The organism is Buchnera aphidicola (Sarucallis kahawaluokalani) (assembly GCF_005080725.1).
GTDB lineage: Bacteria > Pseudomonadota > Gammaproteobacteria > Enterobacterales > Enterobacteriaceae > Buchnera_L > Buchnera_L aphidicola_AF.
The window spans coordinates 27605-85275 of record NZ_CP032999.1; the positions used below are offsets into that span (position 1 = coordinate 27605).

Annotated in this window: 48 protein-coding genes, 7 tRNA genes and 1 other RNA gene (1 of these 56 cut by a window edge); 26 read left to right on the forward strand and 30 right to left on the reverse strand. The window is 25.6% G+C overall.

What is annotated here, in order from left to right:
- Positions 1-25: 25 nt before the first annotated feature.
- From rpoC to D9V78_RS00190, 12 genes are all read right to left on the reverse strand, one after another.
- Positions 26-4177, reverse strand: a complete 4152-nt coding sequence (gene rpoC, locus D9V78_RS00135; RefSeq protein WP_158350241.1) for a DNA-directed RNA polymerase subunit beta' — start codon at positions 4175-4177, stop codon at positions 26-28.
- A 66-nt stretch (positions 4178-4243) separates the two neighbouring features.
- A complete protein-coding gene (gene rpoB / locus D9V78_RS00140) occupies positions 4244-8272 on the reverse strand; it encodes a DNA-directed RNA polymerase subunit beta (protein WP_158350243.1) in 4029 nt (1342 codons plus the stop codon).
- Between the two features lie 238 nt (positions 8273-8510).
- Positions 8511-8879 carry a 50S ribosomal protein L7/L12 gene (gene rplL / locus D9V78_RS00145; protein ID WP_158350245.1) on the reverse strand — a complete coding sequence of 123 codons (369 nt, stop codon included), beginning with the start codon at positions 8877-8879 and terminating at the stop codon, positions 8511-8513.
- A gap of 45 nt (positions 8880-8924) precedes the next feature.
- Positions 8925-9443 carry a 50S ribosomal protein L10 gene (rplJ, locus tag D9V78_RS00150; RefSeq protein ID WP_158350247.1) on the reverse strand — a complete coding sequence of 173 codons (519 nt, stop codon included), beginning with the start codon at positions 9441-9443 and terminating at the stop codon, positions 8925-8927.
- 79 nt (positions 9444-9522) lie between these two features.
- Complete coding sequence (rplA, locus tag D9V78_RS00155) at positions 9523-10212, reverse strand: 50S ribosomal protein L1 (protein WP_158350249.1); 690 nt, start codon at positions 10210-10212, stop codon at positions 9523-9525.
- Entirely contained in the window at positions 10213-10641 is a 429-nt protein-coding gene (gene rplK, locus D9V78_RS00160) for a 50S ribosomal protein L11 (RefSeq protein WP_158350251.1), read from the reverse strand. It abuts the gene before it with no gap.
- Positions 10642-10684: 43 nt separating this feature from the next.
- The gene (nusG, locus tag D9V78_RS00165; protein WP_158350253.1) at positions 10685-11233 is read right to left on the reverse strand and encodes a transcription termination/antitermination protein NusG; all 549 of its coding nucleotides are present in this window, start codon (positions 11231-11233) and stop codon (positions 10685-10687) included.
- Between the two features lie 2 nt (positions 11234-11235).
- Complete coding sequence (gene secE, locus D9V78_RS02125) at positions 11236-11424, reverse strand: preprotein translocase subunit SecE (protein ID WP_158350255.1); 189 nt, start codon at positions 11422-11424, stop codon at positions 11236-11238.
- 156 nt (positions 11425-11580) lie between these two features.
- A tRNA-Thr gene (locus D9V78_RS00175) sits at positions 11581-11655 on the reverse strand.
- Positions 11656-11663: 8 nt separating this feature from the next.
- Positions 11664-11735 (reverse strand) — tRNA-Gly (locus D9V78_RS00180).
- Positions 11736-11750: 15 nt separating this feature from the next.
- Positions 11751-11833: transfer RNA gene (locus D9V78_RS00185), tRNA-Tyr, on the reverse strand.
- A 15-nt stretch (positions 11834-11848) separates the two neighbouring features.
- Positions 11849-11921 (reverse strand) — tRNA-Thr (locus D9V78_RS00190).
- Positions 11922-12119: 198 nt separating this feature from the next.
- Between D9V78_RS00190 and D9V78_RS00195 the strand changes: the two genes are divergently transcribed.
- The 4 genes from D9V78_RS00195 to argH all read left to right on the forward strand — a co-directional run bounded on the left by D9V78_RS00195 (position 12120) and on the right by argH (position 16539).
- Positions 12120-13004 (forward strand): methylenetetrahydrofolate reductase, encoded by an 885-nt coding sequence (locus D9V78_RS00195; protein ID WP_158350257.1) that lies wholly within the window; start codon positions 12120-12122, stop codon positions 13002-13004.
- A gap of 71 nt (positions 13005-13075) precedes the next feature.
- A complete protein-coding gene (locus D9V78_RS00200) occupies positions 13076-13846 on the forward strand; it encodes a hypothetical protein (RefSeq protein WP_158350259.1) in 771 nt (256 codons plus the stop codon).
- A 20-nt stretch (positions 13847-13866) separates the two neighbouring features.
- A complete protein-coding gene (locus D9V78_RS00205; RefSeq protein WP_158350261.1) occupies positions 13867-15081 on the forward strand; it encodes an argininosuccinate synthase in 1215 nt (404 codons plus the stop codon).
- Between the two features lie 60 nt (positions 15082-15141).
- Complete coding sequence (gene argH, locus D9V78_RS00210; RefSeq protein WP_158350263.1) at positions 15142-16539, forward strand: argininosuccinate lyase; 1398 nt, start codon at positions 15142-15144, stop codon at positions 16537-16539.
- 88 nt (positions 16540-16627) lie between these two features.
- On the opposite strand, the gene rpoD is transcribed toward argH, so the two are convergent.
- The 3 genes from rpoD to rpsU all read right to left on the reverse strand — a co-directional run bounded on the left by rpoD (position 16628) and on the right by rpsU (position 20528).
- Positions 16628-18427, reverse strand: coding sequence for an RNA polymerase sigma factor RpoD (rpoD, locus tag D9V78_RS00215; protein WP_158350265.1), 1800 nt, complete (start codon positions 18425-18427; stop codon positions 16628-16630).
- Positions 18428-18505: 78 nt separating this feature from the next.
- On the reverse strand, positions 18506-20242 hold the full coding sequence (gene dnaG / locus D9V78_RS00220; protein WP_158350267.1) for a DNA primase: 1737 nt from the start codon (positions 20240-20242) through the stop codon (positions 18506-18508).
- Positions 20243-20312: 70 nt separating this feature from the next.
- Positions 20313-20528: a 30S ribosomal protein S21 gene (gene rpsU / locus D9V78_RS00225; RefSeq protein ID WP_158350268.1), complete on the reverse strand. Its 216-nt coding sequence runs from the start codon at positions 20526-20528 to the stop codon at positions 20313-20315.
- 97 nt (positions 20529-20625) lie between these two features.
- Here rpsU and tsaD point away from each other — a divergent pair, with 97 nt between their 5' ends.
- Positions 20626-21639 (forward strand): tRNA (adenosine(37)-N6)-threonylcarbamoyltransferase complex transferase subunit TsaD, encoded by a 1014-nt coding sequence (gene tsaD, locus D9V78_RS00230; protein WP_158350270.1) that lies wholly within the window; start codon positions 20626-20628, stop codon positions 21637-21639.
- Between the two features lie 4 nt (positions 21640-21643).
- On the opposite strand, the gene ribB is transcribed toward tsaD, so the two are convergent.
- The 4 genes from ribB to D9V78_RS00250 form a co-directional block, all read right to left on the reverse strand.
- A complete protein-coding gene (ribB, locus tag D9V78_RS00235) occupies positions 21644-22297 on the reverse strand; it encodes a 3,4-dihydroxy-2-butanone-4-phosphate synthase (RefSeq protein ID WP_158350272.1) in 654 nt (217 codons plus the stop codon).
- 144 nt (positions 22298-22441) lie between these two features.
- On the reverse strand, positions 22442-22945 hold the full coding sequence (crr, locus tag D9V78_RS00240; RefSeq protein ID WP_158350274.1) for a PTS glucose transporter subunit IIA: 504 nt from the start codon (positions 22943-22945) through the stop codon (positions 22442-22444).
- 50 nt (positions 22946-22995) lie between these two features.
- Complete coding sequence (gene ptsI / locus D9V78_RS00245) at positions 22996-24708, reverse strand: phosphoenolpyruvate-protein phosphotransferase PtsI (protein WP_158350276.1); 1713 nt, start codon at positions 24706-24708, stop codon at positions 22996-22998.
- Positions 24709-24866: 158 nt separating this feature from the next.
- Entirely contained in the window at positions 24867-25124 is a 258-nt protein-coding gene (locus D9V78_RS00250; protein WP_158350278.1) for an HPr family phosphocarrier protein, read from the reverse strand.
- Positions 25125-25484: 360 nt separating this feature from the next.
- On the opposite strand from D9V78_RS00250, the gene ligA reads away from it, so the two are divergent.
- Positions 25485-27503, forward strand: coding sequence for an NAD-dependent DNA ligase LigA (gene ligA / locus D9V78_RS00255; RefSeq protein ID WP_158350280.1), 2019 nt, complete (start codon positions 25485-25487; stop codon positions 27501-27503).
- A 15-nt stretch (positions 27504-27518) separates the two neighbouring features.
- Here the strand turns inward: ligA and D9V78_RS00260 are convergent.
- Positions 27519-27592: transfer RNA gene (locus D9V78_RS00260), tRNA-Lys, on the reverse strand.
- A gap of 5 nt (positions 27593-27597) precedes the next feature.
- Positions 27598-27670 (reverse strand) — tRNA-Val (locus D9V78_RS00265).
- 146 nt (positions 27671-27816) lie between these two features.
- Here D9V78_RS00265 and gltX point away from each other — a divergent pair.
- The 5 genes from gltX (at position 27817) to D9V78_RS00290 (ending at position 34314) form a co-directional block, all read left to right on the forward strand.
- A complete protein-coding gene (gene gltX / locus D9V78_RS00270) occupies positions 27817-29226 on the forward strand; it encodes a glutamate--tRNA ligase (RefSeq protein ID WP_158350282.1) in 1410 nt (469 codons plus the stop codon).
- Positions 29227-29530: 304 nt separating this feature from the next.
- Entirely contained in the window at positions 29531-30679 is a 1149-nt protein-coding gene (fliF, locus tag D9V78_RS00275) for a flagellar basal-body MS-ring/collar protein FliF (protein WP_187306108.1), read from the forward strand.
- Positions 30680-32168: 1489 nt separating this feature from the next.
- Positions 32169-33239, forward strand: a complete 1071-nt coding sequence (gene fliP / locus D9V78_RS00280; RefSeq protein WP_158350287.1) for a flagellar type III secretion system pore protein FliP — start codon at positions 32169-32171, stop codon at positions 33237-33239.
- 32 nt (positions 33240-33271) lie between these two features.
- A complete protein-coding gene (locus D9V78_RS00285) occupies positions 33272-33550 on the forward strand; it encodes a flagellar biosynthetic protein FliQ (protein WP_187306109.1) in 279 nt (92 codons plus the stop codon).
- 2 nt (positions 33551-33552) lie between these two features.
- Positions 33553-34314 carry a flagellar biosynthetic protein FliR gene (locus tag D9V78_RS00290; RefSeq protein WP_158350291.1) on the forward strand — a complete coding sequence of 254 codons (762 nt, stop codon included), beginning with the start codon at positions 33553-33555 and terminating at the stop codon, positions 34312-34314.
- Positions 34315-34363: 49 nt separating this feature from the next.
- Here D9V78_RS00290 and rpmG read toward each other — a convergent pair whose 3' ends face one another.
- The 5 genes from rpmG to rsmI form a co-directional block, all read right to left on the reverse strand.
- Entirely contained in the window at positions 34364-34531 is a 168-nt protein-coding gene (gene rpmG, locus D9V78_RS00295; protein ID WP_158350293.1) for a 50S ribosomal protein L33, read from the reverse strand.
- Positions 34532-34550: 19 nt separating this feature from the next.
- Positions 34551-34766: a 50S ribosomal protein L28 gene (rpmB, locus tag D9V78_RS00300; RefSeq protein ID WP_158350295.1), complete on the reverse strand. Its 216-nt coding sequence runs from the start codon at positions 34764-34766 to the stop codon at positions 34551-34553.
- 70 nt (positions 34767-34836) lie between these two features.
- Positions 34837-35376, reverse strand: coding sequence for an inorganic diphosphatase (gene ppa / locus D9V78_RS00305; protein WP_158350296.1), 540 nt, complete (start codon positions 35374-35376; stop codon positions 34837-34839).
- A 408-nt stretch (positions 35377-35784) separates the two neighbouring features.
- An RNA gene (gene rnpB / locus D9V78_RS00310) (RNase P RNA component class A) lies at positions 35785-36136 on the reverse strand.
- A gap of 29 nt (positions 36137-36165) precedes the next feature.
- Positions 36166-37020: a 16S rRNA (cytidine(1402)-2'-O)-methyltransferase gene (gene rsmI / locus D9V78_RS00315; RefSeq protein ID WP_158350298.1), complete on the reverse strand. Its 855-nt coding sequence runs from the start codon at positions 37018-37020 to the stop codon at positions 36166-36168.
- A gap of 133 nt (positions 37021-37153) precedes the next feature.
- Between rsmI and D9V78_RS00320 the strand changes: the two genes are divergently transcribed.
- The 4 genes from D9V78_RS00320 to dapE all read left to right on the forward strand — a co-directional run bounded on the left by D9V78_RS00320 (position 37154) and on the right by dapE (position 42643).
- Positions 37154-38347, forward strand: coding sequence for a beta-ketoacyl synthase N-terminal-like domain-containing protein (locus D9V78_RS00320; RefSeq protein ID WP_158350300.1), 1194 nt, complete (start codon positions 37154-37156; stop codon positions 38345-38347).
- Between the two features lie 114 nt (positions 38348-38461).
- Positions 38462-39412, forward strand: a complete 951-nt coding sequence (gene tal, locus D9V78_RS00325) for a transaldolase (protein ID WP_158350303.1) — start codon at positions 38462-38464, stop codon at positions 39410-39412.
- Positions 39413-39450: 38 nt separating this feature from the next.
- The gene (tkt, locus tag D9V78_RS00330) at positions 39451-41472 is read left to right on the forward strand and encodes a transketolase (RefSeq protein WP_158350305.1); all 2022 of its coding nucleotides are present in this window, start codon (positions 39451-39453) and stop codon (positions 41470-41472) included.
- Positions 41473-41509: 37 nt separating this feature from the next.
- Positions 41510-42643, forward strand: coding sequence for a succinyl-diaminopimelate desuccinylase (gene dapE / locus D9V78_RS00335; protein WP_158350307.1), 1134 nt, complete (start codon positions 41510-41512; stop codon positions 42641-42643).
- A 66-nt stretch (positions 42644-42709) separates the two neighbouring features.
- Here the strand turns inward: dapE and dapA are convergent, their stop codons facing one another.
- Together dapA and aroC are read right to left on the reverse strand one after the other, a co-directional pair.
- Positions 42710-43591: a 4-hydroxy-tetrahydrodipicolinate synthase gene (gene dapA / locus D9V78_RS00340; protein WP_158350309.1), complete on the reverse strand. Its 882-nt coding sequence runs from the start codon at positions 43589-43591 to the stop codon at positions 42710-42712.
- Positions 43592-44002: 411 nt separating this feature from the next.
- Positions 44003-45073, reverse strand: coding sequence for a chorismate synthase (aroC, locus tag D9V78_RS00345; protein WP_158350311.1), 1071 nt, complete (start codon positions 45071-45073; stop codon positions 44003-44005).
- Between the two features lie 205 nt (positions 45074-45278).
- On the opposite strand from aroC, the gene smrB reads away from it, so the two are divergent.
- The 11 genes from smrB (at position 45279) to metG (ending at position 56267) form a co-directional block, all read left to right on the forward strand.
- Positions 45279-45818: an endonuclease SmrB gene (gene smrB / locus D9V78_RS00350; protein ID WP_187306111.1), complete on the forward strand. Its 540-nt coding sequence runs from the start codon at positions 45279-45281 to the stop codon at positions 45816-45818.
- 124 nt (positions 45819-45942) lie between these two features.
- Entirely contained in the window at positions 45943-46842 is a 900-nt protein-coding gene (hisG, locus tag D9V78_RS00355) for an ATP phosphoribosyltransferase (protein WP_158350315.1), read from the forward strand.
- A gap of 3 nt (positions 46843-46845) precedes the next feature.
- Entirely contained in the window at positions 46846-48159 is a 1314-nt protein-coding gene (gene hisD / locus D9V78_RS00360; protein ID WP_158350317.1) for a histidinol dehydrogenase, read from the forward strand.
- A complete protein-coding gene (gene hisC / locus D9V78_RS00365; protein WP_158350319.1) occupies positions 48149-49222 on the forward strand; it encodes a histidinol-phosphate transaminase in 1074 nt (357 codons plus the stop codon). Before hisD ends, hisC begins: the two co-directional genes overlap by 11 nt.
- Positions 49223-49247: 25 nt before the next feature.
- Positions 49248-50315, forward strand: a complete 1068-nt coding sequence (hisB, locus tag D9V78_RS00370) for a bifunctional histidinol-phosphatase/imidazoleglycerol-phosphate dehydratase HisB (RefSeq protein WP_158350321.1) — start codon at positions 49248-49250, stop codon at positions 50313-50315.
- 1 nt (position 50316) lies between these two features.
- Complete coding sequence (gene hisH / locus D9V78_RS00375; protein WP_158350323.1) at positions 50317-50910, forward strand: imidazole glycerol phosphate synthase subunit HisH; 594 nt, start codon at positions 50317-50319, stop codon at positions 50908-50910.
- A gap of 4 nt (positions 50911-50914) precedes the next feature.
- Positions 50915-51667, forward strand: coding sequence for a 1-(5-phosphoribosyl)-5-[(5-phosphoribosylamino)methylideneamino] imidazole-4-carboxamide isomerase (locus tag D9V78_RS00380; RefSeq protein WP_158350325.1), 753 nt, complete (start codon positions 50915-50917; stop codon positions 51665-51667).
- A complete protein-coding gene (hisF, locus tag D9V78_RS00385; protein ID WP_158350327.1) occupies positions 51631-52407 on the forward strand; it encodes an imidazole glycerol phosphate synthase subunit HisF in 777 nt (258 codons plus the stop codon). Before D9V78_RS00380 ends, hisF begins: the two co-directional genes overlap by 37 nt.
- Positions 52401-53018, forward strand: coding sequence for a bifunctional phosphoribosyl-AMP cyclohydrolase/phosphoribosyl-ATP diphosphatase HisIE (hisIE, locus tag D9V78_RS00390; protein ID WP_158350329.1), 618 nt, complete (start codon positions 52401-52403; stop codon positions 53016-53018). Before hisF ends, hisIE begins: the two co-directional genes overlap by 7 nt.
- A 78-nt stretch (positions 53019-53096) precedes the next feature.
- Positions 53097-54506: an NADP-dependent phosphogluconate dehydrogenase gene (gene gndA / locus D9V78_RS00395; protein WP_158350330.1), complete on the forward strand. Its 1410-nt coding sequence runs from the start codon at positions 53097-53099 to the stop codon at positions 54504-54506.
- Positions 54507-54614: 108 nt separating this feature from the next.
- The gene (metG, locus tag D9V78_RS00400; RefSeq protein WP_158350332.1) at positions 54615-56267 is read left to right on the forward strand and encodes a methionine--tRNA ligase; all 1653 of its coding nucleotides are present in this window, start codon (positions 54615-54617) and stop codon (positions 56265-56267) included.
- Here the strand turns inward: metG and tilS are convergent.
- A complete protein-coding gene (gene tilS / locus D9V78_RS00405) occupies positions 56260-57549 on the reverse strand; it encodes a tRNA lysidine(34) synthetase TilS (RefSeq protein WP_158350334.1) in 1290 nt (429 codons plus the stop codon). The genes metG and tilS overlap by 8 nt on opposite strands.
- A gap of 54 nt (positions 57550-57603) precedes the next feature.
- Positions 57604-57671, reverse strand: a tRNA-Val gene (locus D9V78_RS00410) (it continues 6 nt past the right edge of the window).

Below are 57671 nucleotides of genomic sequence, written 5' to 3' on the forward strand. Positions count from 1 at the left end.
TTTTTTTAAATTTTTTAATTATTTTTTATTTTTTTTTTTTTTTTTTTTTTTTAGTTTTTTTTTTTATTCGATTAATATGATATATATATCCTGTACCTGCAGGAATTAATCTTCCTACAATAACATTTTCTTTTAGTCCGCGTAAATTATCACGTTTTCCTGATACAGCTGCTTCAGTTAATACTCGAGTTGTTTCTTGGAATGATGCTGCAGATATAAAAGATTCTGTTGCTAGCGATGCCCTAGTTATTCCAAGTAAATTTCTTGAAAAAGTAGCTGGTTTTTGGTGTATGTTTTTTAATTTACTATTTTGTATTTTTACTCGTGAATATTCTATTTGTTCTCCATTTAAAAAATTAGATTGTCCTGGATTTGTAATAGTTACTTTTCTTAACATCTGTTTTATAATAACTTCAATATGTTTATCGTTAATTTTTACTCCTTGTAGTCGATATACTGATTGTACTTCGTTGACTATATGCTGTGTTACACTTTCTATGCCTTTTAATCGAAGGATATCATGAGGAGATTCAATACCATTGGAAATAATGTCTCCTTTTTTAATTATTTCTCCTTCAAATACACTTATAGGTCGAGATTTAGGAATCATTACTTCGTATATTTTTTCATTTTTATTGTGTGGTGTAATTATTAGTCTTATTTTCCCTTTTGTTTCTTTTCCGAATGAGACCAATCCATTGATTTCAGATAGAATTGCTAAATCTTTTCCGTATCGTGCTTCAAATAAATCTGCTACACGAGGCAAACCTCCTGTAATATCTTTTGTTCCTGCTGTTGCTTTAGGGATTCTTGCAATAATATCTCCAGGATTTACTAATGCCTGGTCACTTAATTGTATTAATGCTTTGCCAGGTAAAAAATATTGTATTGGTACTTCTGTACCTGGTATAAAAATATCATCTCCATTTTTTTTGGTAATTTTTATAGTTGGTCGCAATTCTTTCCCTAGATTAGTACGTTCTGATACATCTAATATTACTATAGAAGATAAACCAGTTAATTCATCATTTTGTTGAATAATACTTTGTCCTGGAATCATATCTATAAATTTGACGTATCCAGAAATTTCAGTTATAATTGGTGTAGTATGTGGATCCCAAGTTGCTAATGTTTCACCAATATTTACTGTTTCTTGATCTCCTTTCTCTAGAATAGCTCCATAAGGTATTTTATAACTTTCTTTAATTTTTCCTAATATGTCAATTATGTTAAGTTCAACTTTTTGGTCAATAATAACAGTTTTTCCATAAAAATTTTTTACTGTTTTAGCATTATTTAATCGAATAGTACCTGTATTTTTAACTTCAATACGTGATTCCGATACAGCTCGAGATGCTGCACCTCCAATATGAAATGTACGCATTGTTAACTGAGTACCTGGTTCACCAATAGATTGTGCTGCTATTACACCAATAGCTTCACCCGTTTTTACTAATTCCATACGAGATAAATCATAACCATAGCAACATGCACATACTCCAAAATTTGTTTTACAGTGTACTACTGATCTTACAGTGACAGAATCAACATTGTGTGTAGTTAATTCATGACAGTGATAATCACTAAGTAGTGTATTTTCTGTAATTAGTATTTTATTTGTTCTTGGATCAAGAACGTTTTTTGTTGTGATACGTCCTATTACTCTGTCACGTAATGGTTCTTTTATATCACTTCCTTCAATAATAGATTGTAATGTAATACCCTTTCTAGTACCACAATCATATTCTGTAATTACTAGATCTTGTGAAACATCAACTAATCTACGTGTTAGATACCCAGAATTTGCAGTTTTTAAAGCAGTATCAGCCAATCCTTTTCTTGCTCCATGAGTAGAAATAAAATATTGTAATATGTTTAATCCTTCTCTGAAGTTTGCTGTAATAGGTGTTTCAATAATAGAACCATCTGGTTTAGCCATTAAACCTCTCATGCCTGCCAATTGTCTGATTTGTGCTGCAGATCCTCTAGCTCCAGAATCAGCCATCATAAAAATATTATTAAAAGATTTTTGTTGTATATTTTTTATTGGGTTTGTTGTATGGTTTTCAATAGATAAATTTTTCATCATGGCTTGAGATATTTTTTCATTAGCAGTAGACCATATATCAACTACTTTGTTATATTTTTCACCTGGAGTCACTAAACCTGATTGAAATTGTTCTTGTATTTCCCGTACTTCTTGTTCTGCTATGTTTAGCAATTCTTTCTTTTCTTTAGGTACAACTAAATCATCAATACCAACTGAAATTCCAGATAACGTAGAATATTTAAAACCAGTATACATCATTTGATCTGCGAATTTTACTGTTGCCTCTAAACCTAATGTTTGTGCACATAATGTCATAATATATGCAATAGATTGTTTTTTTAATGTATTACGTAATACGCTAAATGGTAAACCTTTAGGAAAAATTTGCCATAAAATTGCTCTTCCGACTGTAGTATATATTATGTTTTCTTGTTTAGTAAAAGTACCCATTTTACTTTTAGTATATTCTACAATATTGACATATACTCTTGTATGTAAGGAAATTGAACCCATTTGGTATACTTTTTCTACTTCGTATATACTTTTAAATAAAGCTCCTTCACCTAGAATATATTTTTTCTTTCTTGTCATATAGTATAGTCCCAGCACAACATCCTGTGATGGTATGACTACTGGTTCTCCGTTAGCTGGAGAAAGAATATTTTTTGTTGACATCATTAAAGACTGTGCTTCTAGTTGTGATTCTTTTGTTAATGGTATGTGTACAGCCATTTGATCACCATCAAAATCTGCGTTGTACGCAGAACACACTAAAGGATGTAATTGTATAGATTTTCCATCTATAAGGATGGGATTAAATGCCTGTATACCTAATCTGTGTAATGTGGGTGCGCGATTTAATAATACTGGGTGTGTACTAATTATTTCGTCTAACACATCCCATATAATTGGATTAGAAGATTCAACCATTCTTTTAGCAGTCTTAATAGTTGCAGCTAATCCTTTTTTTTCTAATTTTCCTAAAACGAATGGTTTAAATAATTCTAATGCCATTTTTTTTGGTAAACCGCATTGATTTAATTTCAAGTATGGTCCTACTGTAATAACAGAACGTCCAGAATAATCTACTCTTTTTCCTAAGAGATTTTGTCTGAATCGACCTTGTTTCCCTTTAATCATATCAGCTAATGATTTTAATGGTCTTTTATTGGATCCTAAAATTGCTTTACCTCGTCTTCCATTATCTAATAATGCATCTACTGCTTCTTGCAACATTCTTTTTTCATTACGGATAATAATATCTGGTGCAAATAGTTCTAACAATCTTTTCAATCGATTATTTCTATTTATTACTCTACGATATAAATCATTTAAATCTGATGTAGCAAAACGTCCTCCATCTAATGGTACTAAGGGTCTTAAATCTGGTGGTAAAATTGGTAATACATTTAAAATCATCCATTCTGGTTTATTTTCTGATAGAATAAATGATTCTATTATTTTTATTCGTTTTGTTAGTTTTTTCTTTTTTGTTTCTGAGTTGCCTTCTTGTAATTGATTGTGTATTTTTTCATATTCTTCAGCTAAATCAATTTCTTTTAATAAGATTTGGATTGCTTCTGCTCCCATTCTAGCATCGAATTCATCACCAAACTCTTCTATAGCATTCAAATATTGTTCTTCTGTTAATATTTGTTTTTTCTCAAGATCCGTCATTCCTTCTTCTATGATGATATAAGATTCAAAATATAGTACTCGCTCTATATCACGTAACGGGATGTCTAGTAGCAAACTTATTTTTGATGGTAGTGATTTTAAAAACCAGATATGAGATACAGGTGTAGCAAGTTCAACATGTCCCATACGTTCACGTCGTACTCTAGTATGAGTTACTTCCACACCACATTTTTCACATATAATACCACGATGTTTAAGTCGTTTATATTTTCCACATAAGCATTCATAATCTTTAATTGGTCCAAAGATTTTTGAACAAAATAATCCGTCACGTTCAGGTTTGAAGGTACGATAATTAATAGTTTCTGGTTTTTTTACTTCTCCAAACGACCAAGATCGAATGACGTCTGGAGATGCGAGTTGAATTTTAATAGAATTGAAATCTGCAATATTATTATTATTTTTTATGAACTTCATGACGTCTTTCATAAGATTATTTCCTATATCAATATGTTAAGAGTGATTTATTTTATTTTAAATATATATTGTGTTATTTTATTTATCATCAAGAGCAATATTAATCCCTAAAGAGCGAATTTCACGTAATAATACATTAAAAGATTCCGGCATACCAGGATTCATATGATAATTACTTTTGACAATATTTTTATATATTTTAGTTCTACCATTTACATCATCAGATTTTACAGTTAACATTTCTTGTAAAGTATACGCTGCTCCATATGCTTCTAACGCCCAAACTTCCATTTCACCAAATCTTTGACCTCCAAACTGAGCTTTTCCACCTAACGGTTGTTGTGTAATTAAACTGTATGATCCAGTGGATCTAGCATGCATTTTATCATCTACTAGGTGATTTAGTTTCAGCATATACATATATCCTACTGTAACTGGTCTTTCAAATTTATTACCAGTACGGCCATCAAATAAATCTATTTGTCCTGACTTAGGAATTCCTCCTAATTTTAATAATTCTTTTATTTCTTGTTCATTTGCTCCATCGAATACTGGTGTTGAAATTGGTAATCCGTTTTTATAATTCCTCGCAAGAGTTAATATTTCAGAATCTGAAAAATTATCAAAATTAATTTTTTGTCTAATTTTATTTCCAGAGTGGAATACTTTTTGTATAAATTGACGAATATGTGCAATAGATTTTTGTTTTTTGAGCATATTATTGATTTTATTTCCTATACCTTTAGCTGCCATACCTAAATGTGTTTCTAAAATTTGACCAATATTCATACGTGATGGTACACCTAATGGATTTAGTACAATATCGATTGGTATTCCGTATTTATCGTATGGCATATCTTCAATAGGATTAATCTTTGATATTACACCTTTGTTTCCATGTCTTCCTGCTATTTTATCTCCAGTTTGTATTTTTCGTTTAATCGCTAGGTATACTTTAATATTTTTTAATACGCCTGGTGCTAGGTCATCACCTTGTATAATTTTCTTTGTTTTAAATTCTATTTTTTTTTCGAATTTTTTTTTGAATTGTTTGTATTTTTGGAATATATTTTTTATTTGTCTGGATATTTTTAGGTTTTTAGTGTCAATTTTATACCATTTTTCTTGATTTATTTTTTGTAATTGATGTTTTGTTATGCCTGAAGATATTAAAATATTTTTTATACGTTTAAATAAATAATATTTAAATATTTTAAATTCTTTAGTTAGTTCTTTTTTTACATTTTGGATTTGCATACTTTCAATTTCTAAAGTTCGTTTATCTTTTTCTATTCCATTTTTTGTTAGGATTTGTACATCTATTACTGTTCCTGATATTCCACTAGGTACTCGAAGTGAAGAATCTTTAACATCTGATGCTTTTTCTCCAAAAATTGCTCTTAATAGCTTTTCTTCAGGAGTTAATTGGCTTTCATTTTTTGGTGTAACTTTTCCAACTAATATGTCTCCTTCGGTTACTTCTGCTCCTATGTATACAATACCTGATGCGTCTAACTTTGCCAGACAAGATGGACTAATATTTGGTATATCAGAACTAATTTCTTCAGGTCCAAGTTTAGTATCACGCGCCATACAGGATAATTCTTGAATATGAATTGTAGTTAGTTGATCGTGGTGCATGATTTTTTCTGAAATTAATATGGAATCTTCAAAGTTATATCCGTGCCATGACATAAATGCTACTCGCATATTTTGTCCTAACGCAAGTTCACCTAAATCTGTTGCTGGACCATCTGCTAATACGTTACCTTTACTAATTTGATCGCCTACTTTAATGCATGGTATCTGATTAATACAAGTATTCTGATTAGATCGAGTGTATTTTACTAAATTATAAATGTCAATTCCTGCTTCATCTGATGTGATTTGATTGGGTTCAACTTTTACAATAATTCTTGACGCATCAACGTATTGTACTATTCCGCTTCTTTTAGCAGTGACTGTTACTCCAGAATCTACAGCAACGTATCGTTCTATTCCTGTTCCAACTAATGGTGTTTCAGCTTTCATAATCGGAATTGCTTGTCTTTGCATGTTAGCGCCCATTAAAGCTCTGTTCGCGTCATTGTGTTCTAAAAAGGGAATTAAAGCCGCTCCTACAGAAACAGTTTGCTGGGCAGAAACATCCATGTAATGAATTTTTTTTGTTGGGAAAAAATTTGTTTCGCCTTGGAATCTACATGTAATAAATGTATCAAGTAATTTCCCTGTTTTATCAGTATTTTTATTTACCTGAGCAATAATATAATTATTTTCTTCAATAGCGGATAAATAATGTATATTATTTGTTAATACTCCATTTTTTACTTCACGATAAGGTGTTTCTAAAAAACCATATGAATTAATTTTTGCATATATTGCTAAAGAATTTATTAAGCCAATATTTGGTCCTTCAGGTGTTTCAATTGGGCAAATTCTTCCATAATGTGTTGGGTGTACATCACGTACTTCAAATCCCGCTCGTTCACGAGTTAGTCCACCCACTCCTAGTGCAGAAATTCTTCGTTTGTGTGTGATTTCAGAAAGCGGATTGTTTTGATCCATAAATTGTGATAATTGGCTAGATGTAAAAAATTCTTTTACTACAGCAGAAATTGGTTTAGAGTTTATAATATCTTGTGGCATTAAGCTTTCTAATTCTCCTAAAGACAATTTTTCCCGAACAGTTTTTTCTACTCTAATTAATCCAATACGAAATTGATTTTCTATCATTTCACCAATTGATCTAATTCGTCTATTACCTAGATGATCAATATCATCAATTTTTCCTTTTCCGTTGCGGATATCAATTAATTTTTGTATCACACAAATAATATCTTCTTTGGTTAGTACTGTTTTTTCATGATTTATTTGTTGTGATAAAGTATTATTAAATTTCATGCGACCTACAGTAGATAGGTCATATCTTTCTTCTGAAAAGAAGAGATTGGAAAATAAGTTTTCCGCTGCTTCTTTAGTTGGAGGTTCTCCTGGTCGTATTATTCTATATATTTCTATTAGTGAACTTGTGATATCAGATGTTGGATCAATTCTTAATGTTTTTGAAATGTATGCACCACGATTTGTTCGATTTGTAAAAATTGTTTCTACAGTATGAATATTTTCTTTTTTAAATTTTTTAATATATTCTGCAGTTATTTTAGTATTAGCAAAAATAATAGTTTTTTTATTTTTTTTATCAAGGTAATCTTTGCAAACAACTTGTCCGATTATACATTCAACTGGTATTTCAGTTAATGTAATATTTTCTTTTTTTAGTTGTTGAATATGTTGATGATTAATTTTTTCGCCTTTTTTTATATATACGATATCGTTATGAATAATATTGAATGATATTTTTTCTCCATATAATTGTTCGGCATGTAATTCAAAGTATATTTTATTTTTAATGAAGTGGTAGATTTTTTTTTTAAAAAAAATATTTAAAATTTCTGTATTATTATATCCTAAAGCACGTAGTATCATACTGATTGGTACTTTTTTACGTCGATCGATGCGTGCAAATAGATGATCTTTATGGTCAAACTCAAAATCTAACCAAGATCCTCTATAAGGGATAATACGTGCATTATATAATGTTTTTCCCGAAATGTGTGTCTTTCCTTTATCACTATCAAAGAATACTCCTGGACTTCGATGTAATTGCGATACAACTACTCTTTCAGTTCCATTAATAATAAATGTTCCATTGTTTGTCATAATGGGAATTTCTCCCATATATACTTCTTGTTCTTTTATATTTTTAATATTTTCATGTTTTCCATCTGGTTCGTATACTACTAGCCTTAGTGTGACGCGTATTGATATAGAATATGTTGTACCTCTTACTTGGCAATCTCTAGCATCAAATATGGGTTCTCCTATACTATAGTTAACATATTGTAATTCAGCATTTTGATTATAACTTGTTATAGGGAAAATTGATTGAAAAACTGATTCTAAACCTTTTTGTTTTGTGTTGTCTTGATTGATAAATTTATTATAAGATTCTACCTGTACGGAAAGTAGATAAGGAATGTCTAATATTGTATTATATTTTCCAAAATCTTTCCGGATACGTTTTTTTTCAGTTTCAGAATACACTATATTTCCAGTATGTTTGAGATAATGAGTTTATACATATAAAATTTATGTAATATGTAAAAATACATTATACAGTGATTGTTTAATTAGGATAAGTATTATAATACTTTTTTGATATAAATATAAATATATTATTTTTATGTTTAATAGATATAATATATTTTTATAGATTATAGCTGGTGATAAATTATTCACCAGCACATGTTTTTATATGTTGAGTTATATTTGTAAATATTATTTTTTATTTTATTTCAACAATTGCACCGGATTTTTCTAAAAGATTTTTAAATGTTTCAGCTTCTTTTTTACTTATTTTTTCTTTTAATGTAGTTGGTGCAGATTCTACGAGATCTTTTGATTCTTTTAATCCTAGACCAATAGTGCTGCGCACTGCTTTAATTACTGCAATTTTATTTTTTCCGATTGATTTAAGTATTACATCAAATTCTGTTTTTTCTTCTATTTGTTCTTTTTGTTGATTTTGGTTTTGTGTATTTATAGGAATTGCAGATACTCCGAATTTTTTTTCCATAGTAGAAACAAGATCAACAATTTCCATAACAGACATTGTTGATATTGCATCTATTATTTGTTCTTTTGTAATCGCCATTATTAATATTCCTAACAACAATAAAAATTAATTTTATTTAATATTTTAGTTTACTACAGTAGTATTTATTTTAATATTATTTTCTTTTGTAATTTGTAATAATATAGAAAATAATTTTCCTATTGTTGCATTTTTTATAGTGAAAATAAATTTTGCTATTGCTTCTTTCAAGTTTGGTAAATTTGCTAAATCAATAATTTCTGTCTTTGATAGAATTTTATTATGCATGGCTGCAGTAGTAATTTTAAAATTCTTATTTTTTTGTGAAAATTTTCGGAATATTTTTGCTGCGCTTCCTGGATGATCTAATGAGCATCCAATTATTGTAGGGCCTGAAATTTTTCTATTTAAGCATTCTAGTTGTGTATTTTTTAATGATATTTTGAGTAATGTATTTTTTATGACATATAAAAATACATTTTCTTGACGGCTAATTTTTCGTAATGCATTAATTTTATTTACAGAAATATTTCTTGATGAGGCAAGAACTACAGATAATGATTTTTTTACAATTTGATTAATTTTAATAGCAATGTTTTTTTTTTCATCTAGATTTAATGCCATTCATTTTCTCCTAAATATATTTTATTAAAAAGACATGTTAAATATATGGCAATAATAACATTGATTTTAGTATTTTTTTTTACAATATACTATTTAATGCAATCATAATACCGCATCCCATTGTTGTTGATAAGAAAATTTTTTGAATAAATTGACCTTTAGTGGTGGTTGGTTTATTTTTTTTTATATCATACATAAGTGCTGTAAAATTTTCTTGTATATAATTTTTTTGGAAGTTAATTTTTCCAATAGATGTATGTATAATTCCATATTTATCATTTTTATATCGTATGTTTCCTTTTTTAAATTTTTTTACTGCTGATTCAATGTTTTCTGTAATAGTTCCTGTTTTTGGATTAGGCATTAACCCTTTCGGTCCTAGTATTGGTCCTAATGTACTTACAATATGCATGGTATCAGGTGAGGCAATAACAACGTCATATTTATTTTTTTTATTTTTTAATATTTCAGCAATTTCTATTCCTCCAACTAGATCTGCACCATTTTCTTTTGCTATTTGTATATTTGAACCTTGTGTAAATACAACAATTTTAATTTTTTTACCTAATCCATGTGGTAATACTGTTGTTCCTCTAATATTTTGTTCAGTTTTTTTAGGGTCAATATTGACATGAATAGATATATCTACACTTTCAATAAAATTTTTTTTTTGATATTTTTTTAAAATTTCAATTGCTTCTTCAAGAGAATATTCTTTATTGAGGTTAATCTTGTTTTTAATTTCTTTTTTTTTTGTAATTTTTTTCATTTAATCCTCGATATTTAAACCCATAGATTTTGCCGTACCTTGAATAGATCGTTTTGCTTGTTTAATATTTGCTCCAGTCATATCTTTAAATTTTATTTGTGCTATTTCTTGTATTTGTTGTTGATTAATACTGCCAATATTTTCTAATTTTGGTTTACTAGATCCTTTTTTAATATTAGCATATTTTTTTATTAGAAAAGATGCTGGGGGTGTTTTAGTGATAAATGTAAATGATCGATCTGTATATACAGTAATTATAACAGGTATAGGAATTCCTTTTTCTAAGTTTTTTGTTTTTTCATTAAAAGATTTGCAAAATTCCATAATGTTGATTCCTTTCTGTCCTAACGCGGGTCCTATTGGCGGACTGGGATTTGCCATTCCAGAAGAGACTTGTAACTTTATATATGATTGTATTTTTTTTGCCATAGTTTTTTTATGATGATATAGTTAAATTATTATATTGGTAATATTATGTGTTTTTTTCAATTTGATTAAAATTTAATTCTACTGGTGTTGATCTTCCAAAAATTGATACTGAGACTTTGATTCTATTTTTTCCATAATCTATATCTTCTACAATTCCAGGAAAGTTAGCAAATGGACCATTTTTAACACGTATTTTTTCTCCTATTGTAAATGTTATTTTTGGTCTGGGTTGATCTCCTAATAATGATAATTTATGGTTAATCTTTTGAATTTCTTTTTCGTGAATAGGGGTGGGTTGATTTATCGATCCTCCTATAAATCCTATTATTTTTGGTACGCTATTAATTAATAACCAACTTGTTTCGTTAATATGCATATTTATTAAAATATATCCAGGAAAAAATTTTAATTCACTTTTTTTTTCTTCTCCTGATTGTATTTCTATTACTTTTTCTCCTGGTACCATAATTTTACCAAAGAGGTTGCTAATCTTACTAGATTTTATTTTTTCTTTTATTTTTTTTACTGTACGGTTCTCGAGTCCTGAAAAAGTTTGTAATATATACCAACTTTTCTTGTGAGAGTTATACATATTTAAAACCTTGCATGAATAATTGATGATATGATAAAAAATAAAGTTTTATCTATCGTCCATAAAATTAAAGATAATAGGATACTTGAAAATAATATAGTGAATGTAATTTGCATAGTATCGTAGAATTTTGGCCAACATATATTATGAATTTCTAATTTTAATGATTGAATGAACTTGATTATTTTCATTTTTATTATAGATGTGAAATAAATAGTTTTTCGTTGTATAATACAATGGAGATATTCGTATATTGAAATATTATAAATATATTTTTTTGTAATTTATATCTTTTTTTTGAAAAGATAGAGATGTTATTTTTTTTTATTTTATATTTATATATTTTATGCTGACACCCAGATTTGAACTGGGGTTCTCACCCTTACCAAGGGTGTGCTCTAACCTGACTGAGCCATATCAGCTTTTATTGAGCGGGTAGCGGGAGTCGAACCCGCATTATTAGCTTGGAAGGCTAAGGTAATAACCATTATACCATACCCGCTATTTAATATTTTTATGGTGGAGGAAGGATTCGAACCTTCGAAGTCGTTAGACGGCAAATTTACAGTCTGCTCCCTTTAACCGCTCGGGAACTCCACCAATAAATAGTTATTTTGCCGGCTACCGGAATCGAACTGGTGACCTACTGATTACAAGTCAGTTGCTCTACCTGCTGAGCTAAGCCGGCAATATATTTTTATACCTACCTATATATATTACTTTTAGATTGTGAATTATGCAAGTTTAAATTTCATTTTTTTTTATGAAATTGTAAATTTATTATGAAATTTTCAATTTATTATCAGTATGGAAATTAATTACAGTAAATATGTGGTGTAAAAAACAGTATAATATTTTTATTGGATATTGATTTATAAGGAATTTTATGAAGAAATTTTATAATTCTTGTGCAACCATGCATCAAAATATTTTTGATATTCGTTCAAAACTGAATATCTCATTTGAATTTTTTCCACCTAAAGTATTTCATCAACAAGAAAATAATTTTTTTACTGCAATTAAAAAATTAAGTGTATTCTGTCCAAATTTTATTTCTGTGACATGTTCTCCTCAAGTAGAACATACTATAGATTATACCTATCAAGCTATTCGGCACATTCCTAAAGAATTAAATTTAAATATTGCGCCACATATTACATATATTAATAACATCGATACAATTAAAGAGATAGCTCAAAAATATTGGAATCATGGTATTCGCAGGATTGTTGCTTTACGTGGAGATATTATATCAAAAGAGTACCATTCTGAAGTTTATGCATCTGAATTAGTAACGTTATTAAAAGAGATTGCTGATTTTGATATTTCAGTTGCTGCATATCCTGAAATGCATCCCGAAGCAAAAGATATGACATCGGATTTAATATACTTAAAAAAAAAAATTGATTGTGGTGCGAATAGAGCGATTACGCAATTTTTCTTTGATGCAGATACTTATTTAAGATTTAGAGATCGATGTGTTGATATTGGTATTTCTGTTGACATTGTTCCAGGTATTTTACCTATTATAAATTTTTCTCAATTAAAACGTTTTCTTCGATTAACCAATGTAAGTATACCATCTTGGATGTGTGATGTGTTAAATAACGTAGATAATAATGATATTTATGTTAATAAAATGATTGGTTTAATGATTGCTATGAATATTATTCAAAAATTATGTTCTGCAGGGGTTAGAAATTTTCATTTTTATACATTAAATAATTTTGATATCACTTATGCTTTATGTTCTATATTAACAGCTAAATAAAAATAAATTAATTGTTATGATATAAATTATATTTTATATGAATAAGATTATTTAATCTAGAGTATATTTATATGCAAGAAATATTAGTTATAAAGTTAGGAGGTATTTTATTAAACAGCGTTGTTGCTATGAAAAATTTTTTTAAAATACTATGCGAATATAAAATAAAGAATAGAAATATATTGGTGGTACACGGAGGTACATCTTTAGAAAAATTGTTTTTCCAAAACAATACAATATATAGTAAAGATCAATTGTGTTATAACATTAGGGATGAGTTGAACATAAATTATAAAAAATTGAATTTACTTCTTGGAATGATTAATACAAACATTGTTAAATATGCTCGTATGAACGGAATTAATGCTATTGGTTTAAATTGTACTGATGGTGATACTATTATTTTTCAATCAGCAGATATCGAAAGTTGTATTTGTACTGATTATAATTCTTTAGATTTATTAAATTATCTTTTTTCGCGTAATATTATACCAATTATTAATCCAACAGGAATTACTAAAGATCATACTTTAATTAATATTGATGCTGATATAATATCTATGTTTATATCTAAGGCATTAAAATCGCGGTTAATAATGTTAACAGATGTGAATGCTGTTTTAGATGGTAAAGGTCATGCAATAAAGAAGATGAATAATGTAATGTGTGAACAATTAATTTTAGAAGGTGTAATTAGTACTGGTATGGTTACCAAAGTGAATTCAGCGATTAAGATCTCTAAATTTTTAAATCAATCGGTTAATATTGCTAGTTGGGCAAATTTTATGGAATTAAAAAAAATATTTTATGGTTATACGACGGGTACTTTAATCATGTACTAAGATAAGGAAATTAAGCAAAAATGATCGCAAAACAAAATAAAAAAAAGGTAGTTTTAGCATATTCTGGAGGATTAGATACTTCTGCAATCATTCCTTGGATTAAAGAAAATTATTCTTTAGAAGTAATAGCATTTGTAGCAGATATTGGACAATCGGCAGAAGATTTACATGGTATTTCTGAAAAAGCAATAAAGTCTGGTGCTATTGATTGTTGTATTATTGACTTAAAAGAAAAATTTATCAAAAATTATATTTTTCCGGTATTAAGTACTGGAGCTTTATATGAAGGTAGTTATTTGTTAGGTACAGCTATGGCAAGACCTATTATTGCAAAAGAGCAAGTAAAATTAGCGATAAAAAAAAATGCTATTGCTATTTGTCATGGTGCTACTGGAAAAGGTAATGATCAAATCCGATTTGAAATGGCATATGCTGCTTTAGCTCCACATTTAAAAGTTATCTCTCCTTGGAGGGAATGGAAATTATCTTCTCGGGAAGAATTGATTGATTATTTAAAATGTAGAAATATTACTACTTCTACAACGAAAAAAAAAATATATAGTCGGGATGAAAATATTTGGCATATTTCTACTGAAGGCGGTATATTGGAAAATACTTGGAATGCTCCAGATGCTAATTGTTGGGCGTGGACTAATGACCCAGTGTGTGCACCCGATCAATGCGAATATGTTACTATAAAATTTGAAAAAGGTTATCCAATTTCTATTAACAATAATCGATTAGACTTAGTAAGTATTTTAAAATTTTTAAATGATATTGGTTCTAAACATGGTATTGGTCGTATTGACATTGTTGAAAATCGCGTGATTGGTATTAAATCAAGAGGTTGCTATGAAACGCCTGGTGGAACTATTTTAGTTGCAGCGATGCGAGCTATTGAGCAACTTATATTAGATCGTGATAGTTTTAAATGGCGGGAGCAGCTTGGATTGCAGATGTCATCTATAGTATATAACGGATTATGGTTTACTCCAGTACGTAAAGCTATACAAAATTCGGCTTTTGTATTTTTTAATATGATTTCTGGAAAGGTAGTTATAAAATTATATAAAGGTAATGTATCTGTTATTCAAAAGTATGCCAAACATACATTATATTCAGAAGAATTTGCTACTTTTGGAAAAGATACTGTATATGATCATTATGATGCTCAAGGATTTATTAAATTATTTTCATTATCTTCAAGAATTCGAGCGTTACAAAATAAAAAATAAAAAAAATATATATAAAAATATTATATATTTCTGCATATATGAGAAAGGTGTAAAAGTGTTATGAAGAAACAAAAAAAATTATGGGGAGGGCGATTTAACCAAAAAACTCATCCATTATTTGAAAAATTTAATAGTTCGATACATATTGATTATATTTTAGCAAAATATGATATATTAGGTTCAATTGCATGGTCAGAATCATTACTAGAATGTAATGTTTTAACAGATGAAGAACAACATCAAATTCAAAATGCCTTACATCAAATTTTACAACAAGTATGTGATAATCCTAAAATAATGGTAAATTCCCATGTAGAGGATATTCATACTTGGATAGAAGTACAATTAATAAAAAGAATTGGTAATTTAGGAAAAAAATTACATACTGGACGTAGTCGTAATGATCAAGTTACAACAAGTTTAAAGTTATGGTGTAAATATATTGTACACGATTTAATTACTTATTTACAAAAAATACAATATACATTAATCTTACAAGCTGAAATATCATTAAAATGTATTATGCCAGGTTATACTCATTTACAAAGAGCACAACCGATTACATTTGCATTTTGGTGTTTAGCATATGTTGAAATGTTTAATAGAGATGAAAGTAGATTAAACAATTTATTATATCGATTGAATGTTAGCCCATTAGGTTCAGGTGCTTTATCTGGAACGTTTTGTAAAATTAATCGAGAAAAATTAGCATTACGTTTAGGGTTTGCAAGTTCTACTCGTAATAGTTTAGATGCTGTTTCAGATCGCGATTACGTAGTAGAATTATTATCTATAGCCTCGATGAGTATGATGCATTTATCAAGATTTTCTGAAGATTTTATTTTTTTTAATTCAGGAGAGGTAAATTTTATTGAATTATCAGATTTTCTCACTTCTGGTTCTTCTTTAATGCCTCAAAAAAAAAATCCAGATGCATTAGAATTAATTCGAGGAAAAACAGGTTCAGTATATGGTTCTTTAATCAGTATGCTTGTTATATTAAAAGGATTACCTTTATCGTATAATAAAGATTTGCAAGAAGATAAATCTATTTTATTTCCTGCAATAAATAATTGGATTATTTGTTTAAAAGTTGCTATATTAACTATTAAAACAGTAAAAATAAATATAAATGCTTGTTTAAAATCTGCATGTCAAGGATATTCTAATGCTACTGAATTAACTGAATATTTAGTACATAAAGGTGTTACATTTAGAGAAGCTCATTATATTGTTGGAAAAATAGTATTAGAAGCAATTCAAAAAAAATGTGCTTTAGAGGATTTAAATATATCTGATTTTCAACGATATCATATTTTATTTGATTGCGATGTATATGAGAAATTAAATGTATTGAATTGTATTAATAGTAAATCTTCTAAAGGCGGAGTTTCATTTCGACAAATGTTACATCATATTATGCAAATTAAAAAATCACTTCATGCTAATAATATATAATAATATTTTTTTAAGAAATATAGATTAGCTTCCGATATATTTAAGAAGCTAATTTAAATAATATAGTTTTTAATAGATACAATTTATATCAATCATCTAGAAAATTTTTTAAAATATCTGCTCTACTTGGGTGCCTTAATTTTCGCAAAGCTTTTGCTTCAATCTGTCTTATACGTTCTCTTGTGACAGAAAATTGTTTACCGACTTCTTCTAATGTGTGATCAGTATGCATGTCAATACCAAATCGCATTCTTAATACTTTTGCTTCGCGAGGTGTTAATGCTGATAGGATATTATAGGTAGCTAATCTTAAACTATCCGTGGTTGCTAAATTAATTGGTAATTCCAAATTTGTATCTTCTATAAAATCGCTTAGTTGTGAATCTTCATCATCACCTACTGGTGTTTCCATAGATATTGGTTCTTTAGCTATTTTTAATACTTTTCGAATTTTTTCTTCAGGAATTAACATTCTTGTTGATAATTCTTCTGGAGTAGGTTCTCTACCAATTTCTTGAAGAATTTGTCTAGAAATACGATTAAGTTTGTTAATAGTTTCAATCATATGTACTGGTATACGAATTGTTCTGGCTTGATCTGCAATTGATCTAGTAATTGCTTGTCTAATCCACCATGTAGCATATGTTGAAAATTTATATCCTCTTTGATATTCAAATTTTTCAACTGCTTTCATTAATCCAATATTTCCTTCTTGTATCAAGTCTAGGAATTGTAATCCTCGATTAGTATATTTTTTTGCAATAGAAATCACTAATCTTAAATTTGCTTCTATCATTTCTTTTTTAGCTTGCTTTGTTTGCAATTCACCCATTAACATACGTTTATTAATTTTTTTAATATCTTGTATGAATAATCCAGTTTCTTTTTCAATTTGTTTGAGTTTTTTTGTAATTATAAGTATATTATCTTTTATTTTGTATAATTTTTTAGACCAAGATTTATTGATTTTACTAATATCATTAAACCATTTCTCATTAGTTTCATGACCAATAAAAGATTTTATGAATATTTTTTTTGGTATTTTACATTTTTCTACACATAATTTCATAATTCGTCGTTCTTGTATTCTAATTCTTTGTATCATGTTGCGTATGTTTTTGATTAAATAATCAAATTGTTTGGGTACTAATTTGACTTTCTTAAATATTTTAGATAATTTATTAATTTCTTTTTTGGAATCTTCATGTTCTCTATTTTTTTGATTAATGATTTTGTTTGTTTTAATATATTGTTTTTTTAATTTTTGAAAAAATTTTTCTGCTAATGCTGGATCAATATTGTATTCTTCTATATTAAGATCAATGTTTGTTTTTAGTATATTATTATTTTTTTTTATGTTAGATTTTTTGAATAATTTCTTTTCTATTTTTGAGTTTGTGAATCCTAAAATAACATCAGATAATCGAATTTGTCCTAATTGCACTCTCTCGTATTGATTTAAAAGATATATAATAGCTTCAGGATATTCAGATACAGATGATTGTATTTGGTTGATTCCTGATTCAATTTTTTTTGCTATATTAATTTCTCCTTCTCTTGTTAGTAATGCCACAGTACCCATTTCTCGCATGTACATACGTACTGGGTCTGTTGTGCGACTATTGTCTGATTCAGAGTTTTCTTGTGAATATTCATCAGTTTGATCGTAATTAATATTATCTTCATTAATATGCATAATATTTTTTTTTGATATTGTATCAATTACCTGAATACCCATATCATGAATCATTTGTATAATATCCTCAATTTGATGAGAATGAATAACTTCTTCAGATAGATAATTATGAATATCTAGATAAGTCACATATCCTTGAGCTTTACCATGTATAATTAGTAATTTAATTTGCAATTGAGAGCTTTTTTCCATCGGTAGGTGTCCATTTTAAAAGTTAATATAAGTAAATTATACATTGTAAATAAAAATTTTAATATTATATTTTATATATTATGTAATTTTTAATAAAGTTTTATTGATATTCCATAATATTTTTTGTTCTAAGTGATGTAAATTTTTTAATCGATCTTGTATGATTAATTTTTTATATTTTCTTTGTAGTGCAATATTGTATATTTTTTGTATTATATCTAGGAATACATGATTTATATTTTTATAATCAATTAAATTATTCCAATATGCTAATTTTTTGATTATTTTACATCTAGTATCTTTTCTATAAAATTCAAGAATTTGTCCAGTATTTATATTATTATATTTTTTACACATAGTAAATATTTCTAAAAATAAGGATATACCTGATATATTCATTTTTTTTAATTCATTAATTTTAAATGGTATGATATTACTTAATTGAGGGTTTTGTATAATTAAACTAATTAATATACGCATATTATTTATTTTGAAATTTTTTTTTATATAGATTTTTTTTTTTTGATTGAATATATTATATAATTGGTATTCATCTAATATACCTATTTTTTTTCCTATTTCTTTCTTTACATATGTTTGGATATATGTATCTGGTATATTTGTAATTAAAGGTAAATTTTTTTCCAACATATGAGAGATTTTGTAAATCGATGATATATTATTTTTTTGTGTAATTTTTTCTAAAAAACAATTTATTATGTTTTTTGCATTTTTAATTCTATGTTTAAATTTTTCTGTACCGTCCTTATAAATGATACTATTTGGGTCTTCTCCATCAGGTAAAAAAATAAATTGAATATTTCGTATATTATTAACATAAGAGAGTATCATTTGTATAGTACGCCAAGATGCTTGTTTACCTGCTTCATCGCCGTCGTAACAAAAGATGATATGGTTGGTAATTTTAAACAATATGTTAATTTGGTATTTTGTAATGTTTGTTCCTAATATAGCTACTACATTTTTAATATTAAATTGTGTTAATGATATTACATCAAAATAACCCTCTACAATTAGAATGTATGTATTATTTTTTTGAATATTTATTTTTTCAATACCATATATTTGATCACTTTTATTAAAAATAATATTTTTAGGAGAATTAATATATTTAGGATGGTTGCTATTTAGTGATCTACCCCCAAAACCAGTAATTTTACCATATTTATTTTTGATTGGAAAAATTATTTTATGATATAGTCTGTCGTATTGATTTATATTATTTTTTTTATAAATGACTCCCAGATATATTAAATTATTAATATATTTTTTGTTTTTTATATTTTTAGATAAAAAAAACTGGTTATGGGAAAATCCAATATTAAAATAATTGATCATATGAATATTGATTTTTCTATTTTTTAAATATATCTGTGCTATTTTTGAATGCTGTAACTTTATATTTTTAAAGTATAATTTTTCTGCAATTTGATTTGTTTGATATAATTCATTTTTTTTATAATATTTTTTGATTATTTTTTCTGAGTATAATTTAGGAATATCTGTTCCGGTAATATTCGCAAGTTCATGTATACTTTCTATAAAATTGAATTGATGATACTGCATTAAAAAATCAATAATATTACCATTAATATTACATCCGAAACAATAAAAATATTGTTTTTCATGATTAACTGTAAACGAAGGTGTATTTTCTTGGTGAAATGGGCAGAGGCCGTAATAATTGTTTCCAATTTTTTTTATTTGAATGCGTTCAGTAATAATATCAACAATATTTGTTTTATCAAGAATTTCTTTAATTAAGTTTGGTGGTATAAATTGATTTGTGTTCATTATCAGATATAATATATAAAATTGATATTATTAGAAGAATGTAATAAATTAAAAATTTTACCATAGGGGTTTAATACATACGTATGCGACGAGCATTTTCTCGAGATAATTTTTTGACTAATCTTTTTACTGCTGATGCCTTAGCACGTTTTCTTTTTGTGGTAGGTTTTTCATAAAATTCTCTTTTTCTCATTTCAGATAGTATTCCAGATTTTTCACATGCTCTTTTAAATCGTCTTAGTGCTAAATCAAATGGTTCATTTTCTCGAATTTTAATAATCGGCATAATATTTTCCTTATATTATTTTTTTTAATATTGTATATATTATATACTATTTTATTTGAAAATACTGTAATAAATATTTTTTACATATGGATTATATATGAGAATTTTAGGTATTGAAACTTCTTTCGATGATACAGGAGTAGCTGTTTATGATAGTAAATTAGGGCTATTGATCAATGAGATACGTCATCAAGATAAAATACATAGTAAGTATGGTGGTGTAGTTCCCGAATTAGCATTTCGAGAATATATTTATCAAGTTGCTCCATTAGTTCAGTATGTAATAAAAAAAAAAAATATTTCTTTTAATAGTATTGATGGTATTGCATATACTGCTGGTCCAGGTTTATCTGGATCTTTGTTAATTGGATCAGCAATTAGTTGTGCGTTAGCTTATGCAGGTGAAATACCTGTGATTCCAGTAAATCATATGGAAGGACATTTACTATCTCCAATGATTGAAAATAATAATATGAAATTTCCTTTTATTGGTTTATTAGTTTCTGGTAAACATACGCAATTAATTAATGCATGTAAATTTGGACAATATGAAATTTTAGGACAAACATTAGATGATGCTGTAGGGGAAGTATTTGATAAAATTGCTCATGCGTTACATTTAGGATACCCTGGTGGGTATGCATTATCAAAATTTGCTCAGAAAGGGAATTTGGGTAATTTTGTTTTTCCTAAACCTATGAAATGTAGTTTAAATTTTAATTTTAGTTTTTCAGGTTTAAAAACATTTACTTTAAACCTTATTAGAAGATATATAAATAATATGCAAGCTTTATATGATATTGCCTGTGAATTTGAGTATACTATATTTGATATTCTAATATATAAGGCTATTCAAGCTTTACAAATGACTGGATATACACGTTTAGTTGTTGCTGGCGGAGTAAGTGCGAATTATAAATTTATTAGTTTATTAAAAAATAAGATAGGATTAGATAATATAGAATTATATTTTCCCAGTATAAATTTTTGTACCGATAATGCTGCTATGATTGCATATGTAGGAATGATGCATTTGAAATTAAATACATATATTAAAAGAAAAAATATTTTTATTGATCCTAAGTGGTCTATTGATAATATTGTAAAATAAAAATTTATTTATTATGTATATTATACTTTGTTAAATATAGTATGATATCATCAATGGTAAGTACAGGCATATTATTTAATTTTGAAAATTTTATTATATCTTTTATTTGTGCCATACTACCATCTTTATTTGTTAATTCACAGATTACACTCATAGGTTTAAATCCTGCTAGACGCATTAATGTAATCGATGCTTCTGTATGTCCTGGTCGTAATAATATACCTCCGGTATGTGCACATATTGGAAAAATGTGTCCTGGTCGGTTAAAATCAGATGGTTGAGCTTGGTCTGGAAGTGCAGTTTTTATTGTTGTTAATCTATCTTTTGCAGATACACCGGTGGAAACTCCGTATGCGGCTTCAATACTAATTGTAAACCCTGTATTATAAACGCTAGTATTTTTTTTTACCATCATTGGTAAATCTAATTTTTTTCTTTTTTTTTCTGTAATACATAAACAAACAATACCACTACCGTAGCGAATTGCTAAAGCCATTTGTTGTATTGTCATATTTTCACAAGAAAATACTAAATCGCCTTCGTTTTCTCTATTTTTGTTATCAATGAGAATTATTCCTTGATGTGATTGTAATGCTGTAATTGCTTTTTCTATGCGTTTTTTATAATTTCCAAATATGGATAATACATGTTTATGCATAAATACCTTCATTTGTAGTAATTTATAAATATTTTAATTATATAAAGTTATTTTTTTTTAAATTTTTTTGTATCATTGCATACATTCATCTTACGTTTGTAAAACGGTACTTTTATTTCATTGTACCGTTTTGAAATTTTTTATTTATATTGTAATTTGCATGATAGGTGTTTTTCCCGAATGTACTACCCCTGAATATTTTTTTATTTTTTTTATTTTTTCTATATTTGATATAATAATTGGTGTTAAAATAGATTTTGCTTTTTCTTTTAAAAAGTCTAAATCATATTCAAGAATCACATCACCAATATTTACTTTTTGATTGTCTTGAGCAATTTTTTTAAATCCTTTTCCATTTAATAAAATTGTATCAATTCCAAAATGTACAAACATTTCTATTTTTTCTGATGAAATGATAGAAAAAGCATGCATAGTATTAAAAATTTTTCCGATAATACCTTTTATTGGTGCAACGATTCTTTTTCCTGTTGGTTGAATTGCTATACCGTCACCAACAATTTTTTTTGAAAAAACATCATCAGGAACAGATTTAAGATCTACTATTTTTCCTGAAATTGGAGCAAAAATATTTATTTTCTTTGATGATATATTATATTTTTTTTTAAAAAAATTAGATAATAAGTTCATAATGTATACTTAATTTTTATATTTTTTTGAATTAAATGAAAATATTTTACCTATAAAACAAAATTATTTATTATATGCATTATCTCTTGAGTAGTATTTTTTTTTAATATTGTACATGATAATTCTTTGGCTTTTTTTAGTGTAGTTTGTCGAATGATTTTTTTAATTTTAGGTATACATGATGCGTTCATACTAAATTCATTTAATCCCATACCTAATAATAATATAGCGGCTTTTTCATTACCTGCAAGTTCTCCACACATACCTGTCCATTTTCCTACTGCATGTGATGCATGAATAACTTTTTGTATTAATTTTAAAACAGAAGGATGCATTGGATTATATAGATGTGAAATAAGATCATTACGACGATCTACAGCTAAAGTATACTGAGTTAAATCATTTGTACCAATACTAAAAAAATCTACTTCTTGAATTAAATATTTTGCAATAATTGCAGAGGCAGGTGTTTCGATCATAATTCCAATTTTTATATTTTTGTCAAATAATATTTTTTTTTTATTTAATATATATTGTATTTTTTTTATTTCATATTTTAATTCTTGGATTTCTTCTACTGAAATGATCATAGGAAATAATATTCTTAATTTTCCAAATTGTGATGCTCTAATTATTGCTTTAAGTTGCGTGCGTAAGATATCTTTTTTATCCAATCCAATTCTAATGGCTCTCCATCCCAAAAATGGATTTTCTTCTTTTGGAAATTTCATATATGGAATTTCTTTATCTCCTCCAATATCCATTGTACGAATAATCACCGGTTGGTTTTTCATAATAATTGCAGCTTTTTTATATTCATGGAATTGTTCTTCTTCAGATGGTAATTCTGTACGTCCCATAAATAAAAATTCTGTTCTATATAATCCAATAGATTGTGTACCATATTTTTTTGCGTTTATAATATCTTGTATATTACTAACATTAGCGCTAATTTCTACTGTATATTGATCAATTGTTGTTGCTGATAAATTTATGAATTTTTTTAATTTTTTCTTTTTATTTAAATATTTTTTTTGGTATACTTTAAAGGTATCGATTATATTTTTTTTAGGATTAATCAATATTTGATTATTAATACCATCTAGTATTATAAAATCTCCATCTTTTATTTTTTGAGTAATATTACCTGTACCAACAATAGCAGGTATTTCTAATGATCGAGCCATAATTGATGTATGTGCTGTTTCTCCTCCTAAATTGGTAATAAATCCTTTTATATATTTAAAATTCATTTGAGCTGTTTCAGATGGTGTAAGATCATTTGCAACTAATATAATTTGTTCATTAATATTTTTTAATTCTGTTTTTTTTACATGTAATATATTTTTTAGCCATCGGTTTCCGATATCCCGGATATCTATAGCTCGATTTTGCATATATGTATTATTTATTTTTTTTATTTTCTGTATTTGATTGGTAATACTTTTTTCGATTGCATAAGCAGCAGTATAATGTTTATTTTGAATTAATGTAATAATTTCTTTTTCTAGTTCAATGTCTTCTAAAATCATAATATGTCCATCAAAAATTTCTAATTCTTTTTGATGGAAATTTTTTTTTGATTTTTTTTGTATATTTTTTAATTCTTGAATAGATATATTTTTTGATTCAAATAATTTTTTTATTTCAGTTTCAATATTTTTTTGTTGAATATTTTTTTCTTTTATCACAATAGTTTCAGTCTGTAGTAAAAGTGCTTTACCGTATGCGATGCCTGGTGATGCCAAAATACCTGAAATCATAATGTTACCTTTAATTGTAATATAACAGTATCATTTATTTTAATTGAAGATATATTGCTAGTATCAAGCAAGAAATTATTAAAAGATATTTTCATTTTTTGATTTCAAAGATATTTCTATATTAAATAATAAATGATATTTATATATTAAATATATATTTATTTTAATTTCTTTAAAAATTGTATTAAATATTCTACAGATTGTACTTCGTCTATACCATTTGCTGTAATAGTTATGGAGTTATTTTGTGTTAAATCGAGAGTTTGTAATTGAAATAAACTTTTTGCATTAGCAGATATTTTGTTTGATGTTACAGTAATATCGGACTTAAATTTTTGTGCAGATTTGACAAACTTTGCAGCTGGTCTAGTATGTAATCCATTTGGAGTTGTAATAATTACATTTTTTTGAAACATATGTTATATGCCTGTATTTTATTAAAATAATGTTTTATTATTGAAATGGTGTTATGTTTTTATAAGTGAAATATGTAAAATGTTAATTTTTGAATCAATTGTCTATAATATTTATTATAATTTTTTTGGTAAAATTTTCAGATTATAAGATATGTAATAAATATAAAAATTTTAAATTGTTTAGATACTATATCTTATATATGATATATTGTTTTATATTTATTTTAATTTAGAAACATAAATTTAATAATATGATTTTTTTATTTTAACAGTATTTTTTATGTATGTAATTTTTAAGATATTCGTTATTTATAATTACACTATAATTATTAAATTAATATACCTTTTATTGCTTAATGTATGAATGTTATAAAAAAAAAAATATTTTATTTATATAAATTATTGCATTATCATGATTATTTATATCACACATTAAATATGCCAATTATTTCTGATACAGAGTATGATTTTTTATCAAATAAATTGTATATTTTAAAGAATAAATATGTACAGTTATATTACGTAGTTAAAAAAACTTTTTTTAAATCAACAAGATTGAATATTATAAAAAAAAATAGCCATTTTACTCGCATGTTATCTTTAGATCACACATTTGATATTAATGGCTATATGAAATTTCATCAGAATATAAGAAATCGTTTTAACCATTTGAATATTAATTTTTTTTGTGAAGTAAAGTTTGATGGTGTAGCATTAAACTTGTTATATAGAAAAGGTAAATTAGTACGTGCATTAACTAGAGGTGATGGAGTATCTGGAGAGGATGTTACTAAAAATGCATACGTAGTAAATAATATTCCTCTAGTACTGAAAGGTATAAAAGAAATACCAGAATTAATTGAAGTGCGTGGTGAAGTATGTATGTTAAAAAAAGATTTCTTGCAATTTAATTCTATTGCTTTAAAGAATAATGATAAATTTTTTTCTAATACAAGAAATGCGGCAGCTGGATCATTGAGACAGAAAAATATCTCTATTACTAAAAAAAGAAAATTATTTTTTTATTGCTATGGTTGTAATATTATTTCAAACTTTAAAGAATATGAAACTCATTCTAAACAATTAAATATGTTATATAATTTAGGATTTTCTATCAGTCCATATATTTTATTATCTCATAAATTAAATAATATTTTAAAGTTTTATTATTTAATGGAAAAGGTAAGAAATTTTTTATCATTCAATATTGATGGTATTGTTGTAAAAGTAAATTCCATAGCACGACAAAATATACTTGGTATAACTAATAAATTTCCTAAATGGGCAATAGCAATAAAATTTTTATCTAAATCTGAAAAAACAAGATTATTAAATGTGGAATATCAAATCGGAAGAACTGGTTTAATTACTCCAGTTGCTCATTTAGAACCTATACTAATATCAGGGGTAATTATTCAAAAAGCATCATTATATAATAAAAATGAATTGGATAAATTAGATCTACATATTTATGATACAGTGATAGTTTATCGAGCAGGAGATGTAATTCCGAAAATTCAATCTACTGTTTTACATTTACGACCAAAAAATGCTAAAAAAGTTATATTTCCTAAATATTGTCCTTCTTGTTTTTCTTTATTACATATCCATCATAGTAATGTGATAGCACAATGTTTAGCAGGGTTGAATTGTTTAGCGCAAAGAATTAAAATCATAGGACATTTCTTTTCTAAAGATGCATTGTATGTTGAAAATTTTAGTTTAGGTATTATTACTCAATTAGTTTTACAAAAATATATTAAGATACCGTTAGATTGTTTTCAATTAACTATTAATTTATTATCAGGGTTAAAATATTTTGGAGTGAAATCTGCTACTAAAATTATTTTTGGATTACAAAAATGTAAAAAAACTACTTTGAGTAGATTTATTTATGCATTAGGTATACCAGAAATTGGTTTAGAAAATGCTGAGATTATTGCTACATATTTTGGTTCTTTAAGTAATGTTTTAAATTGTACATTGCATCAATTAAAAAAAATTAAAAATATTGGTGTTATTTGTGCTAATTATTTTTTTGATTTTATACGTTCTAAAAAAAATATATTATATATTATGCAGTTAGTTCAAATCGGGGGAATTATATTATCTAGCGATGAAAATAAATTATTTTATAATAAAAATAATGTTTTATTTAATAAAAAAATTGTTGTAACTGGTAAATTTATAAATTTTAATCGACAACAAATTATAGATAAAATCGTTTCTTTCGGTGGTGTTATTATGAAAAATATTTCTTCAAAAACTAATTTATTAATTGTGGGAAGTAATCCGGGTAATAAAGTACATCGTGCTATACATTTTGATGTGAAAATGATTTCAGAGGGTGAGTTGTTTGATATTTTTCAAATAGTATAATGTAAATGAGATATTTGGGTCGTGCAGGATTTGAACCTGCGACCAATTGATTAAAAGTCAACTGCTCTACCGGACTGAGCTAACGACCCTTAATTGGGTAATGACGGATTCGAACCGCCGACTTCCTCCGTGTAAAGGAGGCGCTCTACCAACTGAGCTAATCACCCAAATATTATAACTTATGAAATAATTATAACGTTCAAAAAAAAATAGTCAACCAATTATGATATAATTGATATTAATATTTAAATTATAATATTGAAATTTTCTATTGAAATATTATTTTCATTAATTAACATAAGAAAAATATTACATGGATATTAAAACTCGTTTTGCTCCAAGTCCAACAGGTTTTTTACATATTGGTAGTGTGCGTACAGCGTTATATTCGTGGTTGTTTGCAAAACGTTATAATGGATCTTTTATTTTACGTATCGAAGATACAGATATTATACGTTCCGATAAAAATTATATAGAAAATATTTTAGATACATTACATTGGTTAGGTATAACATGGGATGAGGGGCCTTATTTCCAAAGTGAAAGATTAGAAGTGTATAGAAATAAAATAAATGAATTATTAGATTTAGGTCATGCATATAGGTGTTATTGTTCTACTCATCGATTAAAGAAGTTACGATTACAACAAATGATTGCTGGAGATAAACCCAGATATGATCGTAAATGTAGAGATCATACATATTCAATGCGTAAATCAAGTTATGTTATACGTTTCAAAAATCCATTACATGGAAAAGTTATTTTTCACGATCAAATTCGAGGGAAAATTATTTTTAAAAACTCAGAATTAGATGATCTGATTATTCAGCGTAGAAATGGTATGCCTACATATAATTTTTGTGTAGTAATAGATGATTTAGATATGAATATCACAGATGTTATTCGCGGGGAAGATCATATCAATAATACTCCACGACAGATTAATATTTTACAAGCATTAAATGTGAAAATTCCAAATTATGCACATGTTTCAATGGTAATTAACGATGATAAAAGTAATTTTTCCAAGCGAGATAACTCTCTTAATGTTTTAGAATATAAAAAGAGAGGTTTTTTATGTCAAGCGGTATTAAATTATTTAATAAAATTAGGATGGTCACATAAAGATCAAGAGATTTTTAATGTGTATGAAATGAAAGAATTATTTTCGTTACGTGCAATTAGTAAATCTCCTAGTACATTTAATGTAAAAAAATTATTATGGTATAATCAATATTATTTAAATAAATTATCTATCAATGATAGTTTAATTAATCAATTTATAGAACATTTAAAATCTTTTAATATATATTGTACTGATAATGTTTATTTATTTAAAATTATCAATTTTATGAGAAGTAGGTGTAATACTTTACAAGACTTGGTATTACAATCTCGGTTTTTTTTTGAACCAGTTAATAATGTTGATATGCAATTAGTACGAAAATATTTATTTGATCAATCTTATTATATATTAAAATATACATATTATAAGTTACAGAATTTAAATATTTGGGATACTATGAATATTACTACTTTACTAAAATATGTTGCTAAAAAATTTTCTGTATTATTAAAAAATATATGCATGCCGCTACGTATTGCAATTACTGGTTCAGATATTTCACCTAATGTAAGTGCAATTATGGAAATTTTTGGTAAAGAAAATACTTTACATCGATTAAAAAAATATTATCATTTTTTAAAAAAATGTAGTTTATAATTTTGTATATTGAGTATTTATGCTTTAGGTATTTATTCTTTCAATTTGAAATATATTACAAAGAATTGATAAAAATTTATGTTAAATTTTGTTATTTATGAAAAATAAAGTTATTTATAGTTATTTGTGATTATAATATGGTATACATTATTAGATATATAAATTGATATTTTTTTATTTTACAGTAATTTTTTTTATTTGACTAAATATTAATAATGTTCATATTATGCAAAAATATAATATTATTTCTAGTATAATAATTTAAGTATTTTTAAAAGTATATTATTTTTATTGGGACATGATTATGAATTCTAAATCTATAAATCATTCCAATCTATTAAAATCAAACTCACATTATCTTTCCAAGTTTTCTATTTGGAATAATTTAAATATATTTTTTTTAACTATATTGTTTTTTTTATCCATTTTTTTTATATTTTCATTTTTTTCAAGTCATGTACAATATCAGGTAGTATGTAATAAACTTTCCAGTGAAGATAGTTTTTTTATTATCTCTAAGTTAATTACGATGAAAATACCATATCATTATATTGTTGATTCAGGTGAATTATTAGTTCCTGAAAATGATATTCTAAAAGTATATTCTATGTTATTAACCGAAGGTTTACCTAAAAAAAAAAATTTAGGTTTTGAATTGATCGATCAAGAAAAATTTGGAATGAGTCCTTTACATGCACAAATTAATTATCAGCGTGCTTTAGAAGGTGAATTATCTCGATCGATCGAAACAATGCATTTTGTTAAAACAGCGCAAGTACATATTTCTTTTCCTGAAGCATCTTCTTTTGAAAAAAGAAATATATGTCCATCAGCTTCTGTTATTCTTGGTTTTAAAAATGGTAAGTGTTATAATTTTGTACAATGTCATGCAATTGCTGATTTAGTTGCTGCAAGCGTTCCTGGATTATTATCTAAAAATGTCATTATATTAGATGAACATGGTAATTATTTAAATAGGAAAAATATTTTTTTAAATCAAACACATAATTTGCAATGGTATACAGTACGTTCTTTGGAGCGTTATTTTTGTAAAAACATTACATATCTTCTAGAACCAATCATACAATTAAAGAATTTTCGTGTTCAAGTGCATATTTTTCAAGTTTCTGATATACATGTTTGTAAACATCAGTTTTTTTTTCATGACAATAAACAGAATATGTTGAATAATATATATATATATTTATTTTCTATGTTTAAAAAAAATGTTGATTTACAAATACAGTCAGGTCAAAAATATAATGGATCTGTATTAGTTTTAGTGAATTATTTAAAAAATAAAAATAATCAATTAGTACCGTTAAATACTTTTCAAATTGGTCAGATTAAAGGTTTAATTTCTATGATTACAAAATCTTTTAATGTTAATTTTAAAAGTATTAAGTTGATTAACATGAAATTTGATATGTATAAAAAATCTGATGTATTTTGATATTATAAATTATTTAAAAATATACCTAGTTATTTAACATATGGAATATTTATTTGTGCAATTGTTTTTTTTTGATAACATTATTACGTATATTCAATTTAAAATATATTAAAAATTTTGATTTATCAATTAATGTACATAAAAATTTTCATTTAGAGATTTTAAAAAATAATATTAATAATGTAGACGTAATGAATATTAAAAAATTTTTCAAAAAATATAAATCATTATGAAATTATAAAACATTTTGAAAATAATAATCCTAAATTCGTTACAACTATTTTTCAGTACTGGATGAATAAAAACAATAATTTTATTAAATTTATTATCAGTATAATTTAATGAATTTATATTATAGATATATTTTTTTACTACTATATTGATAAATTTATGATATATAAAATATTTTATATTTTTTATGTTTTATAAATTATTTTTTGATTAAATAATTGGTTTATCTTAAAAATATTTTCAATATAAATTATAAATTTTATAAAATATTTTACAAATAAAAAATTTTAAAATGGATAAAAAATGAAATGACATTTTAATGAAAATATTTTATATAAAAATAAATATTCACATATATTATTAATATTTTTTAATATTCAAATGATTTTTTATAATTTCATCTTATATTTTTGATATAGTTTATTATTTATTTTGATATTGTTAGTATTGACATCATGTAGATTACAAAACGAGGAAAATTTTCAGTACATTTATATGGTAATTACTTTTTATAACAGTAAAATTAATTTATGAAGAAAATATTTATTTTTTAATATTATTGATCTAGGATATTATATATTTTATTTAAAAATGATAAATATTCTATAATATATATAAATTTTTTATATGAATTTAGTTAATTGTTTTATAAAATTTTTTATTTTTTATAATATATACTTAAAAAATAAATAATATATAAGAAATGAATATTTATTTTCCATAAAATACTATGATTTTATTAATTATGTAACTGGTCAAAGATTTTTATGTATGATATTTATAAAGTATTTTATCTTGATCATATAAAAATATTTTTTATATTTTAACATAATTAAAGTGTGAATAGAAAACATACTTATATAGATTTATCCAATGAAAATATTTTATGGATATTTTTATAAATATAAATATAAATAATGAAAAAATGAAAAAATCAGTCATACAGTTTATATTATAAGTATATAAAATTTACGCATCGTATGTTTTGTAGTATAAAAATATAATAATATATAATTTGCTAATAAAAATATTATCTTAAAACGAAAATGAATTTTATTATAAAAATTAATCAACAAAAGATATCAGATATACAATTTTTGAAATAATATTCGGTTAATATGTTTGATATATTAATTTTTCAAATGCAATATAATATCAAATCATATTTTAATTTACAGAAAATAAGTATTTATCAATTTTTATATATAAACATAGTATTTGTATTATAAACGTTTTTTTAATGTAGTAATGTAAATTTATGAAAAATATACCTATCTTTGTTTATCAAAATTTTTTTTATGATCACGTGACTTGGATTAAAACTGTTGTTATATTTTCTTTAGTAATTTGGATTATAAAAAAAATATTTTTTATGTATAGTATGCATTATAATAATAAATGTATTAGATTAATATCATCTTTTAAAATTGACGCTAATAATAAAATTGTTATTTTAGAAATACAAGATGTAAAATTAGTTTTAGGTGTAACATTACGTAGTATAAATGTTTTATATACCTTTCCTGTTGTACGTAATGTAGTATATAAAAATGTCAAAAGTGATATATCGGTATATAATATATCTTATTTTAATAAAAAGTTATATCAATTGTTTATTTTTATAATATTTTTTTTGTATAGTTCTACCGTTTATGCAGCTGATTTTTCGCAATTAACACAGCATATTTTTTTTAATAATATATATCATTGGTCTTTTTCTACACAAGTTATTTTAATTACATGTAGTATAACATTATTATCGTTTTTTGTATTAATGACAACAAGTTTTACTAGAATTATTATTGTTTTAAGTTTATTAAGAAATGCTTTAGGAGTACCTTCTTTACCGCCTAATAAATTGTTAATTAGTATATCATTATGTTTAACATGTTTTATAATGTATCCAACTTATTATAGAGTATATCAAGAAGCATACTTACCTTTTTATACACATCAAATTTTAATGAAAGATGCAATTATGAAATCTATACAACCTATTTATGATTTTATGATACATCAGACACGTCAATCTGACTTATTGTCGTTTAGCAAGTTATTTAATATACAATTATTTCCAGATAAGATGATTCCGATACAATTGTTATTAATATCTTTTATTACTAGTGAATTAAAAACAGCATTTCAAATTGGATTTACTATCTTTATACCATTTTTAGTAATTGATTTATTTGTTGCAAGTATATTAATGTCATTAGGAATGATGATGTTGACTCCAAATACAATTTCATTACCGATAAAATTAATATTATTTGTCATCGTAGATGGATGGAAATTAATTTTTTCTTCCTTAGTACATAGTTTTTATTAGTTAGATTTTATTTTTTGATCATGAAGGTGTTTATGCAGCCTGTATTTTTAGAAAATTTATTTTATGAATCACTAAAATTGTTATGTTTTATTTCTTTACCTATATTATTATCTTTGCTATTTGTAGGTTTATTTTTTAATATATTTCAAAAAATTACATCAATTAATGAACAGGCATTATCTTTTGTTCCAAAAATTATTACAATATGTCTTATATTCACATTTTTTGGAGCATGGATTTTAAATTTAATTGTTCATTACATGGAATATGTTTTTAACAATATATCATCTGCTATTTTTTGTACATTATAGATATGGATAATAATTATTTATTTTTGATATGCAGTAAGTTTATTTTTATTTTTGTAAGAGTATTGTTAATAATATATATGGTTCCAATGATCACAGATGTTCTGGTGGATTATTGGTTGAAATTTTTTTTATCTGTTTTATTAAGTATTTTAGTTTTTTCTATTACACCATGTGCAGAAAATACATTATTTTCACATGATAGTGTTATATTTTTATTAAAACAAGTTTGTATTGGTTGGTTTTTAGGTATTATTATTCAATCAATTTTTTTATTTATTACATATGCCGGTGAAATTTTATGTGTACAAATTGGTTTATATAATACAAATGATTGTTTTAGTAATTCTTTTTCAAATGTTTCAATTATTACAAAGATTTTTAATTGTTTTTTATTGTTGTTATTTTTATCATATGATGGTCATTTATGGATATTATATTTTATTATTAAAAGTTTTAATATATTTCCTTTATTTAGTAACACATTTAATGTTAATATGTTTTTAGTAGTTTTTAAAATATTACATATATCTTTTGTTAATGGTATAACTTTAATATTTCCAATTATAATATTATTATTTTTAATAAATATTTTGGTTGGTATAATGTTTAGATTATCACCGTATATTTCTAGATATTTAACTGGGTTATCTTTATTTTATTTTGCAACGATATTTTTTTTATTTTTTTTTAATACTATTTTTTTTTCAGTTTTAATATTTTTATTAAAAAAAATTTTACATTTAATGGTAATAATATTTTCATAAAAATATACTATAAATATTTAGAATACTAATATAGTATATTTTATACTTTTTATTTAATTTTTGTTTCTTGATAGAGAACATGTTTTCTTTTAATTGGGTCATATTTCTTTAATTGTATTTTATTTTTTTTAGATCCTTTATTTTTTGTAGTAGTATAAAAATGTTTAGTTCCAGCCGAAGATAATAATTTAATTTTTTCTCTTTTACTCTTAGCCATTTATTTTTTTCCTATATTACTATTTTAATTTTAAAAAATTTTCAATTCCTATTTTATCGATTATTTTTATTTCCTTAGCAGAGATTCTGATTTTAATAAATTTTTTTTTTATAGGCATCCATAATTTACGATATTGTAAATTGGGAAGAAATTTTTTTTTCGTAGCATTTAGTGCATGTGATCGATTATTACCAAACATTGGTTTTTTTTTAGTAATCATACACATTGTATTCATAATATATCCTTCTATTTTTTTTGATTTATTAATTACATATCAATATATTATTAATTACTTTAATATGATTTTATTTTTTATGATATGTTAAATATTTTTCAATCGACTGTGTGATTTGTGATTTTGCAGATTTAGTATTTTCAAATCCAATAATTTTTACCCATTTTTTTTTTTCTAAATCTTTATAATGTTGAAAAAAATGTGTGATTTGTGTTTTATAATCTATAGATAGATCGTCAATATCTTGTATGTTTTTGTAATCAGAACAAATTTTTTTATGTGGAACAGCTATAATTTTATTATCTGTACCAGATTCGTCAACCATACTTAACATTCCTATGGGACGACACCGGATAACACAACTAAATTGCAGTTTATATGGAACAGGAATTAATACATCTAATGGGTCACCATCATCAGATAATGTTTGATTAATGTAACCATAATTGCATGGATAAAACATAGCCGTCGGTATAAATCGATCAACAAATAAATTATTTGTTTTTTTATCTATCTCATATTTTATAGGATATGATTGATATGGTATTTCAATAATAACATATATATCATGCGGGATATTTTTACCTGCAGGAACATTTTTTAAGTTCATAGGATTTTATTTTTATTAATTATATTTTTAAATCAATTATATTTATATTATTAATTTGTTATAAGTTGTATAGTATCAATAGAATCATGTATTATTTTATTTATTTAAAGAAAATTTTTTATTTTTAGGTTGTTATATATTTTACAATTTTTAAAAATAATGAATATTTTATATTTATTATATTAATGATATATTGATATTTTAAATAATAAATATTATATAATATTTAGAGAATATTTCATTGAAATATTTTTTATTTCAAACATAATTTATATTATAAATATTATTTTTTGTTGTTTTATATAAAACTAGATAGAAATTATTTATATCTTTGCTTCTTTGATATAATATATTTATATTGTAACAAATATTTTCAAGATATTTTGAACAAAAGTTATATTATATGTATACAACAGTTGACCTATAAGCCGGGTTCTGTATTTGACAGTCATTTATCTAGACTAATAATCACTTATTAGTTCAAGCGGTTTACCCGAATAATATATACGAGCAGTATTTTTATTCTGTTTAACCTTGCTCCGAGTGGAGTTTACATTGCCATATTTATTACTAAATATGCGGTGTGCTTTTAACACGCCTTTTCACCCTTACTATGTATAAAAATAGCGGTATTTTTTCTGTTGTACTGTTCGTCAGAAATATTCTGCCCAGGTATTACCTGGCACTCTTGCTCTTGGAGCCCGGACTTTCCTCTGATTAATTGATTTTACTATTAAACAGCGACTGTCTGGTCAACTAGTTAAATTATAATTGATTTTATTTTTTTTGTCACTTTTTAAAATTTTCAATAATATATTTATAGATTTGATTTTTATGTATTTTGTATATATTAGTAGTTAATTGTATTGCCGTTTTTATTTTTACTTCTTTTAATAATATTGATAAAGTATGATGTATTTTTTTGGTTATAGTTTCTTTTTTTATTTTGATACCTTTAATTATAATGATCATTTCTCCTTTTTGTCTATTTGTTTGTTCTTTTAACCAAGAAAATATTTCTGTAGATGTTCCGTATTTAATTTGTTCCCATTTTTTTGTTATTTCTTTTGCTAATACTATAATTCTATTATTTCCGAGGCACATCATTATATCTTGTATACTTTGTAAAATTCTATGACATGATTCATAAAATATAGTTGTTTCTTTTCTGTATTTTATTTTGGTTAATAGTTTTTTTCTTAAACATATTTTTTTTGGAAGAAAACCTTGATAGTAAAAATTATTTCCAGAAATTCCTGATACACTTAAAGCAGCAATTAATGCGCAAGGACCAGGAATAGAAACAACTGTGATATTATTTTTATGACAAGATTTAATTAAGTGATATCCCGGGTCATGTATTGTAGGTGTTCCTGCATTAGAAACTAATGCTATATCTTTTGTATGTAATAAATTAAGCATTTTATTTGTAATATGATGTTCGTTATATTTATGTAACGATATGGTTGTATTTTTAATATTGAAATTTTTTAATAAATTTTTTGTATGTCGTGTATCTTCAGCTGCGATTAATGGTACTGTATGTAATATTTTTATTGCTCTATAAGTAATATCTTGCATATTACCAATGGGAGTTGCTACAACATATAAGATTCCGTTTTTTTGATTTTTATTTTTTTGCATATTTTATGATTTATTGTATAGTATTTTTATAAATGAGTTTGTTTTTTATTGTATAATATTATTTATTTTTTTAATGTTTTTAGTTTTTATATTTTTTTTCAATATCATGTTATATTATTTAGGAATAACTTTAGTGAAAAGAGTTGTGATTACAGGTTTTGGTATCATTTCTAGTATTGGAAATGATAAAAATACAGTCTTATCTTCTTTAAAAAAATCAAAATCAGGTATTGTTTTTTCAAAAAAAATGAAAGATTTTGGTATGAAAAGTCATGTTTGGGGAAAAATAAATTTAGAAATTAAAAACATTCGTCGTAATTTTTTCAGATTTATGAATTATGCATCAATTTATGCTTATTTTGCTATGAAACAAGCTATTCATGATTCTTTATTAAATAAACAAAAATACCAAAATAATTATCGTATTGGTGTAATTTCAGGTATTGGATGTAATTTTTTTAGAGAAAATCTTTATTCTATAAATACAAAAAAAACTCCTTATTTTCTAATGAAAAATATGCATTCTAATATTTCTGCGTGTTTGTCTACTTTTTATAAAATACGTGGTATTAGTTATTCTATTAGTGCAGCCTGTTCAACTGCATTAAATTGTATTAATGATGCAGTTAGATTAATTAAGCATGGTTATCAAGATATTATATTTGCTGGAGGTGCTGAAGAAGTAAGTTGTGAATTAGCTGCGCATTTTGATAGAATTAATGCTCTTTCTAAAAGATATAATGCTTTTCCTAGTCAAGCATCACGTCCATATGATATATATCGTGATGGTTTTGTTATTTCTGGAGGTGCCGGGATTATAGTATTAGAAGAATTAGAGCATGCATTATCTAGAAAAGCTCGAATTTATGCAGAGATTATTGGTTATGGTTCTGCGTCAGATGGTATAAATATGATTCGTCCTTCTGGATGTGGATTAACACAATCAATGAAATTAGCTATACAATCTTCTCAAAATGTACACATTGATTATATTAATACACATGGTACATCAACACAAGCTGGAGATTTAGTAGAATTAAAAGCTATTAAAGAAATTTTTAAAAATACTATACCATATATTTCTTCTACTAAGTCTATTACCGGTCATGCTTTGGGAGCATCAGGAGTGCAAGAAATTATTTATATTATTTTAATGATGTATAATAATTTTATTGCTCCTACTATAAATATTGATGTGATAGAACCATTTGCAAAAAAAATGAATATTATATCGAAAGTTAAATTATATAATATATTTGTTGCAATGTGTAACAGTTGTGGTTTTGGCGGTGTTAATGCATCGATTATATTAAAAAAATATAATTAATTTATATATATATGTGATATAATACAATTATTCATTTTTTTAAATATATAATTTTATAGTATAATATACTTTTATTAAATTGATATGATTAAACAATTGATAATAAGGATTAAAATGAATCAATTGAATGACTTAAAAAAATTTACAAGAATTGTTGTAGACAGTGGTGATATTTCAGAAATTAGTGCATATAAACCAAGTGATGCAACAACAAATCCATCGTTAATATTAAAGACAATTTTTATTCCTGGATATAAAAAGTTAATACAAGATGCTATTCATTATGGTAAACAACATGGACGTTCTGAAAAGGATAAAATTATATATGCCAGTGATAAAATTGTAGTTAATATCGGCGCCGAAATATTAAAGCATATACCAGGAAGAGTTTCAAGTGAAATAGATGCTAGAATATCTTTTGATCAATTTTTATGTATTGAAAAAGCTAAAAGAATCATTAATATGTATGAAGATTTAGGTATATCTCGATCAAAAGTATTAATTAAATTAGCTGCAACTTGGGAGTGTATTCAAGCTGCACGTGAATTAGAAAAAGATAATATTAATTGTAATTTAACACTATTATTTTCATTTGCACAAGCTAAAGCATGTGCTGAAGCAAATGTATTTCTTATTTCACCGTTTGTGGGAAGAATTTATGATTGGTATTATGAGAATAAATTAATCGAGAAGTACCATTCAAGTATTGACCCAGGTGTTTTATCTGTTAAAAAGATATATTCATATTATAAGAAACATAATTATAAAACTATTATTATGGGTGCAAGTTTCCGTAATATAGAACAAATTTTGGAATTATCTGGTTGTGATTGTTTGACAATTTCTCCTGTTTTATTAGAAAAATTACAAAATAATTCTAATAGAGTTACTAGAAAATTGATTCCTAGCGATAGAATTATAAAGCCTACATCTTGTTTAACGGAACCTAATTTTAGATGGGAACATAATCAAGATCGTATGGCTGTTGAAAAATTATCAGAAGGAATACGTCAATTTAGTCTTGATCAGGAAAAATTAGAAAAAATATTATATTCAATGTTTTAGAATAACTTTATTGTTCATTTACTATACAGGAATTAGAGATGTGTTCTAGGATAGCGTTAGCCAATGCAATTCGAGTTTTAAGTATCGATGCAGTGCAAAAAGCAAACTCTGGTCATCCCGGAGCATCTATGGGTATGGCTGATATAGCTGAGGTATTATGGAGAAGTTTTTTGCAATATAATCCAAATAATCCATATTGGGACAATAGAGATCGTGTTATTTTGTCTAATGGTCATGCCTCAGCGTTATTATATAGCGTATTACATTTAACAGGATATGATATATCAATAGATGATTTACAAGATTTTAGACAATTACACTCTAAAACTCCAGGTCATCCAGAAGTAGGATGTACTCCAGGAATTGAAGTTACTACTGGACCATTAGGTCAAGGATTAGCTTGCGGAGTTGGGATGTCTATTGCTGAAAAAATACTTGCATCGTACTTTAATCGACCACAATATAATATTGTAGATCATTATACTTGGATATTTGCAGGTGATGGTTGTTTAATGGAAGGTATTTCGCATGAAGCGTGTTCCTTAGCAGGTACCTGGAAATTAGGAAAATTAATTGTATTATATGATAGTAATAAAATTTCTATCGATGGTAATACTCGTAATTGGTTTAGTGATAATACTGAACAACGATTTCAATCATATAATTGGCATGTGATAAATAATGTAGATGGACACGATTCTAATTCTATTATTCAAGCTATGAAGATTGCTAAATCAGTGACTGATAAACCATCTATCATTATTTTTAATACTACTATCGGATTTGGTTCACCAAATAAATCTGGTACAGCGGAGGTTCATGGTGCACCATTAGGTGAAAAAGAAGTTATATTAACTAAAAAAAAATTAAATTGGAAATATCCTCCATTTTATATTCCAGATGAAATTTATGATCATTGGGATTTTCGTAATATTGGAAGTAAATTGGAAGAAAATTGGAATGCACTTTTCGCAAAATATAAAATAGATTATCCAGATTTATCAGCGGAATATACTCGTCGTATGTCTGGTTTATTACCTGTAGATTGGTCCAAGAAGTTATTACAGATTATTAAAAATGTTAAACATGACTATCCTATTGCTACACGTCAATCATCGCAAAACATTTTAGAAAATTTTGGTAAAATATTACCAGAATTGTTGGGTGGATCTGCAGATTTAGCTCCTAGTAACTTGACAATGTGGTCTGGTTCTGTTGCAATACATCAAAAAAAATCAGGTAATTATATTCATTATGGTGTACGTGAATTTGGTATGACTAGCATTGCTAATGGTATATCGCAACATGGTGGTTTTATTCCTTATACGGCTACTTTTTTAGTGTTTTCAGATTATTCCAAAAATGCGATTCGTATGTCTGCATTGATGGGTACTAGGCAAATCATGCTATATACACATGACTCAATTGGATTAGGAGAAGATGGACCCACACATCAACCGGTAGAGCAGTTATCTAATTTAAGATCTATACCAAACATGAGCGTTTGGAGACCTAGTGATACCTCAGAAACTTTTGTTGCTTGGAAGTTAGCTATAGAACGATATCAAGGTCCTACTGCTTTAGTATTATCACGACAGAACTTAGAACAAATATCACGTAATGAAAATCAGTTGCATAATATTGCTCGTGGTGGATATGTTTTAAGAAATTTCGGTAATACGATTGATATTATTTTTATTGCTACAGGTGCGGAAGTGCAGTTAGCAATTCTAGCTGCAAGTAAAATTTACGATTTAGGGTATGGTGTGCGTGTTGTTTCTATGCCATCAACTGATATTTTTGATAGTCAAGACGATGCTTATAAAAAATCAGTATTACCAAAAACAATTAAAAATCGTATTGCCATTGAAGCTGGAAAGTCTGATTTTTGGTATAAATATGTTGGTTATTCCGGTCTTATTTTCGGTATAGATAGATTTGGGGAATCTGCACCTGCAGGTGATTTATTTAAAAAATTTGGTTTTACAGTAAATAATATAGTGTGTAATGTAAAGAAATTTTTAGATGGTACCTTTTCTTCATATAAAATATATAAATAGTATAATATTTAACTAAGTTACTGAGTGGTGTACATATATGTATTGTCCAGTTGTTGATTTATCTAAAGTTTTAATATCGATACCTTCGATTAGTCCATTAGATTTAAAATGTCAACATGTTATTTGTAAAAGGTTATTAGCATTAGGTTTTAATGTTATGTTATTTAAAAATAAAGATACAAATAATTTGTGGGCGTATCGAGGAGTAGGTTTGACTTTTACTTTTGCTGGACATACAGATATTGTACCCGCAGGAAACTTAGTAAATTGGAACACACACCCATTTATTCCTGTTATTGATAATAATATTTTATTTGGTCGTGGTACATCAGATATGAAAGGATCTTTAGCAGCTATGATTATAGCTGTTGAACGATTTATACTTTACCGAAATAAATCTTTAGGTAGGTTAGCGTTTTTAATTACATCTGATGAAGAATCTTCTGCAGAAGATGGTACAATACGTATTGTAGAGTATTTGAAGTCTATATCGGATGGTATTAATTATTGTATTGTAGGTGAACCTACAAGTAGTAATATTATTGGAGATACTATAAAAATTGGTAGAAGAGGTTCATTACATGCTCATATATCTATTTACGGAATTCAAGGTCATATAGCTTATCCTCAGTTTGCTGAAAATCCTATTCATCGTTCTATATTATTTTTAAAAAAATTTGTTAACACAATCTGGTCTTCAGGTAATATTCATTTTTATCCAACTAGTATGCAAATTTCTAATATATATACTAAAAATAATCATGAGAATATTATCCCAGGAGAATTACATATTAGATGTAACTTTAGATTTGGAACAGATATTTCAGTTGATAGTATTCAAATGAAATTATATAATTTATTAAATTCTTCTAATTTAAAGTATACAGTAAAATGGAGATTATCAGGTAAACCATTTGTTACAACTTCTAAATATTTGATAGAATTAGTTAAACAGTCTATTCAAAGTATTACTTCTACGAATGTTAGTTTATCAACAGATGGCGGAACTTCGGATGGTCGTTTTATAAAAGATATTAGTTTAGAATTATTGGAATTAGGATTGAGGAATAATACTATACATCAGGTGAATGAATGTGTGAGTGTACATGATTTACAATTATTAAGTAAAATATATGAAGATATTCTTCATAAAATATTTTTTAAAATATAGAATAGATATGGACAGAGTACCGAAATGATACTCCGTTATTTTGATAAATAATATATTATTGAATAATTAAGATATCATTTTTGATTTTATAAGCGCCTTTTGTAATATTTTTTGTGTAGTATACGATAATGTTGTTAAAGGTAATCGTAATGTATCATTATTGATCATACCTAATTTAAATGCCGCCCATTTTATAGGAATTGGATTAGATTCTAAAAATAATGCTTGATGTATTGGCATTAATTTTTTGTTAATGATTCTGGCATTAATAAAATCATTTTGTAAAGCTAACAGGCACATTTGTGACATTTCTTGTGCAGCTATATTTGCTGTAACTGATATTACTCCGTCGCCTCCAAGTTGCATGAAATCTAAAGCAGTAGTATCATCTCCGCTGATAATTAGAAAATTTTTTTTAACGTATTGTTTAATTTGATGAATTCTTGTAAGATCACCTGTAGCTTCTTTAATTCCTATAATATTATTTAACTTTGATAATTTAATAACGGTTTCGGGTAGCATATCACAACCAGTTCTACTAGGTACGTTATATAATATTTGCGGAATATTTGTATTTTCAGAGATTGATTTAAAATGCTGATATAATCCATTTTGTGTTGGTTTATTATAATAAGGTACAACACTGAGACACCCACGAATTCCAGAGTTTTCAAGTTTTTTTGTTAATGTAATAGCTTCATATGTTGAATTTGCACCAGTTCCTGCTATAATTGGTATTTTTCCATCTGCAAATTCTAACGTTGATAATATAGTATAATTATGTTCTTCTTGATTTAATGTTGCAGATTCTCCAGTTGTACCAACAGAAACAATAGCGGTTGTATGGTTTTTAATGTGATATTGAACAAGCTTTTTTAGACTATTACGACAAATTTTTCCTTTCTCAGTCATTGGTGTAATAATTGCAACAATACTACCTTTAAACATATTTTTTCTCCGATAAAATCGATTATATTTTTCAATAAAAATAAAAATCAATTTTTTGGATAATTTTAATATCGCATTATAAATAATGTTTTTTAAAAAATTATTTGTATGAATTTTTTTTTATTAAAAATATTTTTATTAAATTTATTTTATAATTTATATAGATATGTAGTGTATTAAAGTGATCATAATTAGAAATGATGTTTAATATGTTAATACATATCTAAAAAGTATTATGGTATTGATAATATTTGTACAATAGAAATATAATTTATATATAGTATATGAAATATCATGTTACTGATATTGTATAATATGAAAATAAAACTTTATAAATAAATTTATACTACTAAATTTGTGATTAGTAGTATAACAGTACAAATAATTTTATAATAAAATTATTTTTATATTTTATGATCCAATTTTTCCACATTGTGCTTGAAATCTTAATAGATGATCCATGATAACAATTGCAGTCATCGCTTCAGCGATTGGTACTGCTCGGATACCAACACAAGGATCATGTCGACCTTTTATTTGAAGATTGATATTTTCATTATTTTTGTTAATTGTTTGAATTGGAATACTTATACTAGAAGTAGGTTTTAGTGCAATTCTTGTAATAATGGGTTGTCCATTACTAATTCCTCCTAAGATTCCCCCAGAATGGTTACTTAAAAATCCATCTTTTGAGATTTCGTCTCTACTGTTACTACCTAGTTGTTTAACTACAGAAAATCCATCACCTATCTCTACTCCTTTCACTGCATTAATGCTCATTAATCCATGAGCTATATCAGCATCTAATCGGTCAAATACTGGTTCGCCTAATCCTATCGGTATGTTTTCTGAAATTATTGTTACTTTCGCTCCTATGGAATCGCCATTTTTTTTTAATTGTATTATTTTTTTTTTTAATTCATTAATTTTATTATAGTCACCACAAAAAAAAGGATTTTTATTTACTTCTTCCCAAGATGTGAGTGGACATTTAATAGATCCTAGTTGTGATAAATATCCTCTAATATTAATATTGTAAACGTTTTTTAAGTATTGTTTAGCAAATGCTCCTGCTGCTACGCGCATTGCTGTTTCTCTTGCTGAAGATCTACCCCCTCCTCTATAATCGCGTATTCCATATTTTTTATGATACGTGTAATCTGCATGACCTGGTCTAAATACATTTTCTAGATGATTATAATCTTGCGATCTTTGATCGGTGTTTTTGATACTTAAACCAATACTTGTTCCTGTAGTGATTCCTTTAAATACCCCTGATAAAATATTAATTTTGTCTGATTCGCGACGTTGCGTTGTGTAACGAGATGATCCTGGTTTTCTACGATTTAATTCATATTGTATATATTTTTTGGATATTTTTATTCCTGGAGGCATACCATCAATGATACAACCTAATTCACTACCATGAGATTCACCAAAAGTATGTACTTTAAATATTTTACCAATTGTATTACCTGGCATATTTAATCTCCATAATTATTATATATATTTAATACAAAAATATTTTTATATTATATCTTTTTAATTAATATATTTTTAATCATACTTTATGTTTTATATTGTTAAGAATATATAATAAATTTTCATATAGAATAATTATAAAAAAAAATATTCTTAATAATATGAAATGAAAATATTAAAAATAACTTTTTTTGGAAAAATACTTATGAAAAATAATAAGCATTATAATTCAAATGATAATTTCTATTTTAAAGAAGAAACAAAAGATGTAAAGAAAATGAAACAAGATACTGTATTTCATGCTAAACCATATAAACTACATAAAAAATATCTTAATAAACGTAATTTATGTAATCAAGATGCACATACCCAATTTTTTAATTCTAATATTCCAAATAAAAATATTACCGAAAATCCTGTTTCATATGTTCGAGAGAAATTTTTAAAAACTGAATTAAACAAATTAAAGAATAAAATTTATGTTCCAGAGATTTTTTTAGATTTACATGGTTTCAATCAATATCAAGCAAAAAAAGAATTAGGTAAATTAATTTTTATTTGTAACAAAGAAAAAATATTTTGTTTTGCCGTCATTCATGGTCATGGTAAGAATATTTTGAAAAATTATCTTCCTATTTGGTTGTCAAAACATCCAGATGTTTTAGCATTTTATCAATTACCCAAAAAATGCGGAAGAAATACTACATTATTTGTATTAATTGATTACAAAAAAGATAATAAATAATATTTTAAGTAAAATATAAATTAATTTTTATTTTCTTGATTTTAAAAAACTTTTTAGTATATTTTGATATCATAAGAAGATTTAATATATTCAATATTTTTGGTAACATTATCAAGGTAAATTAATGTTTAATAAAAATCGTTTACGTATTGCTATACAAAAATCTGGACGTTTAAGCAAAGAATCTATCAAATTATTAACACAATGTGGTGTTAAAATTAATTTCAAACAACAGCAATTAATTTCTTTCTCTGAAAATATGCCAATTGATGTTGTAAGAGTTAGGGATGATGATATTCCTGGTTTAGTGATGGATCAAGTAGTTGATTTGGGGATTATTGGTGAGAATGTCATAGAAGAAGAATCTTTAAGAAGAAATATACAACCAGAAGATTTACTGTATACTATCGTACAACGTTTAGATTTTGGATTTTGCAGATTATCTTTAGCTATTCCTATTAATCATGAGTATGTTAATATTCAATCATTGAATGACTTACGTATCGCAACTTCTTATCCTTATTTATTAAAGAAATATTTAGATAAAAAAAATATAAATTTTACTTTTTTTATATTAAATGGTTCCGTAGAGGTTGCTCCGAGTGCAGGGTTATCTGATGCTATATGTGATTTAGTTTCTACGGGCGCAACTCTAGAAGCTAATCGATTAAAAGAAGTAGAAGTGATTTATTCTTCTACGGCATGTTTAGTATCTCGATTAGGATACATATCTGAAGCAAAAAAAATATTAATTAATAAGTTAATGATACGTATTCAAGGCGTAATTAAAGCAAGAGAATCTAAATATATTATGTTGCATGCTCCGTATGATAAATTACAATCTGTAATTTCTTTATTACATGGTGCAGAGCATCCAACAATATCTAAATTAGCAGGTGAAACAGATAAAGTTGCTATACATATGGTAAGTAGTGAAACTGTATTTTGGGAGACCATGGAAAAATTGAAAATCTTAGGTGCAAGTTCAATTTTAGTTTTACCAATTGAAAAAATGATGGAATAAAATATGTTATTATCTAATAAAATAATAAATTGGAATATTTTAAATATAAGTGAAAAGAAACAACTTTTATTACGTCCTAAAATTGTTCAATCGAGTGATTTAAAAGAATCAATTAGAGTTATTATAAACAATGTTAAAAATTTCGGTGATCAAGCATTATATCAGTATACTAAAAAATTTGATAAAGTTGATCTAAGTTGTTTTCAGGTTTCTAAAAAACGTATCGAATCTTCATCATGCTATATCAATAAACAATTAAAAAATGCAATTATAATTGCAAAAAAAAATATTCAATTATTTCATATAAATCAAAAAATGCCTTGTATTGATATAAATACTCAAGTTGGTATTAGATGTCAACAAGTTACACTACCTATAGAATCAGTAGGGTTATATGTACCTGCAGGTTCAGCACCTTTATTATCTACTGCGCTTATGTTAGCAGTTCCAGCTGTTATCGCGGGATGTAAAAATATTGTGCTATGTTCTCCTCCTCCTATTAATAATGAAATTTTATATATAGCTAAAATATGTAATATTTATAATGTTTTTGAAATTGGTGGTGCTCAAGCAATTGCAGCTCTTGGGTTTGGAACTGCAACTATTCCAAAGGTTAATAAAATATTTGGTCCTGGCAATATATATGTAACTGAAGCTAAAATACAATTAAATCAATTATTATCTGGTTTATCAATTGATATGATTGCCGGGCCTTCCGAATTATTTATTATTGCAGATAAAACTGCAAATCCTGATTTTATTGCAGCGGACGTATTATCTCAAGCTGAACATGGCATTGATTCTCAAGTGATTGTTGCATCAAACGACATTTCTCTTTTACAACAGGTGTTATTAAAATTACAAAAACAATTACTGTCTTTATCTAGATCCAATATTATTCTACAATCTTTAAAAAATAGTAAGTTCATTTTTACGTCTAGTTTGCTGGAATGTGTTGATATATCTAATCAATACGCTCCCGAACATTTAATCATTCAAACAGAAAATTCAAGAAATTTATTAGATTATGTTATAAATGCTGGTTCTGTTTTTTTAGGTCATTGGTCACCTGAGTCTGTTGGAGATTATGCTTCTGGTACGAATCATGTTTTGCCAACCAATGGTAATACAATTTCTACTTCAGGATTAAGCGTATTAGATTTTCAAAAAAAAATTACTATTCAGGAACTCACTCCATTTGGTTTAAAAAATATTACTCAAACTGTTAAAACGCTAGCTTTGTCAGAACATATGGATGGTCACGCTAATGCTGTAATAATACGTGCTAATGCTATTAAGGAAAAGTATGGAAAGTAATATTTACAAATTATGTAGAAAAGATATTTTTGCGTTACAGGCATATGCGTCAGCAAGATCAATTGGAGGTACAGGAACGATTTTACTTAATGCAAATGAATTACCCGTATCCAATATCGTGAGCTTAAAAAAAATTGTTTTAAATCGTTATCCTGAGTGTCAACCTGAAATCTTGTTAAAGAAATATGCTAATTATATTAATTTACATATTAATAATATTTTAGTCAGTCGTGGAGCTGATGAAGCAATTGAATTATTAATGAGAGTATTTTGTACACCGTATCAGGATAGTATTCTTACATTTCCACCAACTTATACAATGTATGCTAAAGTTGCAGAAATATATGGTGTACAGAATATTTCTATTCCCTTGATCGATAATATTTATTTAAATATACCAGAAATTATTAAATGTTTGAACAAAGTAAAATTAATATATATATGTCGTCCAAATAATCCCACTGGACATATATTTCACATAGATGAAATTATTAAAATATTAGAATTAACAATTAATAAAGCTATAGTTGTTATTGACGAAGCATATATTGAATTTTGTATTAATAAAAATATTATTTTTTTATTAACACGGTTTAATCATTTAGTTATTTTACGTACTTTATCAAAAGCATTTGGTTTAGCCGGTATTCGTTGTGGATTTACTATAGCACACCACGATATAATACAATTATTGCGTAAAGTTATTACACCATATCCTTTACCTATACCTTCTATAGAAATTGCTGTTAAATCATTATCACGTACTAGTATTATTAATATGAAAAATAAAATATTATTAGTACAAAAAAATAAATTTTGGTTATTAGATCAATTAAAAACAATTAAATTTATAAAATATATTTTTGATAGCGAAACAAATTATATTTTAGTAAGGTGTATACGAGCTTGTGATATATTTAATGTATTATGGAATAAAGGTATTATTTTAAGGAAGCAAGATCATATTATTGAATTACAGGATTGTATCAGGATTTCCATTGGTACCAAAATCGAATGTTTGCATTTATTTAATGCCTTGAAAGAAATAGTATTGTGTGAATAAAAAAAAATAATTGAAGGAAAATATTGTGCAGGAAAAAATATTATTTATCGATCGTGACGGTACGTTAATTCATGAACCTACTGATAATTTTCAAGTTGATCACATGAATAAACTTATTTTTGAACCTCATGTGGTTATAATCTTAAGAAAATTTATTTTGTTAAATTTTAAATTAGTTATGGTAACTAATCAAGATGGATTATATACTAAAATATTTCCATATCGTGCATTCATAGATCCTCATAAATTTATGGTAGATTTATTTGTTTCTCAAGGTATATATTTTGAATATATATTAATATGTCCACATTTTGCACGAGATAATTGTAGTTGCAGAAAACCTAAAACTGAATTAGTATACCCTTGGATACAAAACAAAAATTTAGATAAAAATAATAGTTATTTTATTGGTGATCGTATTACAGATATTGAACTTGCAAAAAAAATGGGTATTACAGGTATTTTATATAATCAAAAAAGTATGAATTGGAATGATATATATAATATTATTACTAAAAATAATCGACACTTCCAAAGTATTAGAAATACTAAAGAAACAAAAATAAAAATGGATATATGGTTAGATAAATCCGGGATGAATATTATTCGTACTGGTATTGATTTTTTTGATCATATGTTAGAGCAAATTGCAATTCATAGCAATATTTTAATACATTTATCAGTGAACGGTGATCTTTTAGTAGATGATCATCATGTTATAGAAGATACTGGTATTGTTTTAGGAAAAACTATTTTAAAATGTTTAGGTAATAAAATAGGAATGAATCGGTTTGGTTTTTATGTACCTATGGACGAAAGTTCATCATATTGTTTAATAGATTTATCTGGAAGACCATATTTAAAATTTGTGAGTAAATTTAGTCGTCAATTTGTAGGCGATTTAAATACAGATATGATTGAACATTTTTTTCGGTCATTATCTTATTCTATGAAAAGTACAATACATTTAGTCAGTATGGGTACTAATGATCATCATAAAATTGAATCTTTATTTAAAGCGTTTGGAAGAGCTTTAAAGCAAGCAGTTAGCATTTCAGGTAATACGTTACCTACATCAAAAGGAATTTTGTAAAATGAGTATAATAATTTTAGATACCAATTGTTCTAATTTGTTATCTATAAAATTATCTATTGAAAAATTGGGGTATAATCCAGTGATAACAACTGATGTACATATTATTCAGCGTGCTAAAAAAATATTTATACCCGGCGTAGGTAGTGCATCAGAAATTATGAAACAGTTTTCTAAAAATAATTTATTAATTAATACACTGAAAAATGTTACCTGTCCAACATTAGGTATTTGTCTTGGTATGCAAGTAATGTCTAGTTTTAGTGATGAGTCAGGCGGTATAGATATGCTTGGTATTATTGATACTCCTGTGGTATTATTACAATCAGGAATGTTTCCATTACCACATACAGGGTGGAATCAAGTATTTTTTAATAAATATCATCCATTATTTCATAATATAAAATCTGGGGAATGGTTTTATTTTCTACATAGTTATGTTTTTTCTATAAACCAATATACAGTAGCTCATACTACATATAACACAATATTTAGTTCTGTAATCCAAAAAAATAATTTTTTTGGTGTACAATTTCATCCAGAAAAATCTGGCGTAATAGGTTCAAAACTCTTATTAAATTTTTTAGAGATGTAATATTATGATTATTCCAGCAATAGATATATTAAATAATAAGATAGTACGGTTATATCAAGGAAAGTATGATTTAGTGCAATATTATGATTATGATATATATAATTTAATCGAAAATTATTTAACTCATGGAGCACAAGTTATTCATATAGTTGATCTTGCAGCGGCGCGTGATCCAGATATTAAAAGAAATGTGATTTTTAATAATATTATGCATGATTTTAAAAATTTTATACAACTAGCTGGAGGTATTCGTTCGCATGCAGATATAGAACGTTGTTTATTAAATGGTGCAAAACGAGTTGTAATTGGATCAGCAGTAATTAACCAAATGAATACAGTTAAAAATTGGATTCAATACTATGGTAATGAGTATATTGTTGCTGCTTTAGATATACATGTTATAAATAATAAAAATTATGTTTTTATCCACGGTTGGAGTAAAAATACTAATATTTGTTTAGAAGATATATTACAAAAGTTGTCTGTAGCAGGAATTAAATATGTATTATGTACGGATATATCAAAAGATGGTACTTTATTAGGACCAAATTTTAAACTTTATAAAAAACTTGTTAATCAATTTTCTAATATTTGTTTTCAGTCTTCTGGTGGTGTATCTAAATTAAGTGATATTACAGAATTGTGTAAAATAGGTATTTCTGGGATGATTATTGGAAAAAGTTTATTAGATAATAAGTTTAGTATTTTGGAGGCAATGCAATGCTGGCAAAAAGGATCATCCCCTGTCTTGATGTAAGAGAGGGACATGTTGTAAAAGGTATACAATTTAGAAATCATGTTATTGTTGGAAATATTGTGCATTTAGCAAAAAAATATGTTCAGGATGGTGCAGATGAATTAGTATTTTATGATATTTATGCATCAACTAATCAGAGCTTAGTGCATATGAAATGGATACGTGATGTTGCTGCTGTTATCGATGTACCTTTTTGTGTTGCTGGAGGTATTAGAAATATCAGTGATGTTAAAAATATTTTATCTTCTGGAGCTGATAAAGTTTCTATTAATTCTTCTGCGATTAATGAACCAGATTTTATTACTCGAATTGCTGATCGTTTTGGTTCACAATGCGTGGTGGTTGGTATAGATTCTTGGTATGATTCAGTAAAAAAAAAATATTTAGTGTATCAATATACTGGTCGGGTTGAATCTACTAAAAAAACAAGATGGAATACTGTTTCGTGGGTAAAAGAAGTGCAAAAGAAAGGTGCTGGAGAAATTGTTTTAAATGTTATGAATCAAGATGGTTTATGTACTGGATATGATATTCAGCAATTAAAAGAAATTAAACAAGTATGTAATGTACCTTTAATAGCATCTGGAGGTGCCGGAACTATGAAAGATTTTTATCACGTTTTTCAAAAAACTAATGTAGATGGTGCATTAGCTGCATCGGTATTTCATAAGAATATTTTTACTATTAGAGAGTTAAAATATTTTTTAAGTAAAAGAGGTATAAGAATTAGAATATGTTAAATGATAAACAATTACTGAATATTAATTGGAAGAAAGTTCATGGATTGATTCCATGTATTATACAAAATTTTTTATCATCAGAGATTTTAATGCATGGATATATGAATCAAAACGCATTACATCTTACATTAAAAAATAAATTAGTTACGTTTTATTCAAGAACAAAAAAAAAATTGTGGACTAAAGGAGAAACATCCGGAAATTTTTTAAAAGTAATAGATATGATTCTTGATTGTGATCAGGATAGTATATTAATTTTAGTAGATGCGGTTGGTCCGACATGTCATTTAAAAAATATTAGTTGTTTTCATGGTATAAAAACAGATTATACGAATTTTTTTTATTTAGAGAAAATAATTCAATCTAGAATAAATACTTCTATACAGACATCTTATACAGCGAAATTACATAATGAAGGTATCAACAGAATTGCTCAAAAAGTAGGAGAAGAAGCAATTGAAATAGTTATTGCTGCTATTAACAACAATGAATTAGATATAATTAATGAAGCATCTGATTTGATATATCATTTATTGGTTTTATTACATCAACGAAATTTAAATTTTAAAAATATCATCAATAATTTAAAAGTTCGTAATAAAATAAAATAGATACATCTCAATTAATATAATTTTTATATATTAATTTATAAATTCATGTAACTTTATGATATTTGGAGTTAAAGATATATGCAAAAGAACGATATTGGTGTTATAGGAATGGCTGTTATGGGTTGTAATTTAGCTTTAAATATTGCAAATCATGGATATAACGTTGCAATATTTAATCGTACTGCTAAAAAAACGAAAGATATTTTATATAATCATTCAGAAAAAACAATATTTCCATATTTTGTAATAGAAGAATTTTTAAATTCTTTAAAAACACCTAAGTGTATTTTAATTATGGTACAATCAGGTGTTGCGACAGATAATGTTATTTCTTCACTCTTACCGTATTTAAATCCTGGTGATATTATCATCGATGGAGGAAATTCTTTTTATAAAGATACCATTCGGAGATATAACGAATTATCAATACAAAAAATTCATTTTTTAGGTGCAGGAATATCTGGCGGAGAATATGGTGCATTAAATGGCCCATCAATTATGATTGGAGGAGAAAAACAAGCATATACAATCATTGAACCTATTTTAAAATCAATATCAGCAAAATTTGAAAACGATTCATGTGTTGCACATATTGGTCCAAATGGATCTGGACATTATATTAAAATGGTACATAATGGTATTGAATACGCTGATATGCAATTAATTTCTGAGGTATATTTAATATTAAAAAATATATTAAAATTAACTAATTCAGAGATTGCTAATATTTTTGGTATTTGGCAAAAAGGTGAGTTAAGTAGTTATTTACTTGATATTACCCGAAAAATTTTATTACACAAAGATGGAGAAAATGATTTAATAGATTATATTTTAGATACTGCAATTAGTAAAGGAACAGGGAAATGGACATGTCAGGATGCATTAAATTTAGAAGAACCATTAACTGTTATTACAGAATCTGTTTTTGCTAGATATATTTCTTTATTAAAATCGCAGCGCGTATTAGCATCTAGGATATTATCTGGTCCTAAAATTCTTTCAATATATGATAAAAAATCTGTTTTTATAGAAAAAGTGAGAGAATCTTTATATTTAGCAAAAATTATATCTTATACACAAGGATTTGCGCAAATAGGAAGTGCTTCTAAGAAATATGTTTGGAATGTAAAATGTGATGAAATTGCAAAAATTTTTCGTTCTGGTTGTATTATTCAAGCGAATTGTTTAAAAAATATTGTAGAAATATATAAATATGATAATTTGATCATCAATTTGTTGTTATCACCTTATTTTTCAGATATTGCGAATAAATATCATAGTTCATTACGTGAAGTTGTTTCGTATACCATTCAGCAAGGTATATTTATTCCTGCATTATCTGCTGCTATTACATATTATGATGGCTATCGTGCAAAAAATTCTGCTGCAAATTTAATACAAGCACAAAGAGATTATTTTGGAGCGCATACTTATAAAAGATGTGATAAAGAAGGTTTACATCATACTATTTGGAATACCGAATTATAAAATTGTACTTTTTTATGATATTATTTTAAATAGATTAATAAAATTTTTATATTATCCATTAATCTATTTAAAAAAATTTTTATATAATATTTTTTATTATATTTAATAATTTTACTTTTATACAGAGAATATAAATATGACTATAAAAAAAAAATTTTAGTAACTTGTGCTTTACCTTATGCAAATGGCCCTATACACATAGGACATATGTTAGAACATATTCAAGCTGATATTTGGGTTCGTTATAAAAGAATGTTAGGAAATGAAGTTTGGTTTATTTGCGCAGATGATTCGCATGGTACACCAATTATTTTAAAATCCCGTAAATGTAATTCACATCCAAAAAAAGTTATATCCAGTATTTTTCAAAAACACATATATGATTTTAATTGTTTTAATATTTCTTATAACAATTATTCTTCCACGCATCATCCTAAAAATGCATATTTTTTAAAAAAGATATATTATAAACTTAAATTAAATAATTTACTTACATTAAAAAATGTTATTCAATTGTATGATGTAAAAGAAAATATATTTTTACCTGATCGTTTTGTTACTGGCACGTGCCCATTTTGTTATACTAATAATCAGTATGGTGATAATTGTGACTCATGTGGATCAGTGTATAAAACTACAGAGTTACTTGATCCAACTTCAAATATTTCAAATACATGTCCGGTATTGCGTGATTCAACACATATATTTTTCAACATTAATATTTTCCAGAAAAATTTGTATTCCTGGATGCATACAGGTGTGTTAAATATGCATAGTTTAAATAAAATGAAAGAATGGTTTTGTAATGATTTGAAACCGTGGAATATCTCTAGAGATATACCTTATTTTGGATTTAAAATACCTGATTTACAAAATAAATATTTTTATGTTTGGTTAGATGCTCCTATTGCTTATATTAGTACTTTTAGTAATTTATGTAATCACAATCAATCATTAAATTTCGATGAATTTTGGAATATACGTTCTGAAACAGAATTTTATCAATTTATTGGAAAAGATATTGTCTATTTTCATACTTTATTTTGGCCTGCAATATTAGAGGTGATGAAATTTAGAAAACCAACGAAAATTTTTGTACATGGACATGTAACCATGAAGGGTATGAAATTATCTAAATCGCGAGGAAAACTAATTACTGTAAATAAATTTTTAAATTATTTTGATTCTGATAGTTTGAGATATTATTATGCCTCTAAATTATCTTCTAAAATTGAAGATATTGAATTTAATACAACAGATTTTATCAATAAGATTAATTCTGATATTGTAAATAAAATTGTTAATTTAGCGGCTCGTAGTGCAAGTTTTTTAAATAAAAATTTTAATAATTTATTATCCTCAAAATTAGAAAATATAAAATTGTATATAGAATTTACATCTATTTCACATAAAATAAGTGTTTTTTTTGAAAATATGGAGTTTAATTTAGTAATAAAAGAAATTATAAAACTTGCAGAGATCGCAAATCAATACTTTAATTATAAAAAACCTTGGACATTATTAACAAAAGATAAGATTAAATTACAAGAAATTTGTTCTATGGCAATTAATTTATTTCGTATAATTATGATTTATATTCAACCTATTGTTCCTAATTTAATACTTAATGTTGAAAAATTTTTATTAACAAAGTTAGATTGGCATAGTATAAATTATCCATTATTGAACCATCGTATTTCTACTTTTAAATCTTTGTATAAAAGAATTAATGTTAATTGTTTAGATGATCTTTTTATGTAACGTAATTAATCCAGGATATTTTCCATGTATTTATTTTTTTTGTTTGAGGTATGATTAATACACCCATGATAGCAATTAATGTATTATCATAAAATAAACACGGTATACGATTTCTATTCCATGGTGTAATTTTATTTTCGTTCCATATATTTTTTCTTCTTTTTTTTATGTTGTGTATATGAATGATTTTATTTATTTGAAATCGTATATTAATTAATTCAAATTTTTTTGGTTTTGGAACAGATGTACCATATTTACTTTGTGTAATATATCCTAAATTTTGTGGTAATTTTAATGGTGTTGTATAATCATGCCAGAATAAGATTTGATTTTTTATTTTTGGATATTCTGGAAGGTAAAAAATTTTATTTTTATATTTGGTAATGTTGATATTTTGAGTATTTATTTTATAAGTAATGTATTTATTCTGATTGATTACCATTTTATAAATGTTTTTAGTATCTGTATAAGATATTGTATTTTTCATATTTAGTATTATCCATCGTCTGATTAGTAATTTCCATATTTCTGTTGGATAAATACATATTTTTTTTATATTTAAATCATTTTTCATAACGGATGTTTGATTTATGATGTTATCGAGAAAGTAATTATGTGATTTTTCCTGTTGATAAAATAATTTCATACTCCGATTGCAATTTTTAATAAAAAATGGCCATTTTTTTTGAATTTTACTAAGAATGGTATTTCTAATAAAATTACGATCATATTTATTTGTGAAATTACTATTATCTTCAATCCAGTGTAGATGATTTTTTATTGCCCATGATTGAAGTTGTTGTTTTTGATATTTTAATAATGGTCGAATAATTTTTATTTTTTTTGAAAGATTAGATTGATATTTTATACCAGACAATCCAGTAATACCACTACCTCTTTTTAAAGATAAAAATAATGTTTCACATTGGTCATTACTATGATGACCTGTTACTAATATTTCATTGGGTAGTATTTTGTGTAAAATAATTTTATATCTTAATTCTCTTGCATTGTTTTGAAAGTTATTTTTTGTTTTAAACTGAATTTTTTGTACGATTAATTCAATATTATTTTTTTGGCATGTATTCTGGCAGTGTATAACCCAATTTCTTGAATGTTTATTGATTTGATGATTAATATGAATGGCTCGTAATCTTAAAAAAGGATATTTTTTTCTAAAAGGGAGCAATTTATGTAACAATACTGTTGAATCTAATCCTCCACTATATGAGATTAATATTTTTGTTTTTTTTGGAATATTTTTAATAAACTGGTGAATCAAATTTTAGTAACCTATGTTAATAGTTTTTTATGTGAATAATTGTATAATTCAATTTACGTTCGAGTGGATTCGAACCACTGACTTTCACCATGTCATGGTGACACTCTAACCAACTGAGTTAC

Coding starts and splice junctions, on each gene's coding strand:
- rpsU (WP_158350268.1), bottom strand. CDS start 20,528: ATGCCGATTATTAAAATTCGAGAAAATGAACCATTTGATTTAGCACTA.
- D9V78_RS00250 (WP_158350278.1), bottom strand. CDS start 25,124: ATGTTTCAAAAAAATGTAATTATTACAACTCCAAATGGATTACATACT.
- gndA (WP_158350330.1), top strand. CDS start 53,097: ATGCAAAAGAACGATATTGGTGTTATAGGAATGGCTGTTATGGGTTGT.
- dapA (WP_158350309.1), bottom strand. CDS start 43,591: ATGTTTAAAGGTAGTATTGTTGCAATTATTACACCAATGACTGAGAAA.
- aroC (WP_158350311.1), bottom strand. CDS start 45,073: ATGCCAGGTAATACAATTGGTAAAATATTTAAAGTACATACTTTTGGT.
- hisIE (WP_158350329.1), top strand. CDS start 52,401: ATGTTAAATGATAAACAATTACTGAATATTAATTGGAAGAAAGTTCAT.
- ppa (WP_158350296.1), bottom strand. CDS start 35,376: ATGAACTTAAAAAATGTTCCTGCAGGTAAAAATATCCCGCATGATATA.
- ribB (WP_158350272.1), bottom strand. CDS start 22,297: ATGCATAAACATGTATTATCCATATTTGGAAATTATAAAAAACGCATA.
- rpoD (WP_158350265.1), bottom strand. CDS start 18,427: ATGGAAAAAAGCTCTCAATTGCAAATTAAATTACTAATTATACATGGT.
- rplJ (WP_158350247.1), bottom strand. CDS start 9,443: ATGGCATTAAATCTAGATGAAAAAAAAAACATTGCTATTAAAATTAAT.
- rplA (WP_158350249.1), bottom strand. CDS start 10,212: ATGAAAAAAATTACAAAAAAAAAAGAAATTAAAAACAAGATTAACCTC.
- rplL (WP_158350245.1), bottom strand. CDS start 8,879: ATGGCGATTACAAAAGAACAAATAATAGATGCAATATCAACAATGTCT.
- hisD (WP_158350317.1), top strand. CDS start 46,846: ATGTTATTATCTAATAAAATAATAAATTGGAATATTTTAAATATAAGT.
- crr (WP_158350274.1), bottom strand. CDS start 22,945: ATGAACTTATTATCTAATTTTTTTAAAAAAAAATATAATATATCATCA.
- smrB (WP_187306111.1), top strand. CDS start 45,279: ATGAAAAATAATAAGCATTATAATTCAAATGATAATTTCTATTTTAAA.
- D9V78_RS00195 (WP_158350257.1), top strand. CDS start 12,120: ATGAAGAAATTTTATAATTCTTGTGCAACCATGCATCAAAATATTTTT.
- fliP (WP_158350287.1), top strand. CDS start 32,169: ATGAAAAATATACCTATCTTTGTTTATCAAAATTTTTTTTATGATCAC.
- D9V78_RS00285 (WP_187306109.1), top strand. CDS start 33,272: ATGCAGCCTGTATTTTTAGAAAATTTATTTTATGAATCACTAAAATTG.
- rsmI (WP_158350298.1), bottom strand. CDS start 37,020: ATGCAAAAAAATAAAAATCAAAAAAACGGAATCTTATATGTTGTAGCA.
- rpmG (WP_158350293.1), bottom strand. CDS start 34,531: ATGGCTAAGAGTAAAAGAGAAAAAATTAAATTATTATCTTCGGCTGGA.
- secE (WP_158350255.1), bottom strand. CDS start 11,424: ATGAAAATAATCAAGTTCATTCAATCATTAAAATTAGAAATTCATAAT.
- nusG (WP_158350253.1), bottom strand. CDS start 11,233: ATGTATAACTCTCACAAGAAAAGTTGGTATATATTACAAACTTTTTCA.
- hisH (WP_158350323.1), top strand. CDS start 50,317: ATGAGTATAATAATTTTAGATACCAATTGTTCTAATTTGTTATCTATA.
- rplK (WP_158350251.1), bottom strand. CDS start 10,641: ATGGCAAAAAAAATACAATCATATATAAAGTTACAAGTCTCTTCTGGA.
- ptsI (WP_158350276.1), bottom strand. CDS start 24,708: ATGATTTCAGGTATTTTGGCATCACCAGGCATCGCATACGGTAAAGCA.
- tsaD (WP_158350270.1), top strand. CDS start 20,626: ATGAGAATTTTAGGTATTGAAACTTCTTTCGATGATACAGGAGTAGCT.
- hisG (WP_158350315.1), top strand. CDS start 45,943: ATGTTTAATAAAAATCGTTTACGTATTGCTATACAAAAATCTGGACGT.
- D9V78_RS00205 (WP_158350261.1), top strand. CDS start 13,867: ATGATCGCAAAACAAAATAAAAAAAAGGTAGTTTTAGCATATTCTGGA.
- rpmB (WP_158350295.1), bottom strand. CDS start 34,766: ATGAATACAATGTGTATGATTACTAAAAAAAAACCAATGTTTGGTAAT.
- ligA (WP_158350280.1), top strand. CDS start 25,485: ATGAATGTTATAAAAAAAAAAATATTTTATTTATATAAATTATTGCAT.
- tal (WP_158350303.1), top strand. CDS start 38,462: ATGAATCAATTGAATGACTTAAAAAAATTTACAAGAATTGTTGTAGAC.
- tkt (WP_158350305.1), top strand. CDS start 39,451: ATGTGTTCTAGGATAGCGTTAGCCAATGCAATTCGAGTTTTAAGTATC.
- dnaG (WP_158350267.1), bottom strand. CDS start 20,242: ATGAACACAAATCAATTTATACCACCAAACTTAATTAAAGAAATTCTT.
- D9V78_RS00290 (WP_158350291.1), top strand. CDS start 33,553: ATGGATAATAATTATTTATTTTTGATATGCAGTAAGTTTATTTTTATT.
- rpoC (WP_158350241.1), bottom strand. CDS start 4,177: ATGAAAGACGTCATGAAGTTCATAAAAAATAATAATAATATTGCAGAT.
- gltX (WP_158350282.1), top strand. CDS start 27,817: ATGGATATTAAAACTCGTTTTGCTCCAAGTCCAACAGGTTTTTTACAT.
- dapE (WP_158350307.1), top strand. CDS start 41,510: ATGTATTGTCCAGTTGTTGATTTATCTAAAGTTTTAATATCGATACCT.
- fliF (WP_187306108.1), top strand. CDS start 29,531: ATGAATTCTAAATCTATAAATCATTCCAATCTATTAAAATCAAACTCA.
- argH (WP_158350263.1), top strand. CDS start 15,142: ATGAAGAAACAAAAAAAATTATGGGGAGGGCGATTTAACCAAAAAACT.
- D9V78_RS00380 (WP_158350325.1), top strand. CDS start 50,915: ATGATTATTCCAGCAATAGATATATTAAATAATAAGATAGTACGGTTA.
- D9V78_RS00200 (WP_158350259.1), top strand. CDS start 13,076: ATGCAAGAAATATTAGTTATAAAGTTAGGAGGTATTTTATTAAACAGC.
- hisF (WP_158350327.1), top strand. CDS start 51,631: ATGCTGGCAAAAAGGATCATCCCCTGTCTTGATGTAAGAGAGGGACAT.
- hisC (WP_158350319.1), top strand. CDS start 48,149: ATGGAAAGTAATATTTACAAATTATGTAGAAAAGATATTTTTGCGTTA.